The 57,671-nt window shown below is 69.3% G+C and carries 47 protein-coding genes (2 of these 47 only partly in view); 18 read left to right on the top strand and 29 right to left on the bottom strand.

Annotated elements, in window-relative coordinates:
- From OHS16_RS24480 to OHS16_RS24430, 11 genes are all read right to left on the bottom strand, one after another.
- A protein-coding gene (locus OHS16_RS24480; RefSeq protein ID WP_328539398.1) for a hypothetical protein crosses the window boundary here: on the bottom strand, positions 1-25 show its beginning. It extends 170 nt beyond the left edge of the window; the window shows 25 of its 195 coding nt (coding positions 1-25); it begins with the start codon at positions 23-25; its stop codon lies off the left edge, out of view.
- Between the two features lie 277 nt (positions 26-302).
- Positions 303-638, bottom strand: coding sequence for an RNA polymerase-binding protein RbpA (locus OHS16_RS24475; protein ID WP_072483070.1), 336 nt, complete (start codon positions 636-638; stop codon positions 303-305).
- A 133-nt stretch (positions 639-771) separates the two neighbouring features.
- The gene (secG, locus tag OHS16_RS24470; RefSeq protein WP_328539397.1) at positions 772-1,008 is read right to left on the bottom strand and encodes a preprotein translocase subunit SecG; all 237 of its coding nucleotides are present in this window, start codon (positions 1,006-1,008) and stop codon (positions 772-774) included.
- 105 nt (positions 1,009-1,113) lie between these two features.
- Complete coding sequence (gene tpiA, locus OHS16_RS24465; RefSeq protein ID WP_328539396.1) at positions 1,114-1,899, bottom strand: triose-phosphate isomerase; 786 nt, start codon at positions 1,897-1,899, stop codon at positions 1,114-1,116.
- Positions 1,900-1,905: 6 nt separating this feature from the next.
- Positions 1,906-3,117, bottom strand: a complete 1,212-nt coding sequence (locus tag OHS16_RS24460) for a phosphoglycerate kinase (protein ID WP_328539395.1) — start codon at positions 3,115-3,117, stop codon at positions 1,906-1,908.
- Positions 3,118-3,221: 104 nt separating this feature from the next.
- Positions 3,222-4,226, bottom strand: a complete 1,005-nt coding sequence (gap, locus tag OHS16_RS24455; protein WP_328539394.1) for a type I glyceraldehyde-3-phosphate dehydrogenase — start codon at positions 4,224-4,226, stop codon at positions 3,222-3,224.
- 202 nt (positions 4,227-4,428) lie between these two features.
- Entirely contained in the window at positions 4,429-5,418 is a 990-nt protein-coding gene (gene whiA / locus OHS16_RS24450; RefSeq protein ID WP_328539393.1) for a DNA-binding protein WhiA, read from the bottom strand.
- On the bottom strand, positions 5,409-6,437 hold the full coding sequence (locus OHS16_RS24445; RefSeq protein ID WP_328539392.1) for a gluconeogenesis factor YvcK family protein: 1,029 nt from the start codon (positions 6,435-6,437) through the stop codon (positions 5,409-5,411). The genes whiA and OHS16_RS24445 overlap by 10 nt, the downstream gene beginning before the upstream one ends.
- Entirely contained in the window at positions 6,434-7,372 is a 939-nt protein-coding gene (rapZ, locus tag OHS16_RS24440) for an RNase adapter RapZ (RefSeq protein ID WP_328539391.1), read from the bottom strand. The genes OHS16_RS24445 and rapZ overlap by 4 nt, the downstream gene beginning before the upstream one ends.
- Positions 7,365-9,344 carry an excinuclease ABC subunit UvrC gene (gene uvrC / locus OHS16_RS24435; RefSeq protein WP_328539390.1) on the bottom strand — a complete coding sequence of 660 codons (1,980 nt, stop codon included), beginning with the start codon at positions 9,342-9,344 and terminating at the stop codon, positions 7,365-7,367. The genes rapZ and uvrC overlap by 8 nt, the downstream gene beginning before the upstream one ends.
- A 63-nt stretch (positions 9,345-9,407) precedes the next feature.
- Positions 9,408-9,833 (bottom strand): Rieske (2Fe-2S) protein, encoded by a 426-nt coding sequence (locus OHS16_RS24430; RefSeq protein WP_328539389.1) that lies wholly within the window; start codon positions 9,831-9,833, stop codon positions 9,408-9,410.
- Between the two features lie 256 nt (positions 9,834-10,089).
- On the opposite strand from OHS16_RS24430, the gene OHS16_RS24425 reads away from it, so the two are divergent.
- Complete coding sequence (locus OHS16_RS24425; RefSeq protein ID WP_328539388.1) at positions 10,090-11,010, top strand: carbohydrate kinase family protein; 921 nt, start codon at positions 10,090-10,092, stop codon at positions 11,008-11,010.
- Positions 11,011-11,161: 151 nt separating this feature from the next.
- Here the strand turns inward: OHS16_RS24425 and OHS16_RS24420 are convergent, their stop codons facing one another.
- Complete coding sequence (locus OHS16_RS24420) at positions 11,162-11,977, bottom strand: alpha/beta fold hydrolase (RefSeq protein WP_328539387.1); 816 nt, start codon at positions 11,975-11,977, stop codon at positions 11,162-11,164.
- Positions 11,974-15,021 carry an excinuclease ABC subunit UvrA gene (uvrA, locus tag OHS16_RS24415; RefSeq protein ID WP_328539386.1) on the bottom strand — a complete coding sequence of 1,016 codons (3,048 nt, stop codon included), beginning with the start codon at positions 15,019-15,021 and terminating at the stop codon, positions 11,974-11,976. Before uvrA ends, OHS16_RS24420 begins: the two co-directional genes overlap by 4 nt.
- Positions 15,022-15,209: 188 nt before the next feature.
- On the opposite strand from uvrA, the gene OHS16_RS24410 reads away from it, so the two are divergent.
- Together OHS16_RS24410 and OHS16_RS24405 are read left to right on the top strand one after the other, a co-directional pair.
- The gene (locus OHS16_RS24410; protein WP_328539385.1) at positions 15,210-15,830 is read left to right on the top strand and encodes a maleylpyruvate isomerase family mycothiol-dependent enzyme; all 621 of its coding nucleotides are present in this window, start codon (positions 15,210-15,212) and stop codon (positions 15,828-15,830) included.
- A gap of 10 nt (positions 15,831-15,840) precedes the next feature.
- Entirely contained in the window at positions 15,841-16,497 is a 657-nt protein-coding gene (locus tag OHS16_RS24405) for an MBL fold metallo-hydrolase (protein ID WP_328539384.1), read from the top strand.
- A gap of 88 nt (positions 16,498-16,585) precedes the next feature.
- On the opposite strand, the gene OHS16_RS24400 is transcribed toward OHS16_RS24405, so the two are convergent.
- From OHS16_RS24400 to uvrB, 4 genes are all read right to left on the bottom strand, one after another.
- The gene (locus OHS16_RS24400) at positions 16,586-17,566 is read right to left on the bottom strand and encodes a TerC family protein (protein ID WP_328539383.1); all 981 of its coding nucleotides are present in this window, start codon (positions 17,564-17,566) and stop codon (positions 16,586-16,588) included.
- Between the two features lie 434 nt (positions 17,567-18,000).
- Positions 18,001-19,914: a TerD family protein gene (locus tag OHS16_RS24395; RefSeq protein WP_328539382.1), complete on the bottom strand. Its 1,914-nt coding sequence runs from the start codon at positions 19,912-19,914 to the stop codon at positions 18,001-18,003.
- A 165-nt stretch (positions 19,915-20,079) separates the two neighbouring features.
- Entirely contained in the window at positions 20,080-20,646 is a 567-nt protein-coding gene (locus tag OHS16_RS24390; protein ID WP_328540968.1) for a TerD family protein, read from the bottom strand.
- 142 nt (positions 20,647-20,788) lie between these two features.
- On the bottom strand, positions 20,789-22,909 hold the full coding sequence (gene uvrB, locus OHS16_RS24385) for an excinuclease ABC subunit UvrB (protein WP_328539381.1): 2,121 nt from the start codon (positions 22,907-22,909) through the stop codon (positions 20,789-20,791).
- 86 nt (positions 22,910-22,995) lie between these two features.
- Between uvrB and OHS16_RS24380 the strand changes: the two genes are divergently transcribed.
- The 4 genes from OHS16_RS24380 (at position 22,996) to OHS16_RS24365 (ending at position 27,272) form a co-directional block, all read left to right on the top strand.
- Entirely contained in the window at positions 22,996-23,541 is a 546-nt protein-coding gene (locus tag OHS16_RS24380) for a methylated-DNA--[protein]-cysteine S-methyltransferase (RefSeq protein ID WP_328539380.1), read from the top strand.
- Between the two features lie 367 nt (positions 23,542-23,908).
- Positions 23,909-25,357 (top strand): WGR domain-containing protein, encoded by a 1,449-nt coding sequence (locus OHS16_RS24375; RefSeq protein WP_328539379.1) that lies wholly within the window; start codon positions 23,909-23,911, stop codon positions 25,355-25,357.
- 80 nt (positions 25,358-25,437) lie between these two features.
- Positions 25,438-26,346: a pseudouridine-5'-phosphate glycosidase gene (locus tag OHS16_RS24370; protein ID WP_328539378.1), complete on the top strand. Its 909-nt coding sequence runs from the start codon at positions 25,438-25,440 to the stop codon at positions 26,344-26,346.
- Positions 26,343-27,272 (top strand): carbohydrate kinase family protein, encoded by a 930-nt coding sequence (locus OHS16_RS24365; protein WP_328539377.1) that lies wholly within the window; start codon positions 26,343-26,345, stop codon positions 27,270-27,272. The genes OHS16_RS24370 and OHS16_RS24365 overlap by 4 nt, the downstream gene beginning before the upstream one ends.
- 42 nt (positions 27,273-27,314) lie before the next feature.
- Here the strand turns inward: OHS16_RS24365 and OHS16_RS24360 are convergent, their stop codons facing one another.
- Positions 27,315-27,956, bottom strand: coding sequence for a uridine kinase (locus OHS16_RS24360; RefSeq protein WP_328539376.1), 642 nt, complete (start codon positions 27,954-27,956; stop codon positions 27,315-27,317).
- A gap of 40 nt (positions 27,957-27,996) precedes the next feature.
- Here OHS16_RS24360 and OHS16_RS24355 point away from each other — a divergent pair, with 40 nt between their 5' ends.
- Positions 27,997-28,362 (top strand): nuclear transport factor 2 family protein, encoded by a 366-nt coding sequence (locus OHS16_RS24355; protein WP_328539375.1) that lies wholly within the window; start codon positions 27,997-27,999, stop codon positions 28,360-28,362.
- Between the two features lie 392 nt (positions 28,363-28,754).
- Here OHS16_RS24355 and OHS16_RS24350 read toward each other — a convergent pair whose 3' ends face one another.
- Entirely contained in the window at positions 28,755-29,498 is a 744-nt protein-coding gene (locus OHS16_RS24350) for a DUF7873 family protein (RefSeq protein ID WP_328539374.1), read from the bottom strand.
- Positions 29,499-29,607: 109 nt separating this feature from the next.
- On the opposite strand from OHS16_RS24350, the gene OHS16_RS24345 reads away from it, so the two are divergent.
- The 7 genes from OHS16_RS24345 (at position 29,608) to OHS16_RS24315 (ending at position 38,643) form a co-directional block, all read left to right on the top strand.
- Entirely contained in the window at positions 29,608-29,802 is a 195-nt protein-coding gene (locus OHS16_RS24345; protein WP_328541064.1) for a hypothetical protein, read from the top strand.
- Positions 29,803-29,992: 190 nt separating this feature from the next.
- The gene (locus OHS16_RS24340) at positions 29,993-32,017 is read left to right on the top strand and encodes a TerD family protein (RefSeq protein ID WP_328539373.1); all 2,025 of its coding nucleotides are present in this window, start codon (positions 29,993-29,995) and stop codon (positions 32,015-32,017) included.
- Between the two features lie 555 nt (positions 32,018-32,572).
- Positions 32,573-33,865 carry an ABC transporter substrate-binding protein gene (locus OHS16_RS24335; RefSeq protein WP_328539372.1) on the top strand — a complete coding sequence of 431 codons (1,293 nt, stop codon included), beginning with the start codon at positions 32,573-32,575 and terminating at the stop codon, positions 33,863-33,865.
- 12 nt (positions 33,866-33,877) lie between these two features.
- A complete protein-coding gene (locus OHS16_RS24330; protein ID WP_328539371.1) occupies positions 33,878-34,810 on the top strand; it encodes a carbohydrate ABC transporter permease in 933 nt (310 codons plus the stop codon).
- Positions 34,811-34,827: 17 nt separating this feature from the next.
- Positions 34,828-35,694 (top strand): carbohydrate ABC transporter permease, encoded by an 867-nt coding sequence (locus OHS16_RS24325; protein WP_328539370.1) that lies wholly within the window; start codon positions 34,828-34,830, stop codon positions 35,692-35,694.
- Positions 35,691-36,668, top strand: a complete 978-nt coding sequence (locus OHS16_RS24320; protein WP_328539369.1) for a LacI family DNA-binding transcriptional regulator — start codon at positions 35,691-35,693, stop codon at positions 36,666-36,668. Before OHS16_RS24325 ends, OHS16_RS24320 begins: the two co-directional genes overlap by 4 nt.
- Positions 36,669-36,711: 43 nt before the next feature.
- The gene (locus tag OHS16_RS24315; protein ID WP_328539368.1) at positions 36,712-38,643 is read left to right on the top strand and encodes a cellulase family glycosylhydrolase; all 1,932 of its coding nucleotides are present in this window, start codon (positions 36,712-36,714) and stop codon (positions 38,641-38,643) included.
- Between the two features lie 43 nt (positions 38,644-38,686).
- Here the strand turns inward: OHS16_RS24315 and OHS16_RS24310 are convergent, their stop codons facing one another.
- From OHS16_RS24310 to OHS16_RS24300, 3 genes are all read right to left on the bottom strand, one after another.
- Positions 38,687-39,883: an SWIM zinc finger family protein gene (locus OHS16_RS24310; RefSeq protein ID WP_328539367.1), complete on the bottom strand. Its 1,197-nt coding sequence runs from the start codon at positions 39,881-39,883 to the stop codon at positions 38,687-38,689.
- Positions 39,880-42,699, bottom strand: coding sequence for a DEAD/DEAH box helicase (locus OHS16_RS24305; protein ID WP_328539366.1), 2,820 nt, complete (start codon positions 42,697-42,699; stop codon positions 39,880-39,882). The genes OHS16_RS24310 and OHS16_RS24305 overlap by 4 nt, the downstream gene beginning before the upstream one ends.
- 153 nt (positions 42,700-42,852) lie before the next feature.
- Positions 42,853-44,310: a carboxylesterase/lipase family protein gene (locus OHS16_RS24300; protein WP_328539365.1), complete on the bottom strand. Its 1,458-nt coding sequence runs from the start codon at positions 44,308-44,310 to the stop codon at positions 42,853-42,855.
- 341 nt (positions 44,311-44,651) lie between these two features.
- Here OHS16_RS24300 and OHS16_RS24295 point away from each other — a divergent pair, with 341 nt between their 5' ends.
- Complete coding sequence (locus OHS16_RS24295) at positions 44,652-44,987, top strand: hypothetical protein (protein ID WP_328539364.1); 336 nt, start codon at positions 44,652-44,654, stop codon at positions 44,985-44,987.
- 58 nt (positions 44,988-45,045) lie between these two features.
- Here OHS16_RS24295 and OHS16_RS24290 read toward each other — a convergent pair whose 3' ends face one another.
- The 5 genes from OHS16_RS24290 to rpsA form a co-directional block, all read right to left on the bottom strand.
- The gene (locus OHS16_RS24290) at positions 45,046-45,732 is read right to left on the bottom strand and encodes a class I SAM-dependent methyltransferase (protein ID WP_328539363.1); all 687 of its coding nucleotides are present in this window, start codon (positions 45,730-45,732) and stop codon (positions 45,046-45,048) included.
- Positions 45,733-45,781: 49 nt separating this feature from the next.
- The gene (locus OHS16_RS24285) at positions 45,782-46,150 is read right to left on the bottom strand and encodes a tetratricopeptide repeat protein (RefSeq protein WP_328539362.1); all 369 of its coding nucleotides are present in this window, start codon (positions 46,148-46,150) and stop codon (positions 45,782-45,784) included.
- 52 nt (positions 46,151-46,202) lie between these two features.
- Entirely contained in the window at positions 46,203-46,835 is a 633-nt protein-coding gene (gene coaE, locus OHS16_RS24280; RefSeq protein ID WP_328539361.1) for a dephospho-CoA kinase, read from the bottom strand.
- 143 nt (positions 46,836-46,978) lie between these two features.
- Positions 46,979-47,917 carry a PAC2 family protein gene (locus OHS16_RS24275; protein WP_328539360.1) on the bottom strand — a complete coding sequence of 313 codons (939 nt, stop codon included), beginning with the start codon at positions 47,915-47,917 and terminating at the stop codon, positions 46,979-46,981.
- 383 nt (positions 47,918-48,300) lie between these two features.
- Complete coding sequence (gene rpsA, locus OHS16_RS24270) at positions 48,301-49,812, bottom strand: 30S ribosomal protein S1 (protein WP_328539359.1); 1,512 nt, start codon at positions 49,810-49,812, stop codon at positions 48,301-48,303.
- A 377-nt stretch (positions 49,813-50,189) separates the two neighbouring features.
- Here rpsA and OHS16_RS24265 point away from each other — a divergent pair, with 377 nt between their 5' ends.
- A complete protein-coding gene (locus OHS16_RS24265) occupies positions 50,190-51,041 on the top strand; it encodes a class I SAM-dependent methyltransferase (protein ID WP_328539358.1) in 852 nt (283 codons plus the stop codon).
- Positions 51,042-51,058: 17 nt separating this feature from the next.
- Positions 51,059-53,605, top strand: a complete 2,547-nt coding sequence (hrpB, locus tag OHS16_RS24260) for an ATP-dependent helicase HrpB (protein ID WP_328539357.1) — start codon at positions 51,059-51,061, stop codon at positions 53,603-53,605.
- A gap of 144 nt (positions 53,606-53,749) precedes the next feature.
- On the opposite strand, the gene OHS16_RS24255 is transcribed toward hrpB, so the two are convergent.
- The gene (locus OHS16_RS24255) at positions 53,750-54,997 is read right to left on the bottom strand and encodes a lytic transglycosylase domain-containing protein (RefSeq protein ID WP_443042687.1); all 1,248 of its coding nucleotides are present in this window, start codon (positions 54,995-54,997) and stop codon (positions 53,750-53,752) included.
- Positions 54,998-55,143: 146 nt separating this feature from the next.
- Positions 55,144-57,671 carry the 3' portion of a DNA polymerase I gene (gene polA / locus OHS16_RS24250; RefSeq protein WP_328539356.1) on the bottom strand. 184 nt of this gene lie beyond the right edge of the window, so 2,528 of the gene's 2,712 nt are visible here — the last part of the coding sequence; the start codon falls outside the window, past its right edge; it ends in the stop codon at positions 55,144-55,146.

Raw genomic sequence — 57,671 nt, 5'->3', positions numbered from 1 at the left:
TCGCCTGCGGGTTGCGCCGCTGCATCGGCGTGACCTGGTTGACCGTTCCGGAGCATCCCGCAGGCCCCGAACGCCGCCAGTGCGGTCACCGTCACCCGCGACTGGCGCACCGCGCCCATGCGACCAGGCAGCCGGTCCGACACATGCGGCGACGAACACGCTGCGCATCGTGCCGATGTACACACCGTCGCGTCGGCCGTCACGGCTTCGCCGTCCGGTCCCCTGGCTGAAGACGGTGGACGGCGGCACCGGCAACGCGGCCCGGCCGGACTCCCGAGGGGATCCGGCCGGATGTCAGGTATCTAGATCTCGCCCCGCAGTTTGGCCAGAGCCTCGGCGAGGATCGCCTCACCGTCCGCGTCGCTGCGCCGCTCCCGTACGTACGCGAGATGCGTCTTGTAGGGCTCGGTGCGTGGCGGGTCCGGCGGGCTGTCCCGGTCCTGACCGGCCGGGAACCCACAGCGCGGGCAGTCCCAAGTCTCCGGAACCTGTGCGTCGCTGGCGAAGCTCGGCTGCGTCTCGTGCCCGTTCGAGCACCAGAAGGAGATGCGGAGGCGCGGCGCGGACTCGCCCCGCTCGGCCTCCCCCATCGGCCCCGCTCCGACCCGGCTTCCCCGGATCGCGTTGCCACTTGCCACGGTCGTAACTCCCTGCGTGATGGTGCTCGAAGATGCCCCAGTCTACGTAAGGCCCAACGCGCGTCCAGTGATTGGAGTTACACCCCCGCACCGAATCGCGCACCGAAACGCGGAGAACGCGGATGCCGGAAGGTCAGCGGTTCAGCTTCATCAGCAGACCCAGTACGACAATGCACGCGAACCAGCAGATGCCGAGCACCACGGTGATGCGGTCCAGGTTGCGCTCGGCGACCGAGGAGCCGCCGACGGACGACTGCATGCCGCCACCGAACATGTCGGAGAGGCCGCCGCCCTTTCCCTTGTGCATCAGCACCAGCAGCATCAGCAGCAGGCTGAAGACGATCAGGGCGATCGAGAACCCCAGAATCACGGCTGGACCAACTTCCTCGGAACTCAAAACGGACGAAGGGGCCGGACGACTGCTGCCAGCCGTCTCGGCCCCGCAAGGGTACGACGGATCCGCGCTACCGCATACTCACTGGTCGCGGAACCGGACGATCTTGACGAACTCGTCGGCATCCAGGGCGGCGCCACCGACCAGCGCACCGTCCACATCGGGCTGCGCCATGATCGCGGCGACGTTGCCCGACTTCACCGAGCCGCCGTACTGGATGCGGACCTTCCCGGCCAGCTCGGGCGAGTACAGCTCGCCCAGCCGGGCACGGATCGCGCCGCAGACCTCCTGCGCGTCCTCCGGGGTGGCCACCTCACCGGTACCGATCGCCCATACCGGCTCATAGGCGATCACGATCGACTCGGCCTGCTCCGCCGGGACGTCCTTGAGCGCACCGTCGAGCTGGTTCAGCGTGTACGGCACCTGCTGGCCGGCCTTGCGGATGTCCAGGCCCTCACCGACGCACAGAATCGGGGTGAGTCCGTGCCGGTAGGCGGCCTTGACCTTGGCGTTGCAGATCTCGTCGCTCTCGGCGTGGTACTGGCGGCGCTCACTGTGCCCCACGGTCACGTAGGTGCACTTCAGCTTGGCCAGCATGGGACCCGAGATCTCACCGGTGAACGCACCGGAGTCGTGCGCCGAGAGGTCCTGGGCGCCGTACTTGATCTTCAGCTTGTCGCCGTCGACGAGGGTCTGGACGGAACGCAGATCGACGAAGGGCGGCAGGACCGCCACCTCGACCGCGTCGTAGTCCTTGTCGGCGAGCCCGAAGGAGAGCTTCTGGACGTGTGCGATGGCCTCGAGGTGGTTGAGGTTCATCTTCCAGTTGCCCGCCATCAGCGGGGTCCGGCCTTGGGGGTTGGTCATTGAGGTTCAGTCCTCCAGTGCGGCGAGGCCGGGAAGCGTCTTGCCCTCGAGGTACTCGAGGCTGGCGCCGCCACCGGTCGAAATATGTCCGAATTCGTTTTCGTCAAAGCCCAGGATGCGGACAGCGGCGGCGGAGTCCCCACCGCCGACGACCGTGAAGGCGTCGCTGTCGAGAAGCGCCTGCGCGACGGCCCTGGTGCCGTCCGCGTAGTCGGGGTGCTCGAAGACGCCCATCGGGCCGTTCCAGAAAACGGTGGCCGCGTCGGCAAGCTTCGAGGCGTAGAGCTTGTTGGTCTCGGGGCCGTTGTCGAGGCCCATTTTCCCGGCCGGCATGGCGTCAGCCGCTACGGTGGCGGGGTGGGTCGGCGCCTTGGCCTTGAGGTCCGGGAACTGCTCCGACACCACGACGTCGACGGGGAGCACGAACTCCACGCCCTTGTCCTTGGCGCGCTGCAGGTATTCCAGCACCACCGGGATCTGGTCCTCCTGGAGGAGGGAGCTGCCGACCTCGTGCCCCTGGGCCTTGAGGAAGGTGTACGCCATGCCACCGCCGATGAGGATGCGGTCGGCCCGCTCCAGGAGGTGGTCGATGACGCCGAGCTTGTCGGAGACCTTGGCCCCGCCGAGCACCACCGCGTACGGACGACGGACGTCCGTCGTCAGCTTCTTGAGAACGCCCACCTCGGTGGCGATCAGATACCCCGCGGCGTGCGGCAGGCGCGCCGGCAGGTCGAAGACCGAGGCGTGCTTGCGGTGCACGGCGCCGAAGCCGTCACCGACGTACAGATCGGCCAGCTCGGCCAGCTGGTCGGCGAAGGCACCGCGCTCGGCGTCGTCCTTCGACGTCTCACCGGCGTTGAAGCGGAGGTTCTCGATGACGGCGACCCGGCCGTCGGTGAGAGCGGCGACCGTGGCGCGGGCGGATTCACCGACCGTGTCCTTCGCGAAGGCGACGTCGGCACCGAGGAGCTCCCCGAGGCGCGCGGCGGCAGGGGCCAGCGAGAACGCCGGGTCCGGGGCGCCCTTGGGGCGGCCCAGGTGGGAGGCGACGACGACCCGCGCGCCGGCCTCGGCGAGCTTGGCCACCGTCGGCTGTACGGCCCTGATCCGGCCGTCGTCGGTGATGGTGGTGCCGGAGAGCGGCACATTGAGGTCGGCACGGACGAAAACCCGCTTGCCCGCGACCCCTTCGGCGAGAAGTTCGTCGATGGTCTTCATGCGTTCCTGGACTCCTTGGACGAGCTGGACAGGCGACGGGGCCCGGACCGCGCTTCCTTGCGCGGTCCGAGCCCCGTGCTCACATCGAGGTGTCTACCTGCTGATCAGAGCTGGCCGCCGACGAAGACGGTGAGGTCGACCAGACGGTTGGAGTAGCCCCACTCGTTGTCGTACCAGCCGATGACCTTCACGTTCTTGCCCTGGACCATGGTCAGGGAGGAGTCGAAGGTGCAGGAGGCCGGCCAGTTGACGATGTCCGAGGAGACGATCGGGTCCTCGGTGTAGTCGAGGAGGCCCTTGAGCTGGCCCTCGGACGCCTTCTGGAACGCGGCGTTGACCTCGTCCTTGGTGACCTCGCGCTCGAGCTCGATGACGAGGTCGGTGACGGAGCCGGTCGGAACCGGGACACGCATCGCGATGCCGTCGAGCTTGCCCTCGAGCTCCGGGATGACCAGTGCGGTCGCCTTGGCGGCGCCCGTGGTGGTCGGGATGATGTTCTCGGCCGCGGCGCGGGCGCGACGCAGGTCCGAGTGCGGGTAGTCAAGGATGCGCTGGTCGTTGGTGTACGCGTGGACCGTCGTCATCATGCCCTTGACGATGCCGAAGTTCTCCAGGAGAACCTTGGCCATCGGCGCCACACAGTTGGTGGTGCAGGAGGCGTTGGAGATGACGTGGTGGTTGGCCGCGTCGTACTTGTCCTGGTTCACGCCCATCACGATGGTGATGTCCTCGCCCTTGGCCGGAGCCGAGATGAGGACCTTCTTGGCGCCGCCCGCAATGTGCTTCTCGGCGTCGGCCTTCTTCGTGAAGAAGCCGGTCGACTCGATGACGATGTCGACTCCCAGCTGACCCCAGGGGATGTCGGCCGGGTTGCGCTCGGACAGCACCTTGATGGTGTGTCCGTCGACGGTGATGGTGTCTGCGGTGTGCGACACCTCGGCCTTGAGGCGGCCCAGGATGGTGTCGTACTTCAGCAGGTGGGCGGTGGTCGCAGTGTCACCCAGGTCGTTGACAGCCACGATCTCGATGTCCGCACCCTGCTCCAGCAGAGCGCGGAAGTAGTTGCGCCCAATGCGGCCAAAGCCGTTGATGCCTACGCGGATCGTCACGAACCGATCTCCTCGTTGGTACGCCGGGTTTCGACGCCACGGCGAGTTGTATGGGATGTCCCCGACCGCCTCCGACCCTACCTCCCCGGAGCCCTCAGGGTCATATCGAACATGGACGCCCGGAAGTCCGCACAAGGGGGCGGCTACCCGTACCCACCAGTAGGAATACGAGCAGCCGCCCCCTTGTGCCGAGATGCCGAGGTCAGCCGACCAGGGTGTCGTCCATCTCCTCGGAAAGCGTCGACTCGGTACCGGGGATGCCGAGGTCCTGGGCCCTCTTGTCCGCCATCGCCAGCAGCCTGCGGATACGGCCGGCGACGGCGTCCTTGGTCAGCGGCGGGTCGGCCAGCGCGCCCAGCTCCTCGAGGGAGGCCTGCTTGTGTTCCATCCGCAGCCGGCCGGCTGCGGCGAGATGCTCGGGTACCTCGTCGGCGAGGATCTCCAGTGCGCGCTGCACCCTGGCCCCGGCAGCGACAGCGGCTCGCGCCGAGCGGCGCAGGTTCGCGTCGTCGAAATTGGCGAGACGGTTGGCGGTGGCACGGACCTCGCGGCGCATCCGCCGCTCCTCCCAGGCCAGCACGGACTCGTGCGCGCCGAGCCTGGTCAGCAGGGCGCCGATCGCGTCCCCGTCCCGGACGACAACCCGGTCCACACCGCGCACCTCACGGGCCTTGGAGGCGATCTGCAGCCGGCGGGCGGCGCCGACCAGGGCCAGGGCCGCCTCAGGACCCGGACAGGTCACCTCGAGCGAGGAGGAGCGGCCCGGCTCGGTGAGCGAGCCGTGCGCCAGGAAGGCGCCGCGCCACGCCGCCTCCGCGTCACAGGTGGCCCCCGAGACCACCTGCGGCGGCAGACCTCGGATGGGGCGGCCGCGGCCGTCCACCAGACCGGTCTGGCGGGCCAGCTGGTCGCCGCCCGCCACCACCCGCACGACGTAGCGGCTGCCCCGGCGCAGCCCGCCGGGCGCCATCACGATCAGTTCGGAGTTGTGCCCGAAGATCTCCAGGATGTCCCGCTTGAGCCGGCGCGCCGCCATGGCGGTGTCCAGCTCGGCCTCGATCACAATCCGTCCGCTCACCAGGTGCAGACCGCCTGCGAACCGGAGAATCGCCGAGACCTCTGCCTTTCTGCAGCAGGTCCGGGTGACGGGAAGCCGGGAAATCTCGTCCTTCACCGCTGCCGTCATCGCCATGGGCCGATCCTTCCATGCATCCGAAAAATACGGTCGTACGCGGCGGCCAGCAGCTCCCGGTCGTGCGTCGGGGAGCCATCGGGCGAGGCCACGGGCGCCAGCTCGACCGTCGCACCGAGCCGTTTGGCGGCTTCGGCGAGCGACTCGCGGTCGGGCACGGCGGCCTCGTCGGCGAGCACCACGTCCAGGGCGAGTTTAGGGGCGTGTCGGGCCAAAACCTCCAAATGACGCTGCGGTGAGAAGCCATCGGTTTCACCGGGCTGCGGCGCGAGGTTCAGCGAGAGGACCTTGCGGGCCTTCGTCTCGATCAGTGCGTCCAGGAGTTCGGGCACCAGCAGATGCGGGATGACCGAGGAGAACCAGGAGCCCGGGCCCAGCACCACCCAGTCGGCGTCGAGGACCGCGGCGAGTGCCTCGGGGACGGCCGGCGGGTCGTTCGGCACGAGGTGGACCGACTGCACCTCCCCGGGGGTGAGGGCGACCGTCGCCTGCCCGCGGACGGTGCCGACCTCGTCGGGGTGGTCCGGGTCGTGGCCGCGTACCAGGGCCTGCAGCTCCAGCGGCACCGCGGACATCGGCAGCACCCTGCCGTGCGCTCCGAGCAGTCTGCCGACCAGGTCCAGAGCCTGGACATGGTCGCCGAGCTGCTCCCACAAGGCCACGATCAGCAGATTGCCGACCGCGTGCTCGTGCAGGTCTCCCTGGGACTGGAAGCGGTGCTGGATGACCCTGGCCCAGGTCTGACCCCAGTCGTCGTCACCGCACAGCGCGGCGAGTGCCTTGCGCAGATCGCCCGGCGGCAGCACGCCCAGCTCCTCACGGAGCCGGCCGCTGGAGCCGCCGTCGTCGGCGACGGTCACCACCGCGGTGAGGTCACCGGTGATCCGGCGCAGGGCGGCAAGCGAAGCGGACAGGCCCATGCCGCCGCCGAGGGCGACCACCTTGGGCTGAGCGCCGCTCCGCGTACGCCCCGGAATCAGCCGTACCCGCCGCAGTCTCGGCGCCGTACGGCCTGTCACTCGCGCCCCATGTCGCGATGGACGAGCACCGTCTCGATCCCTTCCGATGCCAGCCGGGCGGCGAGCTTCTCGGACATCGCGACCGAGCGGTGCTTGCCGCCGGTGCAGCCGACCGCGATGGTCACATAGCGCTTGCCCTCACGGCGGTAGCCGGTGGCGATGATCTGCAGCAGCTCGCTGTACTGGTTGAGGAACTCCTTGGCCCCCGGCTGGTTGAAGACATAGGCGGAGACCTCCTCGTTGAGCCCGGTGAAGGGGCGCAGCTCGGGCACCCAGTGCGGGTTGGGCAGGAAGCGGCAGTCGACGACCAGATCGGCATCGACGGGGAGGCCGTACTTGTAGCCGAACGACATCACCGTGGCGCGCAGCTCCGGCTCCTCGTCACCGGCGAACTGGGCGTCCATCTTGGCGCGCAGCTCATGGACGTTCAGGCTGGAGGTGTCGATCACCAGGTCGGCGTCACCACGCAGCTCGCGCAGCAGATCACGCTCGGCGGCGATGCCGTCGGTGATCCGCCCGTCGCCCTGCAGCGGGTGCGGCCTGCGGACCGACTCGAACCTGCGCACCAGGGCGTCGTCCGACGACTCCAGGAACACGATCCGCCGGGTGACCTGCTTGGCTTCGAGATCGGACAGTGACTGCCTGAGGTTGTCGAAGAAGCGGCGGCCGCGGACATCGACGACCACGGCGATACGGGCCACGTTGCCCTGCGAGCGGGCGCCCAGCTCCACCATGGTGGGGATCAGCGCGGGCGGCAGGTTGTCGACGACGAACCAGCCGAGGTCCTCCAGGCATTTGGCGGCGGTCGAGCGGCCCGCGCCGGACATCCCGGAGATGATCACGAGTTCCGGGATGGCCGCTTCGGTGGCCTCGGCCGGTGTGCCCGTACTGCCCGTACTCACGTGTGCTCCGTTCCGTTCCTGCTCATCACTCATCGGTGCTGCCCCCGTCGTCTTCCATGATCTCTCCAGTGGCCGTGTTCACTGCGGGTACGGCCGGGGCCGCCTGTGCGAGAGCGGCGGCCACGGTCTCGGCCGTCTTGCGGCCTATCCCGGGAACTTCACAGATCTGTTCAATTGTCGCTTGCTTCAACTTCTTCACGGAACCGAAGTGCTTGATCAGAGCCTGTTTCCTGGTCTCGCCGAGACCGGCGACCGAGTCCAGCGGACCGGCCTTGAACCGCTTGGCCCGCTTGGCCCGCTGATACGTGATGGCGAAGCGGTGGGCCTCGTCACGCACCCGCTGGAGAAGGTAGAGCCCTTCGCTCGAACGGGGCAGGACCACCGGATCCTCGTCGTCGGGGAGCCAGACCTCCTCGAGGCGCTTGGCGAGACCGCAGACGGCGACATCATCGATGCCGAGCTCGGCGAGAGCGCGGCCGGCCGCAGCCACCTGGGGCCGGCCACCGTCGACCACGACCAGCTGCGGCGGGTAGGCGAACCGCTTGGGGCGGCCGTCGTCCTCCGGGGACTCGGCCGTGGACTCCTCGGTCCACTCCCCCGTCTTCTCCTTGTCCTGCAGATAGCGCCTGAAGCGGCGGGTGATCACCTCGTGCATGGAGCGGACGTCGTCCTGCCCTTCGAAGGTCTTGATCTGGAAGCGGCGGTATTCGCTCTTGCGGGCCAGGCCGTCCTCGAAGACCACCATGGAAGCCACCACGTCATCACCCTGCAGATGGGAGATGTCGTAGCACTCGATACGCAGCGGGGCACTGTCGAGGCCGAGTGCCTCCGCGATCTCCTCGAGGGCCCGCGACCGGGTGGTGAGGTCGGAGGCGCGCTTGGTCTTGTGCAGTACCAGGGCCTGCTGGGCGTTGCGCTGGACCGTGGTCATCAGGTCCTTCTTGTCACCACGCTGCGGGATGCGCAGCGAGACCTGTGAACCGCGCCGGCCTGCCAGCCACTGGCCGACGGCTTCCGCCTCGTCGGGCAGCGCAGGGACGAGCACCTCCTTGGGCACCGCGTCGCCCTTCTCCTCGCCGTACAACTGCTGGAGGGCGTGCTCCACCAGACCGGCGGTGTCGACCGCCTCGACCTTGTCGGTCACCCAGCCGCGCTGGCCCCGCACCCGGCCGCCGCGGACATGGAAGATCTGGACGGCGGCTTCGAGCTCGTCCTCGGCCACGGCGATGAGATCCGCGTCGGTGGCGTCGGTGAAGACGATGGCGTTCTTCTCCAGCGCGCGCTTCAGCGCCTCTATGTCGTCGCGCAGCCGCGCCGCCCTTTCGTACTCCATCTCCTCGGCGGCCTCGTGCATGTCCCGCTCGATCCGGCGGATGTACGCGCCGGTGCGCCCGGCCATGAAGTCGCAGAACTCCTCGGCCAGTTCACGGTGTTCCTCGGGTGTCACCCGGCCGACACACGGCGCCGAGCACTTGCCGATGTACCCCAGCAGGCAGGGCCGCCCGATCTGCGCGGAGCGCTTGAACACACCGGCCGAGCAGGTGCGCACCGGGAAGACCCGGAGCATCAGGTCAACGGTCTCGCGGATGGCCCAGGCGTGGCCGTAGGGCCCGAAATACCGCACGCCCTTCTTCTTGGGTCCGCGCATCACCTGGACACGGGGGTATTCCTCGTTGAGGGTCACCGCGAGGGACGGATAACTCTTGTCGTCCCGGTACTTGACGTTGAACCGCGGGTCGAACTCCTTGATCCAGGAGTATTCGAGCTGCAGCGCCTCCACCTCGGTGGCGACGACCGTCCACTCCACTGAGGCGGCAGTGGTGACCATCGTGCGGGTGCGCGGGTGCAGATTGGCCAGGTCCTGGAAGTACGAGGACAGGCGCGGGCGCAGGCTTTTCGCCTTCCCGACGTAGATCACCCGGCGGTGTTCGTCGCGGAATTTGTAGACCCCCGGCGAGTCGGGGATCTGTCCCGGCTTGGGGCGGTAGCTGGAGGGGTCTGCCATGTCTCCCACCCTACTGGCGGCGACTGACAGCATGAGGTCACCGCGGGGTCACGGAGCGCGGGGTCACGCCTTCTCGTCGCGGCCCGCGATCAGCTTGCCTCCCACGACCTTCACCGGGACGTCGGACAACGGCCTGCTGGCCGGGCCGTGCAGCACCTTGCCGTTGGTGACGTCGAACCGGCTGCCGTGGCAGGGGCAGATGCCCACTGTGCCCTCGATCTTGTCCAGCGGGCAGTTCTGATGGGTGCAGCGCGACCAGAGCGCCTTGTACTCGTCGGCGCTCGGCCGGCTCACGATCAGGAATTCGTCGCGGTAGTACGTGACGCCACCGACCGGGACCGCGTCCGCCGAGCCGAGGTCGACGGGCTTGTCCGGTCCCGCCGATGAGCCGCCGCCACCGCCCGAGCAGGCGGTGAGTCCGAGCCCGGCGGCGCCCGCGAGGGCTGCTCCCATGAGGACGGTACGGCGGGTGGGAGGCAGGTCGGACATGCGGGCTCCACTGTTCACAGGCATGGATCGTTCACCGGCACAGGTGACGGACGCGACGATACCGGTGGGGAGCCCCGGCGATCTCCGTGGCCACCGCAGCACGCGGAGCGGCCGCAGCGACCACGGGCATCCGCAGCGTGCGTGATATCCGCTGCGTGTGTGACATCCGCTGCGTGTGTGACATCCGCTGCGTCCGTGACATCCGCTGCGATCGATGCGTTTACGGCTGCGACGGGTTCGGCTACGTTCGGACCCTGTGATCACCGTCGCCGGAGAGTCCCTGATCGACCTGGTGCCGCAGCACGCCCTGGTGCCCGGCGAGCCACTGCCCGCCCTGCTGCCACGGCTGGGCGGTGGTCCTTACAACACCGCCATAGCGCTGGGACGGATGGGCTCCCCGGTGAACTTCTGTTCCAGGGTGTCCACGGACCACTTCGGCGATGCGCTGCTCGACGCGCTCCGGTCCGCAGGGGTCGGTCTCTCCCTGGTGCAGCGTGGCGATGAGCCGACGACGCTCGCGGTGGCGGCGCTCGACGCCGCCGGCTCCGCCGGGTACGGGTTCTACGCCGAGGGCAGTGCCGACCGCCTCTTCGAGCTGCCGGACCGGCTACCGCCTGGTGCGAGGGCGTTGTCTGTCGGCACCTGTTCGCTGGTGCTCGAACCGGGCGCGAGTGCGTATGAAGCGCTGCTGCGGAGAGAATCCGCCCGCGGTGTGTTCACGCTGCTGGACCCGAACATCCGCGCAGGGCTGATCCCCGACCCGGACGGCTACCGCAAGCGGTTCCGGGGCTGGCTGCCGGACGTGACACTGCTGAAGCTGTCCGACGATGATGCGAGATGGCTCGGCGGCACCCCGCAGGAATGGCTGGCCGCCGGTCCGGAGGCCGTGGTGATCACGCACGGCGGGGACGGGCTGACCGTGCGGACCAGGTCAGGCGGTGAGTACACCGTCCCCGGGGCACCCGTCGACGTGGTGGACACGATCGGCGCGGGCGACACGGTCAACGCGGGACTGCTGCACAGCCTCGCTGCGCGGGACGCGCTGTCGGCCCGTGCGACCTCGGCGCTCTCCGGCGGCGACTGGGCCGAGGTGCTGGGCTTCGCGGCGCGGGCAGCGGCCGTGACCTGTTCACGGGCCGGGGCCCAGCCGCCGTACGCACACGAGCTGAGGGGCTGAGGCGCGCCGGGGCGGCCGTGTCGCGAGGTACGCCGGGCGGCGTCCTCGGGCCGCGCCGGGCCGCCGTGTGCTGAGTGCGCCGCGCTACGTGTGCCTGGGAGGCCCGGGCCGCATGTCCTGAGGTGCGCCCAGCGATCGTGTCGCGGCCCGGTCAGAGAAACGCGGCGACGGCCGCCCGGAACGCTTCCGGGTCCTCCGCCCAGGGCAGGTGCCCGGCGCCTCGGATGGTGACCCGCCGGACGCGGGGCAGCGCCCGCTCGAGCGAGTCCACTGCCGAGCGTGGACGGAGGTCGCGGTCCCCGTCCACGATCAGCACCGGGACGTCCAGCGCGGCGCATCTCGCGTGCAGTTCCGGGGTGCCCCAGCTCTGCTGGTTCTCCGCGTTGATGGTGTCGTTGGCGGTGTGGTTGATGCCGAACCAGGGGGTGGCCATGCGCTCGGCCAACTCTCGTGCACGGCCCGGGTCCTGGAACTCGACGGCCCACTGGAGCACGGCACGCTCCCGGCCGCTGAGAGTCCGCCAGCGTCCCAGATGCTCCCCCAGGCCCGCATGGAGGTGGCGTACGAACTGCGGATGCCAGGTGGCGTCGGGGTCGATGCCGGTGCCGGAAAGATAGATGAGGCTGCTGACCCGTGCGGGATGCTCCAGTGCATAGCTCAGGGCCAGTTGAGCGCCCCATGAGTGGCCGAGCAGCGCCATGCGCTCCAGCCCGGAGCTGTGGCGCACCGCATCGAGGTCCGCGACCGAGCCGGCGAGAGTGTACGGGCCGTCGGACGGTGCGGAGCGACCGCATCCCCGCTGGTCCCAGCGGTACACGGTATGGCCGGGTACCAACTCGGCCACGTCCTCCAGGGTGTCCCACAGACCGGGGCCGCCGTGGCAGAACACCACGGGCGGCCCTTCACCACGACGCTCGGCCCAGAGCCGCGCACCGTCGTCGGTCCTTGCCTCCACCGGCGTGGTCACGAAGCGCGGCGTGGGCGGGTCACCTTCTTCGCGGTGGTGGCCTTCTTGGCGGTGGCTGTGTTCTTGGCGGTGACAGCCTTCTTGGCCGTGGCCGTGCTCGCGGCGGCGACAGCCCTCTTGGCCGTGGCTGCCTTCTTCGCGGTGGCTGTCTTCTTCGCCGTGGCTGGGGTCTTCCTTCTCACCGGTGTCGCGTCGCTGATCCGCTCGGCGTCAAGGATGTCGCGGAGGAACTTGCCGGTATGGCTGGCCGGGATCCCGGCTACCTGCTCCGGTGTGCCCTCGGCGATGACCAGGCCGCCGCCGCTGCCGCCTTCGGGGCCCATGTCGATGACCCAGTCGGCGGTCTTGACGACATCCAGGTTGTGCTCGATGACGATCACCGAATTGCCCTTGTCCACCAGGCCGGACAGCACATTGATCAGCTTGCTGATGTCCTCGAAATGAAGTCCGGTGGTGGGCTCGTCGAGCACGTACACGGTGCGCCCCGTCGAGCGCTTCTGAAGCTCGCTCGCCAGCTTCACACGCTGGGCCTCACCGCCCGAGAGTGTGGGCGCGGACTGGCCGAGACGGACATATCCGAGACCGACTTCGTGGAGCGTGCGCAGATGACGTGCGATGGTCGGCACGGCCTCGAAGAAGTCCAGGCCCTCCTCGATCGGCATGTCGAGAACCTCGGCGATGGACTTGCCCTTGTAGTGGACCTCCAGCGTCTCCCGGTTGTAGCGCGCCCCGTGACAGACCTCGCAGGGGACGTACACGTCCGGCAGGAAGTTCATCTCGATCTTGATCGTGCCGTCGCCCGAGCAGTTCTCGCAGCGGCCGCCCTTGACGTTGAAGGAGAACCGGCCCGGCAGATAGCCGCGGACCTTGGCCTCCATCGTCTCGGCGAAGAGCCGGCGGACGTGGTCGAAGACACCCGTGTACGTAGCCGGGTTGGACCGGGGGGTGCGGCCGATGGGCGACTGGTCGACATGCACGACCTTGTCGACCAGGTCGTCGCCGTCCACCCGGGTGTGCCGGCCCGGCACCGTGCGCGCACCGTTGAGCTCGCGTGCCAGATGGGTGTAGAGGATGTCATTGACCAGCGTGGACTTGCCGGAACCCGAGACACCGGTGACCGCGGTCAGCACGCCGAGCGGGAAGGACACGTCGATGTCCTGCAGGTTGTTCTCCCGGGCACCGTGCACCGTCAGCTGCCGCCCCGGGTCCGCCGGCCTGCGCAGGTCCGGAATCGGGATGGCCCGCTTGCCCGCCAGATACTGGCCGGTCAGCGACTCATCGTTGGTGAGCAGCTCCTTCAGCGATCCCGAGTGGACGACCTTGCCCCCGTGCTCACCCGCGCCGGGGCCGATGTCGACGACCCAGTCGGCGACCTTGATGGTGTCCTCGTCGTGCTCGACGACGATGAGCGTGTTCCCCATGTCGCGGAGCCGCACCAGTGTCTCGATGAGCCGGTGGTTGTCGCGCTGGTGCAGTCCGATGGACGGCTCGTCCAGCACATAGAGCACGCCGACCAGGCCCGAGCCGATCTGGGTGGCCAGGCGGATGCGCTGCGCCTCGCCTCCCGAAAGGGTGCCGGCCGCGCGGTTCAGAGAGAGGTAGTCGAGACCGACGTCGACCAGGAACTTCAGCCGTTCGTTGACCTCCTTCAGCACTCGCTCGGCGATCTTCTTGTCCCGGGCGTTGAGCTTCAGCCGGCCCAGGAATTCCGCGCATTCGCTGATGGACATAGCGGCGACGTCGGCGATGGACTTCTCCATCACCGTGACCGCCAGGACGATCGGCTTGAGCCGGGTGCCCTCGCAGGTGGGGCAGGGCACTTCGCGCATATAGCCCTCGAAGCGCTCACGGCTGGAGTCGCTCTCGGCTTCCGAGTGACGCCGTTTGACGAAGGGCAGGACTCCCTCGAAGGAGGTCGTGTAAGCGCGCTCACGCCCGTAGCGGTTGCGGTAGCGGACCTCGATCTGGGTCCTGTGGCCGTGCAGCAGGGCCTTCCTGGCACGCTGCGGCAGCCCGGCCCAGGGGATGTCCGTGCGGAAGCCGAGTTCTTCGGCGAGCGCGTTGACCAGCCGCGCGAAGTATTCCTTGGTGTGGCCCTGGGACCACGGCGAGATCGCGCCCTCGTCGAGAGACTTGTCCTCGTCGGGGACGATCAGCTCGGGATCCACCTCCATGCGCGTACCGATGCCGGTGCAGTCGGGGCAGGCGCCGAAGGGCGAGTTGAAGGAGAAGGAACGTGGCTCCAGCTCCTCGAAGGACAGGTCGTCGTAGGCGCAGTAGAGGTGTTCGGAGTACATCCGCTCACGCTCGGGGTCGTCAGCCGGCAGATCGACGAAGTCGAGAATGACCATGCCGCCGGCCAGCCCGAGGGCAGTCTCCACCGAGTCGGTGAGACGGCGCTTGGCGGTGTCCTTCACCGTGAGGCGGTCGATGACCACCTCGATGGTGTGCTTCTCCTGCTTCTTCAGCTTGGGAGGCTCGGCGAGCTGGATCGTCTCGCCGTCGACCCGGGCGCGGCTGTAGCCCTTGGTCTGGAGGTCGGAGAAGAGGTCCACGAACTCGCCCTTGCGCTCCCGCACGAGCGGCGAGAGCACCTGGAAGCGGCTGCCCTCGGGCAGCTCGAGAACCTTGTCGACGATGGCCTGCGGCGACTGGCGAGAGATGGGCCGGCCGCACTGCGGGCAGTGCGGCTTTCCGATGCGCGCGAAGAGCAGACGCAGGTAGTCGTAGACCTCGGTGATGGTGCCGACCGTCGAGCGCGGGTTGCGCGAGGTCGACTTCTGGTCGATGGAAACCGCCGGCGAGAGGCCTTCGATGAAGTCCACATCGGGCTTGTCCATCTGGCCGAGGAACTGCCGGGCGTACGAGGACAGCGATTCGACATAGCGCCGCTGCCCCTCGGCGAAGATCGTGTCGAACGCGAGGGAGGACTTGCCCGAACCGGAGAGCCCGGTGAAGACGATCAGGGAGTCACGCGGGAGGTCGATCGAGACGTTCTTGAGGTTGTGCTCACGAGCGCCACGAACGATGAGACGGTCGGCCACGCCGGTCCGCACCTTTCTGAGAGAAGAAGCAGGGGCGGAGCCCCCTCCCCAGGGTATGGGGGGCGCCTCAGCGATGTCTTGGGATGGCTTGTTGGATGCCTCTCACGAGCTTATAGCACGTGCATTCGATTTACGGTCTCGGGCAAACACCTTCACCCGAAGGAGTGGCGGGGCCTATCGTCAGCCGCATGATCGATCACGAGCGCGACCTGGCTTCCCTGGACGAAGCGACCGAGCGGCTCCTCGCCGCCGTGGCCGGACTGGACAACGTTACGCTCGCCGGCCCTTCACGGCTCCCCGGCTGGTCGCGCGGCCACGTACTGGCTCATATCGCCCGCAATGCGGATGCCCTGGGCAACGTACTCGCCGGCCTGCCGATGTACGAAACCTCCGAGGCCCGCGACGCGGACATCGAGCGCGATGCCCCGCGCCCGCACGCCGTGCAGCTGGAGGACGTGCGCGGGAGTGCTGCCCGTTTCCGCGAGCGGACGGGACTTCCGGCCGACTGGTCACGCACCGTCACGCTGCGCAACGGCGTCACCGACTCCGCCGCCCGGGTGCCCTTCCGGCGCTGGGTCGAGGTCGCGCTGCATCACGTCGATCTGAACATCGGTTACGAACTGGAGGACCTGCCGGAGGAGTTCATCGAGCGGGAGATCGATTTCCTGCGCCGGCGTTTCTCCGGCGACCCCGCGGTGGCCGGGGTCACCGGGCCTCCCCAGGCACTGGTGGGATGGCTTTCGGGCCGCAGGGACGGCGCAGGCCTCAAAGCCCCCGCAGGCGCCCTGCCGGTGCTCCCCCCGCTCTAGAATCAGAGGCATGACGTACAGCGGAATGGTGAAGGTCGGCGGCGGGGCGGACGTACACGAGCTGACAGCTCTGATGATCTCCAAGGTCGCCGTGGGCCCGATGAACAACAACGCGTATCTGCTGCGCTGCCGGGCGACCGGTGAGCAATTGCTCATCGACGCGGCCAACGACACCACGACACTGCTTCAGCTGATCGGCGACGACTCGATCACCTCCGTCGTCACGACCCACCGGCACGGTGACCACTGGCAGTCCCTGGAGGCGGTCGTCGCCGCGACCGGCGCCCGCACCTACGCGGGCCGCTACGACACTGACGGCATTCCCGTGTCCACGGACGTGCCGGTCGAGGACGGCGACACGATCCAGGTCGGCGAGGCCTCGCTGACCGCCCGCCGGCTGATCGGCCACACCCCCGGGTCCATCGTGCTCGTGTACGACGACCCGCACGGCCACCCCCATGTCTTCACCGGGGACTGCCTCTTTCCCGGGGGCGTCGGGAAGACCGACAAAAATCCCGAGTCCTTCACGAGCCTTCTCGACGGCGTCGAGGCGAAGCTCTTCGACCGACTCGCCGACGAGAGCTGGATCTATCCCGGGCACGGGCACGACACCACACTGGGCGACGAGCGTCCGCACCTCGGCGAGTGGCGTGCACGAGGCTGGTGACCGCCCCGCTCCGCCCCGGGGGGATGCACCCCGGGGCCCCCGTCCGCCCCGGCGCCCGCGCGCCGGCCGCGGGTGTTGATCACCGTCGTCAGGCGTCGATGCGGTCCTTGCCTGACTCCTCGGCTGCCGCTGCCTTCCCGTTGGCTATCAGACTGGTGACGGTGGTGACGATCAGCACCCCGCAGATCACCGCCAACGAGACCGGTATGGAGATCTCGGGCACATGCACCCCGGACTCGTGCAGTGCGTGCAACAACAGCTTGACACCGATGAAGCCCAGGATGACCGACAGCCCGTAGCTGAGGTGCACGAGCTTGGTGAGCAGGCCGCCGATGAGGAAGTACAGCTGCCGCAGGCCCATCAGCGCGAAGGCATTGGCCGTGAAGACGATGTAGGGGTCCTGGGTGAGACCGAAGATCGCGGGAATCGAGTCCATCGCGAACAGCACGTCGGTGGTACCGATGGCGAGCATGACGACCATCAGCGGGGTCAGGACGCGCTTGCCGTTCCTCCTGATGAAGAGCTTGGTGCCGTGATATCCGTCCGCGACTCCGAAACGCCGCTCAATGGACTTGAGCAGCCGGTTCTCCTCGAACTCCGCTTCGTCCTCATCGGAGCGCGCCTCCTTGATGAGCTTCCAGGCGGTGTAGATCAGGAAGGCACCGAACAAAAAGAACACCCATGAGAAACCGGCGATGATCGCGGCCCCCGCGGCGATGAACACCGCACGAAGGACGAGCGCGATCAGCACGCCGAAGAGCAGCACACGCTGCTGAAGATGAGAAGGCACCGAGAACTTCGCCATGATCAGGATGAAGACGAAGAGATTGTCGACGCTGAGCGACTTCTCGGTGATGAAGCCGGCGAAGAACTCACCCGACGCCTGACTGCTTCCGAAGAACAGCAGGCCCAGCCCGAAGAGTGCGGCCAGGGCTATCCAGGCCACTGTCCAGATTCCGGCTTCCTTGATCGATACGTCGTGAGGCTTGCGCCCGATGACGAAGTCGACGGCGATCAGGGCGATCAGACCGGCAATGGTCAGCGCCCACAGGGTCAGGGAAACATTCATCACGCCTCCGGCGATTGCTACGGCTACTTGGTCAGCGTCGTGGCTACCGGAGGTCTCTTCCACCCGCGCCGTTCATCGGCGCAATGGGCCGACGCCCCGGGACCGGGTGGTCCGTACTGACGGAACGTCGCACTTGGGGAGTACTCCCCTCCGCACAAAAGAAGAGTACAGGAAGCACCAAGGACAGGTAAAGAGAAAGGTAAGGAAGAGCCAAGTCGCCGACAGTGGGTCGTGATCCTTGCCATGCGCACAACGACAGCCGCAGCACCTCGCCGCATTGACGAGCACCCGGATGTCCGGCGTATGGACGTCCCCCGCCTCGAGATGCACCGCAGCCGAAGCCGAAGCCGTGCGCCGGCTCCGCCGGGGATGCGGACGGTCCTCGGGCCGGCGAAGTGGTCCGGAACCTCGGGCTGAGTCAGCGGGTGACGAGATCAGCGGGGCCAGGCACGACGCGCCTCCACGACATGGCCGAGCACCTGCTGAAGCACATCACTGCCGCCCGGCACCAGCAATGGCTCAAACGTCCAGGCGTGGCCGACCCAGGGGTCGGCGAGGTGATCGTCAGCCACCGGAGTGACGCGCAGCAGGGAGCGCCAGAGGGGATCGAGCAGCGGGCCGTACGTACTGGCGTCCTCCCGGTCGGCTACCAGCAGCAGGTGGACGCCGACGGCCGGCCCCTCGTCGGCGAGATAGCGCAGCTGGGTGAGCGCCCGGTCGTCGAAGCCGTGCGGAAAGTCGTTGATGATCAACAGCTGCTCCGCGCTGTCCACGTCGAGTGGAAGGGAGTCCGCCGCGCCTCCGCGAACCGCCATCTGCACGAGGTCCACGCGCCTGGTGAGCCGGGCAAGCACCGAGGCCACCTCCCGCGCCCCGCTCGCCGGTGGCTCATCGAGCGCCCCGGACCTGACAAGTGGGGCGAGTGGCCCGGCGGCGGAACCGGCCGGATCGATGACATGCACCGCGAACTCGCCTGCCGGATGCACGGCCAGAAACCGGGCGGCAAGAGCCACAGCCGTGTCCATGGCAAGAGTGCGCAGCCGGGCCGGGCCGGACAGCCCCGAGGACTCCGGGGCGGTACGGCCGCTGTCGACCCACAGGCCCCGCTCCAGCGGAAGCCGGACCAGCATCGGGATGCGCAGTTCCGGACATTCCGGAAGATGCAGATCGCCGACGCGCAGTGCCATCGGTATCTCCATCGGGACCCGGTATCCGTGCCAGACGGGATTGTCCCAGCGGGCGAAAGCGGGTGCCAGGGCCGGTTCGACCACCTGGGATTCAGCGATGAGCTGGGCCAGGTCGCGGTCGAGTGCCGCACGGGCCTGCGCCGCCAGCTGGTCACGCTTGGCCTGAGCCTGTTCGCGGGCCAGGGTTCCTGCGGAGCCGATCCGGCTGCGCGGATCGGAAAGAGCCCGGTCGAGCTCCCGTTCCATGCGCGACTCGGCGAAGCCGATGGCACTTCGACAGGCGGCCACGGCCCGGGCCAGGTCTTCGAACATGCCCCACACCTGGTTGTAGAGGCGCTCCTCCATGGACCAGCCGGTGGCGTCACCGGCGACCGGCCGTGCGAGCTGTCCGGGCGAGGCGGGCACGGCGGTGGGAGGAGACGGCGGAGCGGCCGCCTGTCTGCGCGGGTGCGCGTAGTCGACCGGGCCGGCACCCGATGCGGCAGGTGCCACCGAGCCGCTGCCCGTCACGGGCTGCTGGTCGTTCTCGGGACCCGCGCCGACCGCGCTCGTTCGCACTGCCCGCTCGCCCTCGGCCATACGCGGCGGGGGTGCCGCCACCGAGCGGGCCATGCCACCCGACACCGCGTCCTCGACGATCCGTGCGAGCTCGCCGGCCCCCGGCAGCCCCTGGTCCCGGAACAGCTCTGCGAGACCGCCCGCGTACCCCTGGCCGACCGCACGGACCTTCCAGGCGCTCTGCCGCCGGTAGAGCTCGAGGGCGACCAACGCCGACTCCTCGCCGAGACCGGTGATCGTGTAGCTGGCGACTTCCGGACCGTCCAGTCCGGTCACGGAGGCGAAGGGGGCCGCGATGGCTCCGAAGGAGGCGGCGCCACCGGTACGGGCGGGCAGGGCGAGCAGCACACTGACCCGGTGCACCGCGTCCGGCAGCGCCCCCAGGTCCACGGCGAGCCGGTGGTCGGCGGCTGCCTGCCGGGACACCTCCAGACCGGGGAGCAGCGGCGTCCCCGGGTGGGCGACCCATTCCGTGGAGCGGACGCGCCCGTGTTCGTCGCCGAGCGTGGCCCCGGCCATGACCGGCTTCCCGGCCGATATGCGGATTTCCAGTCGGGTCCCGGGCAGGGGGTGGTTCTGCCCCCGGACCAGCTCGGCCGTCATCGCCCGTCCCCCTCGTCGCGTCGCAGTGCCCGGTGCGCGCTGCTGATCTGCTGTTGCCGGTCTGCTGTCCGCCGGTGATGCGATGCAGCTCCCGGAGGCGCGATGCCTCCGGGAGCTGCGTGTCGTCCTGTCCGCCTCGTGCGTACGAAAGAGGCGCGCTCCGCTCTACAGGTGCGGCAGGATCGCCGGCATCAGGTCCTGGAACGTGCGGCCGTTGGCCGGGCTGCCGATGGCCGTCATCTGCCAGCCGGCTCCCGCACGGTGCACCTTCGCCATGATCTGGGCGGTGAACTGACCGCCGCCGTCGAGCGTGTAGCGGGCGAGCTCGTCACCGTTGGTCTCGTCGACGATGCGGCAGAAGGCGTTCTGCACTTCCTGGAACGTCTGGCCGGTGAAGGAGTTCACCGTGAAGACGATCTGGTCGATATGCACCGGAACGCGCTGCAGGTCGACCAGGATCGCCTCGTCGTCGCCGCCCTGGCCCGCGCCGCCGACCAGGTTGTCACCGGTGTGCTTGACCGAACCGTCGTCGCTGATGAGATGACGGAAGAACACCACGTCGACCGGCTGCTTGTCGGCGAAGAGCACGGCCGACGCGTCGAGGTCGATCTCACGGGTACGCGAACCGAACAGCCCACGGCGCGGAGCCGCCTGCCATCCGAGTCCCATGCGCACCGCGGTCAGGGTGCCCCCGTCGTTCTTCTGCAGGCTGATGGCCTGCCCCTTGGTCAGGTTGACGCCAGGGCCCTTGGCAAAATTGGCCGTCACGCGCTGTCCCTTCTCCTGTTTCCCCACGTTTTACCCGCACCCTACGCAGTCGGGCTGACGACGCAGGAGGCCCGGGCCGTTTTTGTGTCGTTGTTGCAACAACGTCTCAGGCCTGCCCGGCCTCCTTCATCTGGCGCAGCTCCTTCTTGAGTTCACCGACTTCATCCCGCAGCCGGGCAGCAACCTCGAACTGCAGATCCGCGGCCGCTGCCCGCATCCGCTCGGTCATCTCCTCGATGATCCCGGCGAGTTCTGCGGCAGGGCGATCGGTGAGGACCGTCTTCGATGTCTTCGACCGCTTCGCCGCGGCGCCCAGCGAGGGCACCGGAGCCTTTGCCTGCTTCCCTTCCTTCGCCTGGCGGTAGCCGGTGCCGAGCAGTTCCTCGGTGTCGACCTCCTCGCGTGCGATGGTCGCGACAATGTCGTTGATCTTCTTGCGCAGCGGCTGCGGGTCGAGACCGCGCTCCTTGTTGTACGCGACCTGCTTCTCCCGGCGGCGGTTGGTCTCGTCGATGGCCTTCTCCATGGCCGGGGTGATCCGGTCGGCATACATGTGGACCTGCCCCGAGACGTTGCGCGCCGCCCGCCCGATCGTCTGGATCAGCGAGGTCCCCGAGCGCAGGAATCCCTCCTTGTCCGCGTCGAGGATCGCGACGAGCGACACCTCGGGAAGGTCGAGCCCCTCACGCAGCAGGTTGATGCCGACCAGTACGTCGTACTCACCGGCCCGCAGCTCGCGCAGCAGCTCGATGCGGCGCAGGGTGTCGACGTCGCTGTGCAGATAGCGCACCTGGATACCCAGGTTGAGGAAGTAGTCCGTGAGGTCCTCGGCCATCTTCTTGGTGAGCGTGGTGACCAGAACCCGCTCGTCCTTCTCCGTGCGCGTGCGGATCTCGTGCACCAGGTCGTCGATCTGCCCCTCGGTGGGCTTGACGACGACTTCGGGGTCGACAAGGCCGGTGGGCCTGATGATCTGCTCCACGAAGCCGTCACCGCGGGAGAGCTCGTAGGTGCCGGGGGTGGCGGAGAGATAGACCGTCTGACCGATCCGCTTCTGGAACTCCTCCCACTTCAACGGCCTGTTGTCCAGGGCGGACGGCAGACGGAAGCCGTGATCGACCAGGGTGCGCTTGCGGGAGGCGTCGCCCTCGTACATCGCGCCGATCTGCGGCACGGTGACATGCGACTCGTCGAGAACGAGCAGGAAATCCTCTGGGAAGTAGTCGAGGAGGGTGTTGGGCGCCGTGCCGGGGTCGCGCCCGTCGAAGTGCATCGAGTAGTTCTCGACGCCGGAGCAGCTGCCGATCTGGCGCAGCATCTCCAGGTCATAGGTGGTGCGCATGCGCAGCCGCTGGGACTCCAGCATCTTTCCCTGCTTGTCCAGCTCGGCGAGCCTGCCCTCCAGCTCCTTCTCGATGCCGTTGACCGCCTTCTCCATACGCTCGGGGCCCGCGACGTAGTGGGTGGCCGGGAAGACGTAGAGGGATGTGTCCTCGCTGATGATCTCGCCGGTGAGCGGGTGCAGCGTGGAGAGCGCTTCGATCTCGTCGCCGAACATCTCGATCCGGACAGCCAGCTCCTCGTACACCGGGAAGATCTCGATGGTGTCGCCCCGCACCCGGAAGGTGCCGCGGGTGAACGCAGTGTCATTGCGGGTGTACTGGATGTCGACGAACCTGCGGAGCAACTGGTCGCGGTCGATCTCCTCGCCGACCTTGAGCGAGACCATCCGGTCGACGTACTCCTGCGGTGTGCCGAGGCCGTAGATGCAGGAGACCGATGCGACCACGATGACGTCGCGGCGGGTCAGCAGTGAGTTCGTGGCGGAGTGCCGCAGCCGTTCGACCTCCTCGTTGATCGAGGAGTCCTTCTCGATGTACGTATCGGACTGCGGGACGTATGCCTCGGGCTGGTAGTAGTCGTAGTACGAGACGAAGTACTCGACGGCGTTATGGGGAAGCAGCTCGCGGAATTCGTTCGCCAGCTGGGCGGCGAGCGTCTTGTTCGGAGCCATCACCAGGGTGGGGCGCTGAAGCTTTTCGATCATCCAGGCGGTCGTCGCCGACTTTCCGGTGCCGGTTGCGCCGAGCAGGACGACATCCTTCTCACCTGCACGAATGCGCTTCTCCAGCTCGGCGATGGCCGTCGGCTGGTCACCGCTGGGCTGGTAGGGACTGACGACCTCGAAAGGCGCCACCGTGCGTTCGATCTTGGAAACGGGCCGCATGGAACCACCGTACGACCCGCCACCGACAACGGGGCTGAATCGCCGTCCCGCAAGGGCTGTCGGTGGACCGTCGTACGGTGGTCCGTGTGGACGGAGACAGTCGAACCATCGAGTGGACCTGGATCGGGACCGGCATCGGGCCTCTGCTGCTCGCCGTGACCGGAAAGGGGCTGGCGAACGTCGTGTTCCATGCGGATCCGGCGGCGCGGGAGAAGGCTCTGCAGCGGCTCACCTCACGGTTCGGCGCGCCGCCGGTGGAATCGCCGCAATCCTCCCGGCTGGCCGAGCCCATACGTCAGCTGACCGCATACTTCGCTGGAGAACTGCGCGAATTCACGCTGCCGCTCGACTGGGCACTCTCGTCCGGATTCAACCGCGAGGTGCTGCGTGAGCTGGCCGCAGGTGTCCCCTACGGCACGGTCGTGGGGTACGGCGATCTGGCCCGCAGAGTGGGCCGGCCCGCGGCGGCCCAGGCAGTCGGCGCCGCGATGGGGTCGAATCCGCTGCCTGTCGTTGTGCCGTGCCACCGGGTGGTGGAGAGCGGCGGCGGGCTCGGCGGCTTCGGCGGCGGCCTCGAGACGAAACGGCAGCTGCTGGCGTTGGAGTGCGTGCTGCCGGAGCCGCTCTTCTGATCCCCGGCGCCCGGTACCGGCGCCCGCAGGCGTTCGGCACCGCCCTTCCGCAGCCTGCGGCAGGTGAGCGGGGGCCGCTCGCGATGGAATCCGTCGTGTCACACCACTGCGCAGCGGAGCCCCTCGGCCGCGGCGCTCTGCGCATTACCTCCCGGCACGGTGGCCCACCCTGCGGGGACACGCCCTGCGGTAGCAACGGGGTGCGGCCGAGGCCGTCCACGACGCACCGTCCGGGACAGGTGCTGGATACGATACGAACTCTCCGACCTGCATTTATGACGCCGTCTGACCGATTGTCAGTGGCTCGGTCTAGCGTGAGATCACTGAAGATCGGCCGCACGGGCCGGTCCGTGGGGAGGGGTGTGTCATGGCGGCCGGGCAGGCGGGAAGGACCACGTATCTGGAGCTGTCCCAGGAGGACGGCGGGGCACACAAGTTCTACGAAGTGACGGTCGACGGGACGGCGGTGACGGTCCGGTACGGGCGGATCGGCGCCGAGGGACAGCGGCAGGTCTCGGCCTTCCCGACTGCCGAGAAGGCGAAGGCCGTTGCCGCGAAGAAGGTGGGCGAGAAGGTCCGCAAAGGCTATGCGCCCGCGGTGCAGGGGCAGCGCACGGCACGCGCGGTGACACGACGTCAGGTGACAGCGGCGCCATCGACGGCGAGGGCGACCGCACCGGTGATCTGGCGGTTCCGTACCGGCGCTTCGGCGTTCGGCATCCATATCGACGAGGACCACTGCTGGGTGGGCAATCAGCGGGGTGACGTCTACACGCTGGGTCACGACGGCGAGGTGCTGGCAAGGTTCTCGCTGCCCGACGGAGTGAAGTGCCTGGTCGCGGACGACTTCTGGATCTACGCCGGGTGCGACGACGGCAAGGTGTACGACCTGTCGTCGAAGATGCCGTTCGCCGCGTACGAGATCGCGGACGACGTGGACATTTTCTGGCTGGACATCCACGAGGGCGTGCTGAACGTATCCGACCGGAGCGGCGGTCTCACCGTCATCGACCACGAGGACGAATTCCAGTGGTCGCGCAGGTCCACCGGAAACAACGCCTGGATGGTGCGCGCGGACGACCGCGCGGTGTACCACGGGCACACCGACGGCGTGACGGCCTACGCCGCGGACGGCAGCGGCGAGTTGTGGCACACCAGGACCTTCGGCAATGTGCTCTTCGGCTGGCAGGAGGACACCGCGGTGTACGCAGGCACCGGCCGCCAGATCGTCGAGCGGCTGTCCAAGGCGACCGGGCGGAGCGAGGCGAGTTTCCACTGCGATGCGGCGGTCTACTCGTGTGCGACCTCGGCCGACGGGGAGTATGTGTTCGCCGGCGACCTGGCCTCATCCGTCTACTGCTTCACGGCGGACGGCACCCGGTTGTGGAAGCTCGGCACTGGCGGTGGCGCGGCCCTGTCGATGCAATACCACGACGAGAAGCTCTACGTCGTCACCACCGATGGCACGCTGGCCTGTATCGACGCGAGTGAGGCAGCGATTACGGCGGCGCAGGGCGGCAGTCTGCCGGTCGCCGTCGACGTGAAGCAGGCGGCAGCGCTCCCCACCTACACTCCGGCCGCGACCGTGGCCACCGTGAGTTCTGTTCCGGCGCCCGGTGCCGGGATCGTGGTCGAGTGCGTCCAGGCCGGCGGACGGCTCAGGGTCCAGGTCGTCTCGGACGGCTACGACCCGTCCTGGCACGTCCAGTTCCCCCGGGCGATACGACAGCCCGGCGCCCGTTACGTCGTGGAGGGTCTGCACTCCTCAGCGGGAGGTTTCTACCGGGTGCGCGGGGAGATAAAGCGCCTGGTGTAGCCCCCGGCACCGGCTGGAGTCGGTGCGAGAGGCGGAGCCCCGACGTTTGGCGCGGGGTCCGGCGCGCCAGGGATGGGGACATGTCCGATACCACTCTGCTGCTGTCCGAAGAGGTAAGGGAAGCGCTGGCCCGGCGACGCCCCGTGGTCGCCCTTGAGTCCACCATCATCGCGCACGGGCTGCCGCGCCCGCGCAACCTGCGCGTCGCCGGGGAACTGGAGGCGCTGGTACGCGATTCGGGTGCCGTCCCGGCAACCATCGCGGTTCTCGGCGGAAGCGCGCGCATCGGTCTGGACAAGGCCGAGTTGGAGCGCGTCGCGAACGACGACTCGATCCGCAAGCTGGGACATCGCGATCTCGCTCCGGCATTCGCCGCCGGGGCGAGCGGCGCGACGACCGTGTCCGCGACAGCGCTGCTGGCCGCCAGGGCCGGCATCAGGATCTTCGCCACAGGCGGCCTCGGCGGCGTACACCGTGGCTGGACCGAGACACAGGACGAATCGGCGGATCTGCGGCTGCTGGCCCGGACTCGGATCGCAGTGGTGTGCGCGGGGGTCAAGTCGATCCTGGACGTTCCCGCGACACTTCAGCGTCTGGAGACACTGGGCGTCGGCGTCGTGGGGTACGGCACGGAGACCTTCCCCGGTTTCTATCTCAGCAGTTCGGGCGAGCCGGTCGACTGGACGGTGCACACGCCGGACGAGGTCGTGTCGGTGATCCGCGCGCAGGACGCGCTCGGCGGTCCGGAGGCCGCACTGATCGTGGCGAACCCGGTTCCGGAAGCGGAGCAGCTGGACCCGGACCTGCACGACCGGGTGCTGACGGAGGCACTGGACGAGAGCCGGGCGCGCGGGATCACGGGGCAGGCTGTCACGCCGTTCCTTCTCGAATATCTGATGCGGCGGACGGAAGGAGCGTCCCTGGAGGCAAACCTGGCGGCGGTGCGCGGAAATGTACAGCTGGCGGCCCGGATCGCGGCGGCCATGTGACCGGGGGCAAGGCGCTGCTGGTCGTGGGTGATGTGGTCACCGACATCGTGGCCCGTCATCGCGCTCCGCTCGCTCCCTCGACGGACACGGACGCGGAGATCCGTAGGCTGCCGGGCGGAGCGGGAGCCAATGTCGCCTGCTGGGCGGCGTATGCGGGGCTTCCGGACGTACGGCTCCTCGCCCGGGTAGGTGCGGAGTCGGCGGCCTGGCACGGCGAGAGTCTGCGGAGCGCGGGAGTGCACGCCCGGCTGGTGGTCGATGACCGGACTCCGACAGCCACGGTGATCGCCCTGGTGGACGCCGCAGCCGAACGTACCTTCCTCACCGACAGCGGTGCGGCTCTGCGGCTGTCGGCTGACGACTGGTCGAACGACCTGCTCGACGGTGTCGGGCACCTTCATGTCTCCGGCTATCTGTTCTTCGCCGAAGTGAGCCGCGGGGCCGCCCTCACCGCTGTCGCCGAGGCCCGCGCACGGGGCATCCCGGTGAGCGTCGACCCCGCTTCGGCCGGATTCCTCACCGACCTGGGGGTGCACCGTTTTCTCGCGATGACGGACGGTGTGGATGTGCTGCTGCCCAATGCCGACGAGGCCCGCCTCCTTACCGGGCTCCACGAGCCTGCGGATGCGGCGGCGAAGCTGAGCCTCCACACACCCCTGGCCGCGGTGACGCTGGGCGGACGTGGGGCCCTGCTCGCCGAGTCGGGGGCGGTGACCGCCCGGATCCCGCCCGTCGAGGCACCGGCGGTGGACTCGACGGGCGCTGGGGACGCGTTCACCGGGGGCTTTCTCGCGGCGCGGCTGGCGGGATGCGATGCCGCGGCCGCTGCGGAGGCGGGTTGCCGTGCGGGGGCTCAGGCGGTCGGGGCTCCGGGCGGGCGTCCGCCGACGGCCGGGACCCAGGCGGCCGCCGGGAGGTCGCTCTGACTGTCCTCCGCTGATGCTGCCGCAGTGGGGCCGCTCCCCGGACTACCGGCCGAGTCCGCTCCAGGCAAGGTGGTCCGGGTGGTCCGCCCGTACGACGACGTCCGCGCTCGCTGCGGGGTCCACCTCGTCCTCGTACCGTCGGAAGGCCGGCAGCATCCAGTGCTCGTCGTCATCGGTGCGGCGCTGCAGGGCGCCCGGAGACAGTCGGATGTGCGCGCTCAGATCGAAGGGAAACCAGTGGCCGAGCAGCAGCGGTCCGTGCACGATCAGCACAGCGCCCTCCGCCAGCCGGTGGTACGGACTGCGGGTGGCCCGGTCGGTGGCCGGATCCCAGAGGTCGGACAGCACCCGCCCACTGCCGCCCGCCTCCAGTGGCCCGAAGACCTCGCGCCACAGCGCACCGGTGTCGAACCAGCTGTCGTAGTAGGAGTCCGGATCCTTTTTCCCGTACTCGTACCGCAGCGAGGCGGGCCGCAGAAACCCCTGTGTACTGACGACATGAACGGACCTCCCACCGGTCCGGAGGATGTCCGCGACCGACCGGGCCAGCTCCCCGGCGGGCGTGGCGGGGGCGCCGTCGATCGCCACCTTCGGCCAGGGGCCACCGTCCGCCGCCTTGATCGCGTCGGCCTGCCGGGCGAGGGCACCGGCCAGCCGCTCCCAGGAGATCGGTTCGAGTCGCACCCCTCCATCATCACCCGGCCCGGCGGTTACGATCCGCCGCATGGATCTGGAATTCGCGCGGAAGTTCGCCGGGGAATGGCAAGAGGACTGGAACTCGCACGACATGGACCGCATCCTCGGCCACTACCACGAGGACGTGATCTTCAGCTCGCCGATGGTCGAACGCTTCAGTGGTGATCCTTCGGGGACGGTCCACGGCAAGGACGAACTGCGGACGTACTGGAGCGCAGGGCTCAGCCGCATCCCCGATCTGCACTTCGAGGTGATGGATGTGCGCGCGGGCGTCGACTCTCTGGTGATCGACTACCGCAACCAGATCGGCGGGCGGGTCTACGAGGTGCTGACCTTCCGGGACGGCCTGGTGATCGCCGGATTCGGGGCTTACGGCACCGTACTCGCCGGCTGAGAGCGTGCCACGGCGCGAACCGGCGCATACCAGGCCAGGAGAGACGTGGAGCGGGCCCGGAGGTATGTCCAACCCCCGGGCCCTGTTGATGCCGCCCCACTGCACACGCCGGCTCAGTTGAGGGCACAGGTCAGTCGTTACGTCGTCGCGCTCTGCCATTGAGCTACCGCCCCGCGGAGAGGGGCGGGCCGGGGTCGAACCGGCAACCGACGACCAGGCCTGTGCCCGGTCGAGCCGACGATGAGCGGCGAATGCTGAGTCTGGAGCGAGAGTCTGAGATGGAACGCGGCTGATGCCGCTTCATCACGACGAACTTCAGTTTCAGCTTGCGCTCCTCGCGCACCCCGGGTCCGCACTCGGGCGGCCGGGGAGTCTGTGAGACTACCGTTGCCTCAGGCCTGACCAGTCCCGAACAGGTAGCCGAACACCGCATCCCCGACGCGCTCATCGGTGACGTCTGCGCCGTTCGCCTCCTCCCGCGCGAACTTCACCGCCTGCTGGAGCTTCTCCACCCGGCCGAGCAGCTCGTTGACGCGACGGGCGGGCAGCGCTCCGGAGAACTTCACGGTGGTCCAGTAACCGACCGGCACGTCCTCGTAGTACACCTCGACCTGCGCCGGATGCTTCTCGGTCGCCTCCGCCTTGACGTGGTTGCGGGGCACCTTCTTCGTACGGACCGTGCGGACCGGCTCGGTCTTCCAGGCATCGGTGGACGGATCCTGAACCCAGGCTTCGGAGGCGTCGAGCACCGGCAGCTTCCGTACAAAGGTGTTGAGGTCGGTGAGCTGCTTCTCCAGGAAGAGCAGATACGAAACGGGCACGGCAGCAAGCAGCGTGCGTCCGTCGACCCGCACATCGGCGCGTGCCGAGCAGTTCGCCCAGTCCTTGGTGGCGGTGACGTCGAAGAGGCGGGTCAGGGTGCCCGCGGTGTCCCGCAGCACGTCCTCGGCCTGCACCTGCACCCGGGTCGACTCGGGCGGCAACTGCTCGCCCTCTTCGTCCTTCGGCTGGTAGGTCCGGGAGATACCCGACAGCAGAACCGGCTTCTGCAGGCCCTGCTGGGCCGCGGTGAGGTCCTGGTGGGACTTGGACTTGATTCCCTTTTCGACTGCGATGATCTGATTGAGTTTCGCCACGGATGGAACGTATCAGCGACAACTCCGCCGGATCGAACAGTTATTGGGCGGGTCGGGGTCGCCTCCGATGCCGGAGCGGACAGGGCTTCCTCGCAAGCACCCCTCCTTCATGACGGATCGCACTCTGCTTCTCCTCGATGCCGACGGCCCGCACCATCCGTACGCCGCCCGCCTGCCCCGCATGCGCGGCTGGACCACGCATCGTCTCCATCCGGCCAACTGGCAGACCCACGACTCCCGCGCCCACACGGTCTGCGGGAGGCTGACGTCGAATACGCCGGCCGCCTGGGCGACGTCCCTCTGATATCGGCACGTCCGAGCATTCGGATCCAGCCGGAGCACGGGGGAAGATTTTTCTCAACTGCGGCAGAATCCGACCTTGTCAGGCCGTAACATCCCCTCAAGATCTTCATCGGAGTCACATCTCATCTTCACGGGACGGCAGTTCGGCGCACCGTCGAGTGCGGTCCCACGAGCCCGGGGGGGCGTGCACCATGCATGAATTGATCAAGGGTGCGAACGTAGGCCTGCCTCAGCTCAGCGACCATGCGGATTCGGTTGTCATCAGCTTGAGCTGGAGCAGTCCGAGCGGTGAAGGCGAGGCCGATGTATCCGTCCTGATGCTCGACGAGAACCGCAAGGTACGCAGCAACGCCGATTTCTACTTCTACAACAACCCGGTCGCATCGGACGGAAGTGTCCAGCTGCTCGGGGCAACTCCGACCGACAGTGGTAGCGAGGACCGGATCCGACTGGACCTGACGGCGATCCCCTCCGATGTCCAGCGGGTCATCATCGCTGCCAGCCGCTACCGGCGCGCCAGGTTCGGCGAGTTGGAGAATCTGCGACTCACACTCAGCGACCGGGTCGGTGAATGTGTACTCGGATTCTCCATCAGCGGAGCGGGCGCCGAGAGCGCATTCGTTTTCGGTGAGATCTACCGGCGGGAAGACGTCTGGAAGTTCCGGGCAGTGGGCCAGGGCTACGACACGGGGCTGGCCGGTCTGGCCACCGACTACGGAATCGAAATCGACGAGGACGACGCCCAGGACGACGACGCCCAAACCGAGTTGGCTCCTACGGTCACCACAGCCGGCCAGGTGCCCACGCCGAGGACACCGGAAGCCGTCAAACTGCTCTCGGCCGCGAATCCGGCGGCGGGTTCGGCGGCGCCTCCGGACGTCTCCGTCGTGCCGCACGATCAGCCGGCGCCGGTGAGCCGGCTCCGGACGGCGAAGAAGAAGATCACCCTGCCCAGGGCGCCCCGGCCCACGCTTGCCGAGAACGAGTCCTGGCGTTTGGCGCGCCTGTTCCCCGCTTCGTCCCTGAAGAACGACAGGGAGCGCGAGACGCGCGCGACCTCCGTCCTGCTGTCGGTGATGGCTCAGGTCCCTGAGTTCGGACGCAGGCTGACGGCCGCTTTCGGTACTCCGGCCGGCCGCATGGAAACGTTCACCGAAGTCTCCCTCCCTCACGGCGAGACGCCGAAGCGGCCCGACGGCATCGTTCGCGTCGAACGGGCGGGAAAGTTGTGGACTGCGCTGGTCGAGACCAAGACCAACGGGAATCCGCTGAAGTCGGAGCAGATCCAGGACTACATGAACATCGCGGCCCGACGCGGATACGAGGCTGTGGTGACGATCTCCAACGACGTTGCACTCGAGGGGACTCCGCTCGTCGACGTGAAGCTGGACGGCCGGCGCAAGCACAAGGTCGGGCTCTGGCATCTCTCCTGGGCCGAAGTCGCGCATCAGGCCCAGCGGCTGATCCTGCACGAAGGCGTACGTCTCGAACCGCACGCCTGGCTGCTGCAGGAACTCCTCCACTATCTCCAGCACGAGAATTCCGGCTGCCATGGCTTCCTGAACATGGGGCCCGCCTGGGTACCCGTGCGCAGAGCCATCGACGACGACACGCTGTGTCCCGGCGATCTCCGCGCCGTGCGGGTGGTCGAGAGCTGGGAACGGCTGGTCCAGCAGGTCTGCCTGCGGCTCGGCGGCGAACTGGGCCGTAAGGTGGCGGCGGTCCGGCGCAGCAAGCGCGGGGTCGATCCGCAGACTCGCCGCACCGAACTCGCCGACAGCCTCTGCGAGGACGGCCTCCTCAAGGCAGAGATCCGGATCGACGGAGCGCCCGGCAACCTGACGGTCGTCGCCGACCTGAGAATGGGACGTCTGCGGACCTCCATCCTGGTCCCGGCCTCGGATCAGACCTATCCCCTCGCCCGGGTGAAACGCCTGATGAAGCTGCTCAGCGACGCACCGGCGGACCTGCACGTCCAAGCCGTCCTCGAGGGGGATACGGCCGGTCCGCGCGGCACATTGGAGAAGCTGCGTCCGGAGCCCGGTGATCTCGTACCGAAGGGCGGCGGTCAGATCAGCGGATTCCGGCTGACTCTCTCCAAGAGTGTGGGGATCACCCGCGGCAACGCCGAGTCCGGCTTCATCCGGAGCGTGGACGCCGCGGTGGACGCCTTCTGCACGAGCGTCATCACGCGGCTGGAACAGCGCGTGCAATGACATCTCCGTGGCGCCCGGAAGCATCAACGCACCGGGCGTCACGGTGTCATAAGATGCCGGGCCGGGCGGGGCGCTCAGCAGACCCCCGGGAATGTGTGCCATGGGCAGTGCCCCGGCAATCCCGACCGGGGGAATACGGTCAGGGGCGGGGCTGTACGGCCGGTACGTGCGTAGCCGCACGGCCGGGCCCCTGCGCTGCTGCGGGCGGAGACCCCGATGCGCGCTTCCGCGCCGAAACCGGCCGCCGCATCCCCCTTCTCGGCGTCATGCCGTGCCTGTGACCTCGCGCGGTTCCCCCTGCCTTACCGTCGGACCGCCGGCGTACACACACGCCCCGCGGAACGTGAGTGCAGAGAGAAACGAAGGTTTCCCGCCTCCTGCGGGGGTACGCCCGATGCGCTCGGCGCCTGCCCGGATCCGTCGTGTGGCGAGGGCCTTTTCACCATGTGCAACGGGGGGTTGACCGCTCAACGATCGCCTCGTACGGTGCTCGCACCTCGCAGGTGTATCGATTAACCACCCCCGCCCGCACTCCCCCGTAGGAGGCCGTACGCCGTGCGTTCCATGCTGAATCGCCGCGGGTTCATATCCGCAGGCGCGGCCGTTGCCGCCGGTGTCGCCGTGCCGGGACTGTCCGGGTGCGGGGTGCTCGGTGGGGACGAATCGGACCCCGACACCCTGGTGCTGCACAGCCAGCTCGGCGGCACCGCGCCCGGCTCCGCCACCTTCCGGGCCGTTCTCGACACCTTCCGCAAGGAGAATCCGGGACTGAGGGTCAAGAGCCTGGTCAACGGGGACGAGCTGGGACAGGTCTACGAGACGTCCCGGCTGGCTCACAAAGAAGCCGATGTCGTGATGGTCAACCTCTACGACAAGACCGTCTCCTGGACCGGGCTCGGTGCCACGGTCGCCATGAACGGCTACCTCGACGACTGGGGCCTGCGGAAGCGCATCCTGCCCGCGGCGCTCACCGAGTGGACCGATGAGAAGGGGCGGCTCCGGGCTCTGCCCTACATCGCCAGTAACTGGCCGGTCGCCTTCAACCGCGCGGCGATGCACCAGGCGGGGGTCGAGGAGATACCACTCACCGGAGACGCGCTGATAGCGGCCGCCAGGAAGCTGCGGGCCAAGGGCACCGCGCCCGTCACCATAGGCGGTAACGACTGGACCGGTCAGAAGCTGCTCGCTCAGATCATCCAGTCGTTCCTCGCCGCTCCGCAGGCCAAGAAGCTCTATTCCACCGGCGACTTCAGCGGGATCAAGGGCGCGCGTGAGGGCATCGAGTACTTCGTCGAACTGCGCGACGCCGGGGTCTTCACCGACAAGGCCCAGGGGCTCACCACCGATTCGATGACCACCCAGTTCAACACCGGGGCCGCGGCGATGGAGTCCGCGATGTCCTCCGCGCTCGCGAGGGTGCCCGATCAGGTGGCCGCGCATACGGAGGTGGGCGGCTGGCCGCTGCCGTCCGGCGCCGTCCACCCGAAGCCGACCATTCTGCGGACCTTCACGGTCTCGGGGTTCTGGGTGAGCCCGAACGGCACCAAGAAGATCGAAACCGTGGAGAAGTTCGTCAGGTTCATGTACCGGCCCGATGTGATCGCCCGCTTCGTGTCCGAGGGCGGCCGGGACATGGCCGTGCGGACCGACACCCTGAGCGACGGCTTCCCGCTCGTCGCCAAGGCCCAGAAGCTCGGCGACAGCGTCAGCCAGGTCGTGCTGCCCGACCTGTACGTACCGCCTTCGGCCGTCCAGCCGATGATCCAGGCCACCAGCACCGCCTTCACCCCTGGCACCAGCGCCCGCCGCATCATCTCCGCGCTCGAGGGCGCGTACCGCAACGCCTGAGGAGGCAACCCCATGACGATGGCGTCATCCGTCAGGCCCGCCTCCCGGCAGGCCGTACCACCCGCCCCGGCCGGGCCGAAGCAGCGGCGCGGAACGCGGACCACCGTTCTCGCGGTTCCGGCCCTGGCCTGGTATCTGATCTTCATGGTCGGGCCGATGGCGGCGATCTTCGTGATCGCCGCGCTGCACTGGCCGGGCATGCTCCAGCCCACCTCGTTCGCCGGGCTCGACAACTTCCGTGTGCTGTCGGACGATCCGGTCTTCTGGCAGGCCGTGCGCAACACCGGTGTCCAGCTGATCATCGCGCTGCCGGTGATGATCGTGTGCGCCTACATGGTCGGCTACTACGTGGCGCAGAAGCCGCCCGGGCACCGGGTGATCCGGTATCTGCTCTTCGTTCCCGGGCTGATCTCCACACCGGCCAAGGCCATGGTCTTCTATGCCGCGCTCTCCCCCGACGGGCTGCTCAACGGGGCACTGAAGTCGGCCGGGCTCGGTTCGCTGAGCGATGCCTGGCTGGCCAATCCCGACACCGCTCTCTACTGTCTGATCGCTCTGGACATCTGGGCCGGTATCGGCTTCACAGCGGTTCTGTTCGCGGCCCGTCTCGACAGCGTTCCCGAGGAGATCGGCGAGGCCGCACAACTGGACGGGGCGGGACACTGGCGGGCCATGTGGCGGATCCAGTTCCCGGTCATCAAGGAGTACGTCGGTGTGGTGGCGATGCTCCAGTTCCTCTGGACGCTCTTCGGCTCCGCGCAGCAGGTGCTGCTGCTGACGCAGGGCGGCCCCGCCAACTCGTCGACCACGCTGTCCTTCCTGGTCTACGAGAAGGCATTCATGGAGTCGGACCTCGGTTACAGCCAGGCCGTCGGCGTGGTCCTCTTCCTCGCGGGGCTGGCCGGGCTGCTTGCCATCCGCCGCGCTTTCCGCCAGAGCTACTGATCGGAGCCCGACCCGCCATGGCCACCACGCAGTTGAGGAAATCCGCGCCCGGAAAGCCCCGGTTCAGGAAGTCCTGGCTTCCCGCGCACATGCTGGTCTGGGCGTACGCCGTACTGCTCGCGATTCCGCTCTACTACTTCCTCGCCTCCGCCTTCAAGTCCAACGAGGCCATCTTCTCCAGCCCGCTCTCCCCTCCGACGTCCTTCGGGTTCGGCAATTTCCGTACCGCGTTCGAAAGCGCCGGACTCGGATCGGCGATCGTCAACTCGGGTCTTGTCACGGTGTTCTCACTCGCACTGACCCTGGGTCTCGCGATACCCGCCGCTTTCGGTCTTGCCCGGTCCCGGGGCCGGGTCGCCTCGCTCGTGGAGAAGGTCTTCTCGCTCGGTTTCCTCATCCCCACCTTCGCCGCGCTGTTCCCCACCTTCCTGCTCTCGGCGGTCACCGGGCTCTTCCACACCCGGCTGTTCATGGTGCTGTTCCTGCCGGCCACCGCCATGCCGCTGTCGGTGGTGATCCTCATCCAGTTCATGCGCACCATCCCGCAGGAGATGGAGGAGGCCGCCCGGATCGACGGCGCTTCGACATTCGGCGTCCTGCGGCACATCTACACCCCGATGTGCATGCCGGGCATCGCCACCGTGCTGCTGCTGAACTTCCTCACCTTCTGGAACGAGTACCTGTACTCACTGATCATCATCGGTCCCGACCCCGACCTGCGGACCGTGCAGGTGGCCCTGCCCACCCTCAAGTCCCAGATCGGTACGGACTACGGGGTCCTGACGGCGGGGACAATTCTCACTCTGGTCCCTGTGTGGATCATGTACACCCTGCTGCAGAGGCGTATGCAGCAGGCGCTGGTCAGCGGCGCGGTGAAGATGTGAACAACCGTCCGACGATCAAGGACGTGGCAGCGCAGGCCGGGGTCTCCACCGCTGCCGTCTCCAAGGTCTTCAACAACACGGGGCGGATCTCCGAGCCCACCCGCCTCCGTGTTCTCGATGCCGCGGACCGACTGGGCTGGTCACCGAGCGCCTCGGCGAGCGCGCTGCGACGGGCCCGCACCCATACGGTCGCCATGGTGGTCCGCCGCCCCACCGACGTACTCGGCACCGACCCGCACTTCTCGGAGCTCATCACCGGTCTGGAGAGTGAGCTCTCACCGCGCGGCTACGGTCTGCTGCTGCATCTCGCCGGAGACGTACGGGAGGAGACGGCGCTCTACGAACGCCTGGCCGCGGAGAACCGCGTGGACGCGGCCGTGCTGACCGAGCACCGCGCCGACGACCCGCGTCCGCCTCTGCTCGAGCGGCTCGGACTGCCCGCTGTCCTGCTCGGTACCGCGCACCGGGAGGGAGTCGTCGAAGCCGTACGGCATCTGCTGGATCTGGGCCACCGGCGCATCGGCTACGTCTCGGGGCCGACGGAGCTGGTGCACACCCGCTTCCGGCAGCAGGTCTTCGAGGATGCCCTCGCCGGTGCGGGGCTCACTCCGGCCGCGGTGGTCCACACCGACTTCACGGAAGCGGCGGCCACCGCCGCCACCGGGCAGTTGCTGGCACGGGAGCCCCGGCCCACCGCCATCGTGTACGCCAATGACTCGATGGCGGTGTGCGGCATCGGCGCCGCCCAGCGGGCCGGCCTGTCCGTGCCCGGCGAACTGTCCGTCGTCGGTTACGACAACCTGCCGCTCGGCCGCTGGATCCACCCCCGGCTGACCACCGTCGACCAGCACGTCCGGCAGGCCGGCGCCGCCGCGGCCCGCACCCTGCTCACACAGTGCGGCGAAGTCGTACCCACCGGACCTCCCGCCGAACACCCCCGGCTCGTCGTACGCGAGTCGACCGGTTCCGCCTGACCCACCCGACCGTCCCGACCCGGATTTCTGGAGCACCACACTCATGCGACGCCACAGCGCCCAGCTCACCCACGACCCGGCCGTACTGCCCTGGCTGGGCGCCAATTTCTGGTCACGCACCGGCGGGCCCCTGATGTGGCGGAACTACGACTCCGCGGTCGTACGCGAGGAGCTCGCGGTACTGCGCGAGCACGGACTCACCATGACCCGCTCGTTCTTCTACTGGCCGGACTTCCACCCCGAGCCGCACCGGATCGACGAGGAACTGTGCGACCGGTTCCGGGACTTCCTGGACGCGCACATCGAGTACGGCATGGGCACCGTTCCCACGTTCATCGTCGGGCACATGTCAGGAGAGAACTGGGATCCGGTCTGGCGGGCCGGGCGGGATCTGTACGAGGACGTCTGGATGGTCGGCCGCCAGGCCTGGTTCGCGAGCGAGATGACCCGCCGGTTCAAGGACCACGCGGCCGTCACCGGATGGCTGATCACCAACGAGATGCCCGGGTACGGAAGGATCTACCAGGTGGACCCGCCGTCGGTGGCTGTGGTCACGGCGTGGGCGCAGTCGATGTGCAATGCGGTGCGGGCGGCCGGCGGCACCCAGCCGGTCTCGCTCGGCGACGGCGCCTGGGGTCAGGAGGTGACCGGGCGGGACAACGGGTTCTCGCTGCGCGAGACCGCCGAGTACGTCGACTTCGTCGGACCTCATGTCTACCGCTCGGACACCGACAGGGTCCGTCAGCACTACCGGGCCGCATTCGAGTGCGAACTGGCCGCAGTGACCGGACAGCCCGTGATCCTGGAGGAGTTCGGGCTCTCCACCGACACCGTGTCGGCCCGCAACGCGGGCATCCACTACCGGCAGACGCTGCACAACTCACTGCTGGGGGGCGCGGCCGGCTGGATCGCCTGGAACAACACCGACTACAGCAACCTGTGGGAACAGTCCCCCTACGACCACCACCCCTTCGAGATGCACTTCGGCATCACCGACAGCGAGGGACACGCCAAGGAGCCGCTGCGCGAACTCGCGGCTTTCGCCAGACTGCTCGAACAGGTGGATTTCGCCCGGTGCAGGCGTGCCGACACCGGCGCCGCTCTTGTCGTGCCGGCCTTCCTGGAGCGCGGCTACCCCTACAGCAGGCCGGCCGACCGTCCCTTGATCTTCTCCTCCCTCCATCAGGGGTATGTGGCGGCGCGCGGTGCGGACCTGCCCGTCGGCTTCGTCCGGGAGGCGGACGGGATCGACGAGGACGTACAGCTGTATCTGCTGCCGTCCACCAGGCAGTTGACGACGCGCACGCGACGGGATCTGGAGCGGCGGGCGCGTGCGGGCGCGACGGTGTATCTGTCGTTCTGCTCGGGCGAGCACCCGGCCACCCGCGGGCCGTGGTTCCACGACCTCGACGGTCTGTTCGGGGTCGAGCACCAGCTCTCGTACGGAGTCGCCGAACCGATCGAGGACGAGGTGCTCGAGATGACGTTCACCGAGGACTTCGGATCGCTGAAGAGCGGTGAGACGCTGCGTTTCAGTGTCGCGGGGAATGAGGACAGCCGCGCCTACCTGCCGGTGGTGGCGCAGGGCGCACGGGTGGTGGCAACCGACGGGCACGGTCGCCCGGCCCTGCTGGTACACGACATCGGGGCCGGCCGGACCGTGCTCGCCACCTATCCACTGGAGCAGATGGCCGCCCGCACCGCACGCGTCAATCCGGAGCAGACACACCGGCTGTACGAGTCGCTGGCGCATGTTGCGGGCGTGGCGCGGCCGGTCACCGTGGACACCCCCTGGGTCAGCGCCGATGTGCTGGTCCACGAGGACGGGAGGCGCTTCGTGTGGCTGGTCAGCCAGTCCGACGAGACACGGACGGTACGGCCGGGCGGCGGCGGTCTCTTCGATCTCACCACGGGTGAGCGCTCGACGGATGTCACCCTGGAGCCGTACGGGGTGCGGGTGCTGGAGCTGCGGTAGCCGCGCCGGGCGCCGACGTGCCGGCCGGAAGCGGGGCGTCCGGTCACCGCGGGTGCGCGCCGTCCCCTGAACTGTGGCCACGCAGCGCCTCCACCGGGTCGGTGTGCGGGGTGCCCCTGGGCCACCAGTCGTCCCTGCCCGGGTCGGATTCATAGGCGTACCACTGGTGGTCCTTGCCGAAGCGGAGCTGGTGGGCGCCGCCGGGCACGGTCAGCTGGTTGCGCCAGGGCTGGAAGCGTGGCAGCCCCGCGGCGGCGAGCGCCGGGCGGGCGCGGTCGAAGGGACCGGCCGGTGGATCCCACGGGCTCTCGAGGACGGCGAGCCCCTCCTTCCCGCCCTGCCGCCAGGCGGCGACCGCCCTGGCCAGCTCGGTGGGGTTGCGCCCGGTGGCTGCGGCGAGGTCGCGGTAGAGCGTGCGGGTGGTGGCGGTGAGTCCGGCGGTGGGACCGGACGCGGCCAGCCGGACCGCGTCCTGCCAGGCTGTGAGATCGCCGACCGGGTCCGAGCCGGTGGTGAGCAGGGTGTGGGCGCGGACGGCTGCATCGGTGGCGAGCTGGTCCAGGGCGACCGGATCCGGGGCTCCGGGTGCGCTGGGATAAGCGGGCGGCTGCCCGGGGTGCGGGCCGACGGCCAGCGGTGCGGGAAGCGGTGGCAGGAAACGCTGGGCGAGTGCTTGGCGGGCGGGCACACCCGGGGTGCGCGTCGCAGCAGGCTGCTCACGGGCCGACAGTGCCGCATTGCGCCTGGCCAGTTCGTCGAGGAGTTCCCGCTCACTTCTGCCGCGCATCAGCAGCAGCACGAAGGGATCGGAGTCGAGCAGCGCGGCCGTTTCGTAGCAGAGCGCGGCGGCGTGCTTGCAGGGGCGACCGCTGTCGGGGCAGGAACAGGACGGGACGAGATCGCCGGGGGCAGGCAGGAGTGCCACGCCCGCGTCGGCCGCTGCCTCGACGAGTGAATGCGGCATGTCCTTGTCCAGCAGGGCCGCGATATGACCGGGCTTGGCGGCGGCCGCGTCGAGGAAACGGTCCCAGTCGCTGTCGGAGAGCGTCCGCAGCCGCAGCTCCGCCCGGTAGGGCCGCGGCCGGCTGCCCTGCACATACGACAGGATCCGGCCGGGGGCGACGTTCACCGCGGCGACGCGTCCGCCGTCCGCGTATCTCCGGCCCCGCTCGAGCCGGCCCGTGTCCAGCGAGAGTGCTTCCAGCGAGGCCACCCAGGCGTTCCCCCACCAACTGCTCATGAGGGCCTCCGCAGCGACACCAGATCCGCGAGCTCCGTGTCACCCAGTTCGGTCAGTGCGCTCTCTCCGCTGCCGAGCACCGCGTCGGCCAACGCCCGCTTGGCGGTGAGCATGTCGGCAATCCGGTCCTCGACAGTGCCTTCCGCGATCAGCCGGTGCACCTGAACGGGCTGGGTCTGCCCGATGCGGTACGCGCGGTCGGTCGCCTGCTCCTCGACCGCAGGATTCCACCATCGGTCGTAGTGGATGACATGACCGGCCCTGGTGAGGTTCAGACCGGTACCAGCCGCCTTGAGGGAGAGCAGAAAAACCGGGGAGGCGCCGGACTGGAAGCGGTCCACCATCTCCTCCCGCCGGGCCACCGGGGTGCCGCCGTGCAGCAACTGGGAAGGGATACCGCGCGCGGTGAGGTGCTCCGACAGCAGACGGGCCATCGCCACGTACTGGGTGAAGACCAGCACGGAGCCGCCCTCCGAGAGGATCGTGTCGAGGAGTTCGTCGAGCAGCGCAAGCTTCCCCGAGCGCCCCGCGAGCCGGCTGGGGCCCTCCTTCAGATACTGCGCCGGGTGATTGCAGATCTGCTTGAGTGCCGTGAGCAGCTTCATGATCTGGGCGCGCCGGCCGATGCCCTCGTCGGCCTCGATGACGGCCATGCATTCACGGACGACCGCCTGGTAGAGAGAGGCCTGTTCGCGGGTGAGCGGGACGGGGTGGTCGGTCTCCGTCTTCGGCGGCAGCTCGGGTGCGATACCGGGGTCGGACTTCTTTCTGCGCAGCAGGAACGGGCGGACCAGACGGGCGAGTCGTTCCACCGCGCCGTCCTCCTCGCCGTTCTCGACGATCCTGGCATGACGGGAGCGGAACGTCTTCAGCGGCCCGAGCAGCCCCGGGGTCGTCCAGTCGAGCAGCGCCCACAGCTCCGAGAGGTTGTTCTCCACGGGGGTGCCGGTCAGGGCGACTCGGGCCGGTGCGGGGATGGTGCGCAGCGCCTTGGCCGTGGCGGCGTTCGGGTTCTTGATGTGCTGGGCCTCGTCCGCGACGACCATGCCCCAGGAGTGCGCGGCGAGCTCGGCGGCGCTGGTGCGCATCGTCCCGTAGGTGGTGAGGACGAAACCGCCGTCCGCACCGGGGAGCGAGCGGTCCGTGCCGTGGAAACGGCGGACCGGCACACCCGGTGCGAAGCGGGTGATCTCGCGCTGCCAGTTGCCGAGGAGCGAGGCGGGGCAGACCACCAGGGTCGGTTCACTGCGGGAGCGGTGCAGATGGAGGGCGATGAGCGTGATGGTCTTACCCAGCCCCATGTCGTCGGCGAGACAGCCGCCGAGACCCAGCGAGGTCATCAGATCGAGCCAGCCCAGCCCGCGCAGCTGGTAGTCGCGCAGGGTGGCATCCAGGCCCGGTGGTTGAGCGGGGATCGCGGCATCGCCGGTCAGCCGGGCGTGCAGCGCCGCGAGCGCGCCGACCGGTACCGCTTCGACCGTCTCGCCGTCCACGTCGGCGCTGCCCGTCAGCGCGACGGACAGCGCGTCGACCGGCGCGAGGAGTCCCAGCTCGCGTTTGCGCGCCTTCCGTACCAGGGCGGGATCGACCACCACCCATTGACCGCGCAGCCGCACGACCGGGCGGTGCGCCTCGGCCAGCATGTCCATCTCGGCGTCGGTCAGCCGGTCGTCGCCGAGAGCGAGCTGCCAGCTGAAGGAGAAGAGTTCGTCCGCGTCGAAGAAGGCGGTGCCGTCGGTGGCCGAACCCGGAGCCGGCCGCACCACAGCGGTGGCCGTCAGCGAACGGACCATGTCCCGGGGCCAGTGCACGGCGACTCCGGCCGCGGCGAGCCGCGGGGCGGCAGGACCCAGCAGCTCGTACAGGCTGTCCTCCGAGAGGGGCAGCACATCGGGCTCCGGGCGCTCCATGAGTTCAGCCAGCGGCGGCCAGATCCGCGCGGCGCGGCGCAGCGCAAGTACGGCGTCGATCCGTGCCCGGGGGCCGAAGTGCTCGTCGCCTTCTCCGGCCCAGAGCCGCCCCGCGTCGATGACGAGCGTGGGGTCGGCCAGGCTGTGCACCTGGACGACGGCCGCCCCGGCTCGCCGTTCCGGCGCCGCCGGGTCGTCGGAACGGTCGAAGAGTTCGTATCCGGAGAGGTCGAGGCGCAGGGAGACCTGCACCCCGGCGTCCGAGCCGGCAGCCACCTCCATCGCCCATTCCCGCAGGCCCGGCAGATGCTGCGCCTGCGCGGCGGCATAAGGGGCGCCCACCGCATGTGCCGCGGCGGGAGTGCGCGGCAGCGTGTCGGCGACCGCGTCGAGGAAGGCGCGCAGCAGCGCATCGGGCCTGGGCAGCTCGAGCGGGGTGCGGCCCGGCAGCGGAGTGGCGTACGCCTCGGGCGGCATGGCGGCGGCCACCGCCCGCAGATGCGCGATGTCCTCGGCGTCGAGCGGCCCGGCCCGCCAGACATCGTGGTCGTCACAAGACAGGCCGGGGATGAGCCTGCCTCGCGCCGCCATTTGCAGCGCGTGCAGCGCGGCCGCTCCCCAGGCCCGGGCGGCGGGGTGCGCCGCCGGGGCCCGCCGGGCCGCGACCAGCAGCGGCAGTGCCTGGGCGACGGGAATCAGGGCCGCGGGGACAGTGCGGCGACGGACAGCCGCGCCCTGCTGCCGCACCACGACGAGCTCATCGGGGCCGGCCGCTTCGCCCTCGGGATCCCAGAGGGCGAAGCGGCCCTCGCGCGGCAGCGCGGCGGGCAGAAACACAGCGGCCCGACGGCCGAGCGCCGCAGGCAGCGGACGTTCCACACCCGCACCCTCCACTGCCGCCCGCATCCCGCTCACCTGCCTTCCGCGCCCCTGCCCAGCCCCTGGATCCCACGTCTCTGCGAGTCTAGGCGCGGGGTGTGACAACGGGCATCGGCGCAGCCTTCCGGCAGGTCAGAGCCACCATGGGCCGACAGGTCAGCGGGTCGGAGCACCGGCGGATCAGCGCACCGCACTCCACAGAGCCCGCTCCTGTGCGCGCGGGTCGGACTCGGGGCCCGGCTCATCGCCGAAGACCATGGTCATCCGGCCGGCGGCCGCGCCGCTGTGCGCGTCGTACGCCGCCCAGCCGGGGTCCCCGGTCGTCGCGAAAGCCACCCAGGCGCCGTGGATCGCGTCCGCGAGGTGCTGGGGCGGGTGGTCCCCGAGCATCGGGACGAACGAAGGGTCGTGCAGGTTGTCGAAGACGAAGCCCAGCTCGGACGCGTGGCAGGCACCGAGCATGCCGCCGAACTGCGGCGAGCGCCAGGCGAATTCGTACACATGGGATCCGGGGACCGCTTCGGCGAGACGGAGGGCCGGAATCCGGTAGAACCAGTCGGTCACCACCGCGTCGAACAGTTCGCCCGGAGTCGCTCCCGGCCGGCCGGCCCGGTAGACCGCGAGCGCGGTCTCCGCGTCGAGACCGTATCCGGCGACGACCAGCCGCAGCCGCTCATCGGTGATCGTGTCCATTCGCTCGGTGGGAACCATGAAGAGGCGGTTCTCCTCACGGTTGCTGCCGACCAGCAACTCGACACCGCAGTCCGGGGCCGGCGGCGCGAGTTCGGGGAACACCGGCTCGAAAGGCATCATGTTGAGGGCCGCCTCCCCCCACAGGGCAGGGTCGGGACGGCCGCCGAGTTCGGCGCGCAGCTTTCCCTGCGCGGGGAGCAGGGAAGCCAGCGGAACGGCTGCGAAGGCTTCCGCGGTCGGCGCGATACCGAGATTCCCGGCGAGCCGCGCGGTGATCAGACCGGCCGTTCCGGGCCGCAGGAAGTGGTGCGCGGCTCCGCTCTGCAGAACGGCCCGGCGGAACAGACCCCGCGCCTGTTCCATCGCCAGCAGCGCGCCGATGCTCATCGCTCCCGCGGACTCACCGAAGACGGTGACCCGGTCGGGGTCACCGCCGAAGGAGGTGATGTTGTCACGCACCCACTCCAGCGCCGCGATCTGGTCGAGCAGCCCGCGGTTGTCCGGCACACCGTCCAGATGCAGGAAACCGTCCACTCCCAGGCGGTAGTTGACCGTCACACAGACCACGCCGTCCCGCGCGAAGGCACTGCCGTTGTACGAGGACGCCGAGCCCGAACCGTTCGAGAAGGCCCCGCCGTGCAGCCACACCATCACCGGCAGGCCGCCGTTCGGCCCGGGCTGGGGTGTCCAGACATTGAGGTTCAGGCAGTTCTCGCCGCCACTGCCCAGATCCTCGGGGATCAGGGCGTCGAACGGGGGCGCGTAAGGAGCTTTCGGCGCGGTTTCACCGTAGGCATGCGCCTGCCGTACGCCGTCCCACGACTCGGGCGGCGCCGGCGCGCGGAACCTGCGCGGCCCGAACGGCGCTGCGGCATAAGGGATACCGAGAAAGGACGCCACCCCGTCGCCGCGCATCTGCCCACGGACCGCGCCCTGCCGGGTCATGCACACCGGTTCCATCTGGTTCAGACTCCCTCTGTTCAATTCGGGCCCCATCACGTCGTTCGCGCGCACCGCATCGGTCACACCCCCTGGTACCTTGCCGGGCACCTCCCCGTAAACAGCCCGGCCGCATGGATCCGCGGTGAGGCCCTGCCCCGGAGTCCGGCGGGCGTCCGCCCGTCGCTTCCCGGCTCCGGCCACCGCCAGGCCCTCGCCGGGAACCGTCGGACGAAACGGGCCCTGGGCGCCGCCGTCCCCCGGGCGGCGGCCCCCCGGATGCCGTGCGGTCCGGCACCCGGCAGGGTTGCTCCCACCAGTGACTCTCCGCAGAGACGGGACCGCCCATGTCCGATCACCGGCGTCTCGGCGTCATCGCCGGGGCTCTGATCCTGCCCTTCGCCGTCGCCGGATGTTCCGGCCTCGGCCGCAGCGCCGTCGGCACCATCTCGTACGTCACCCCCACCGACAGGGTCGTCACCGTCTCCAACCCGGGGGTCACCCGCTGCCACCCGCTGTTGCGCGGCGGTGCCAAGGCCGTCGCCAACCACACCATGATCGACATGGTGCTGTACCCGGGCCGCGGCTGCACGGGCACTCCGTCGTCGTACAACGCCACCACCCTGAACGCCAGGGTGACGCCACCGTTGCGGACCTGGCGGAGCTACTCCCTGGTGCACTGAACACCGGGCGGCGGCCCGCAGCCTCCGGGGCAGTGGGCAGGCCGCCGGCGCGGGCCGCTCACAGGCCTGGCGGGGCGGGCAGCGCCCGCACCCAGGTTCCGTCCTCGGTCAGATACGTGTCCACGGCGAGCCCCGCCCGGTGCAGATGCCCCTCGAACTCCTGGCGGGTCAGCGGACGCGACAGGAAGGTCTGCGACCACCTCGCATCGGGATAGACGTACTCGCAGAGCATCGAGTCGACCCCGTCGCCGACGGGCGTCGCGGACACGATCCGTACGGTCCCGGCGCCGTTGTCCCGCTCCCTCGGCACGTCGGTGTGCCAGTCCTGGCCCTCACGCTGGATCAGCACGCAGCCGCCGTCCCGTACGTGCCGCCGACAGGTGCGAAGCAGGCCCTGGCGCACCTGCGGGTCGCCCGCGTGCACCAGGAACGAGGCGAGCATGACCACGTCGAAGGTCTCGCCCAGGTCGAGCCGCTCGATCGGGCTGCAGACCGTGCGGGCGCCCTCGATCTGCGCCAGCATCTCCGGCGACTCGTCGACAGCGGTCACCGCGAACCCGCGCGCGAGCAGCGGCCGGGTGACCCGGCCCGCACCGCTGCCCAGTTCGAGTACGGTCGCCCCGGCCGGAACTGCCGCGGCGATGACATCCGGCTCTTTGCCGACAGGCAGCCGCTTGTAGAGCTCGACCGAACAGCCGTCAGGCGTCCTCTCTCCAGGACCCGTCCCCTTGTATCCCTCACGCATCCGAACGCTCATGTACGGCAGAACGAACGTGTCCGGGCGGCCGTTCCCGTCAGCCCCCCGGCTCGAAGCGGGCCGCCTGAAGATACTCGGGCTTCGGATCGAGCGCGGCGGCGAGCCGGAAGTGACGCCTGGCCTGCTCCGGACGGCCGGCCCGCTGGAAGGTGCGGGCGAGCGCGAAGTGAGCGAAGGCATTGTCCGGTTCACGCTCCAGTACGAGCTGGAACTCCAGCTCGGCCGGACGCAGTTGAGCTGCCAGGAAGAACGCACGGGCACGCAGCAGGCGGGCCGCGGTGTTCTCCGGGTGGGCTGCGACGACCTCGTCGAGAAGCTTCACCGCACCACGCGGATCACGCGCTGCCAGCAGCTGCTCCGCCGCGCGGTAGTCGATGACGTGGGTCTCGGGGGTGCTGTGCGACATCCGTCCTGTCCCTTCTTTCACGATGCTCGCGCCGAGCCGTCCCGCCCGGTCGCTACTCTTCGGTGAGCCCCGCTCGATCAGCCGGGGTGCCGGCCGCCCGCCGTGACAGATGCGACCAGAGCCTGCTCACCTGCGGCTCCAGCGCTTCCAGCGAACCGTCGTTGTCGATCAGCACATCGGCGATCGATCGGCGCTGCTCCCGGGTGGCCTGGGCGGCCATCCGCGAGCGCGCCTCGGATTCCTGCATCCCGCGGAGCCGCACCAGCCGGTCCAGCCGGGTCTCCGGCGACGCGTCCACCACGACGACCAGGTCGTAGAGCGGGGCGAGACCGTTCTCGGTCAGCAGCGGTACGTCGTGCACGACGACCGCGTCCGCTCCCGCCCGGCTCTCCAGCTCTGCCGAGCGGGCGCCGACCAGCGGGTGCACGATCGCGTTCAGCGTCGCGAGACGGGCCGCGTCGGAGAACACGATCGAGCCGAGTTTCGGCCGGTCCAGAGTTCCCCGCGCGGTGAGCACGGACTCGCCGAACGCCTTGACCACGGCGGCGAGCCCGGGGGTTCCGGGCTCCACCACCTCCCGGGCGATTGCGTCGGCGTCGACAAGGACCGCGCCGTGACGGACGAGCAGCCGGGACACTTCGCTCTTGCCGGCACCGATTCCGCCGGTCAACCCCACTTTCAGCATGCACAGAGCCTAAGGGCTGTCCCGTGGTCCCCGGCAGGTGTCCGGCAGGTCCCCGCCGGGTGCCCTGCCCTCCCCCGGGCCATGTCCGGGAAGCCGCGCCTGCCCGGCGCTCCGGGCGGACGGCACGAATTCCCGAGCATGGCCTAGAGCTCGCCCTCCCGCTCGGCGAGGAAGCGTTCGAATTCGCGGCCGATCTCGTCGGCCGACGGCAGTTCGACCGCTTCGGCGACCAGGTTGCCGCGCGTCTGGGACCCGGCCAGCGCGTCGTACTGGTGCTCAAGTCCCTGTACGAGCGAGACGAGTTCCTCGTCGCCCTCGCCGATCTGCCGTTCGATCTCGTCCTGGGTGCGCTGGGCTTCCGTACGCAGGGAGTGCGCGACCCCCGGCAGCACCAGGCCGGTCGCCGCCGTCACCGCTTCGAGCGCGGTCAGCGCGGCATCCGGGTACGAGGAGCGGGCGACGTAGTGCGGCACATGCGCGGCCACGCCGAGGACATCGTGCCCCTTCTGCGCCAGCCGGTACTCGATCAGCGACTCCGCGCTCCCGGGCACCTGCGCCTCGTCGAAGGGCGAGCGGTGTCCCGGCATCAGGTCCGTGCGGTTGCCGTGCGGGGTGATGCCGACCGGCCGGGTGTGCGGGACGCCCATCGGGATCCCGTGGAAGTTCACCGAGAGGCGCACCCCCAGCCTTTCGACGATCTGCTCCACCGCCGAGGAGAACCGCTCCCATTCCACATCCGGCTCGGGTCCCGACAGCAGCAGGAAAGGCGCTCCCGTGGCGTCCTGCACCAACCTGACGTCGAGCGTGGGCGTCTTGTAGTCCGCCCACTGGTCGCGCTTGAAGGTCAGCAGGGGCCGGCGCGCCCGGTAGTCGACGAGCCGGTCGTGGTCGAAACGGGCCACCACCTGATGGGGGAGGGTCTCCAGCAGACCCTCGACGATCTGGTCACCGGTCTCGCCCGCGTCGATGTACCCGTCGAAGTGGTAGAGCATGACAAGTCCCGCCGACTCCTGGGCCAGCGCCACATCGACGACGGCCAGGCCTTTCGGCTCCCATGCGTACAAGTCCTGCGGATCAAGCACGATTACCGCTCCTCCTCGTGTTCAAGGGGAAGAACGCACCGCGGGGCACGGGCATTCCCGCCCACGCCCCTCCCGGTCAACTCGTACGCGCGGCCGGACGGGCAGGGGGCGTGAAGCAGCGCGGTGTGCCGGGAAGACGCAGATCCGCGACACCGGCCAGGACGGCCACGGGCCGGGGCGCCGGCACCGCGGGACGGGCACGGAACGAGGACGTCCGCGCCGGGCAACGGAAACGGACGTCCACGCCGGCGCCCGGGGGACGGACAAAGGGCGTCCGCGTATCGGCACCACATCCTGAGGCGGCACCCGGGCATGAGTGAGGCCCGCCCCCCGTAGGGGACGGGCCTCACTTCTTCAGCTATTCACCAGCTGGGACCCGAGCGTCAGCTCTGGCCACCGGCCAGCTTCTCGCGCAGCGCGGCCAGGGCCTCGTCCGACGCCAGGGCGCCGGAGTTGTCGTCCGACTCCGAGGAGTAGGAACCGCCACTGGAGGCACCCGCACCCGCACCGGGACCGGCGGCCGGGGCGGCAGCACCCTCGGCAGCGGCGGCCTCGTCGGCCTCGCGGGACTTGATGACCTGGGCCTGGTGCTGCTCGAAGCGCGTCTGCGCCTCGGCGTACTGACCTTCCCAGGCCTCGCGCTGAGTCTCGAAGCCCTCGAGCCAGTCGTTGGTCTCGGGGTCGAAGCCCTCGGGGTAGATGTAGTTGCCCTGGTCGTCGTACGACGCGGCCATGCCGTACAGCGTCGGGTCGAACTCGACCGAGGCCGGGTCGGCACCGAAGGACTCGTTGGCCTGCTTCAGCGAGAGGCTGATGCGGCGGCGCTCGAGGTCGATGTCGATGACCTTGACGAAGATCTCGTCGTTGACCTGGACGACCTGCTCCGGGATCTCCACGTGGCGCTCGGCCAGCTCGGAGATGTGGACCAGGCCCTCGATGCCCTCGTCGACGCGCACGAACGCACCGAACGGAACAAGCTTGGTGACCTTACCGGGAACGACCTGCCCGATCTGGTGCGTACGGGCGAACTGCTGCCACGGGTCTTCCTGCGTCGCCTTGAGCGACAGCGAGACGCGCTCGCGGTCCATGTCGACGTCGAGAACCTCGACGGTGACTTCCTGGCCGACCTCGACAACCTCGGAGGGGTGGTCGATGTGCTTCCAGGAGAGCTCGGAGACGTGCACGAGACCGTCGACGCCACCCAGGTCCACGAACGCACCGAAGTTGACGATCGAGGAGACGACGCCGGAGCGGACCTGACCCTTCTGCAGGGTCGTGAGGAACGTCTGGCGCACCTCGGACTGGGTCTGCTCGAGCCAGGCGCGGCGGGACAGGACCACGTTGTTGCGGTTCTTGTCCAGCTCGATGATCTTCGCCTCGAGCTCCTTGCCCACGTAGGGCTGGAGGTCGCGGACACGACGCATCTCGACAAGGGACGCCGGCAGGAAGCCACGGAGGCCGATGTCGAGGATGAGACCACCCTTGACGACCTCGATGACGGTACCGGTGACGATTCCGTCTTCTTCCTTGATCTTCTCGATGGTGCCCCAGGCACGCTCGTACTGAGCGCGCTTCTTCGAGAGGATCAGGCGGCCTTCCTTGTCCTCCTTCTGGAGAACCAGGGCCTCGATCTCGTCGCCGACCTTGACGACCTCGTTCGGGTCGACGTCGTGCTTGATCGAGAGCTCGCGGCTCGGAATGACGCCTTCGGTCTTGTAACCGATGTCGAGGAGGACCTCGTCCCGGTCAACCTTGACGATGACGCCGTCAACGATGTCGCCATCGTTGAAGTACTTGATCGTCTCGTCGATCGCCGCGAGGAACGCGTCCGCGTCGCCGATGTCGTTGACCGCAACCTGCGGCGTGGTGGCGGTGGTCTCGGTGCTGCTCGTCATGTGGGAAAGGGCTCCGGTACGGACATTGAAGTCGTAGGTACTGCTACGCCGGGAGCCCGTATCGCCTCTGCAGACGCCGGACAGCATAGAAAGCGCCGATCCGGTCGATGTTCGTTGCCGAACACGTCGGTGGCGCCTCGATAACCGAGGGGACATACAACAGATGCAAGCGCAGCCTGCTAGGTCTGAGGAGCGCAGGCTCGCAGCGCAACTTGTAGCATACGGGGACGGCCGGACACGGTCAATGCGCGAAGGCGCACACCCGGGGCGGATCGCCGCAATCCCGGCACAACTTCGGTTTGACGAGGCCAGATCGGCCCCGTCGGCCCCGGTCGACGGACGGCCGCTGTGGAATCCCGACGATACAGACAGGCACGATGAGCGAAGAGTACGAGCCCGAAGCGACCCGGCGTGCCGCCGGGGACACCGAGAGCAGCCGGGCCAACCGGGGCTGGTGGGACAGAAACGCCGACGAGTACCAGAACGAGCACGGCTCCTTCCTGGGCGACGACCGCTTCGTCTGGGGCCCCGAGGGCCTCGACGAGGTGGAGGCCGAGCTTCTGGGCCCCGCCGATGAGCTCAAGGGGCTCGATGTCCTGGAGATCGGTGCCGGTGCTGCCCAGTGTTCGCGCTGGCTGGCCGCCCAGGGCGCGCGCCCGGTGGCCCTCGACGTCTCGCACCGTCAGCTCCAGCACGCGCTGCGTATCGGGGAGAACGGCGGCGCCGGCGTCCCACTGGTGACGGCCGACGCGTCAGTCCTGCCGTTCCGTGACGGTTCCTTCGACCTGGCCTGCTCCGCCTATGGCGCGGTCCCCTTCGTCGCCGACCCGGTGACGGTCTTCCGCGAGGTCAGGCGGGTTCTGCGGCCCGGCGGGCGCTGGATCTTCTCGGTCACGCACCCGATCCGCTGGGCCTTCCCCGACGAGCCGGGGCCCGAGGGCCTGACGGTCTCCTCGTCGTATTTCGACCGGACGCCCTACGTGGAGCAGGACGAACAGGGGAACGCCGTCTATGTCGAGCACCACCGCACCCTGGGCGACCGGGTGCGGGACGTGGTGGCCGGCGGCTTCCGGCTGGTGGACCTGGTCGAGCCGCAGTGGCCCGGCTGGAACACCTCGGAATGGGGCGGCTGGTCCCCGCTGCGCGGCAAGCTGATCCCCGGCTCGGCGATCTTCGTCTGTGTGCGCGACGAAGGACCGGATGACGCGCGGGACGGCGCGCGCGGCTGACGTACGACACTGGGCGGATGATCCGTACCGGCGCGCTCGACGCGCTTCCCGTCCGCACCGCGGTGCCCGCGCTGGAGCGAGCGCTCGACGAGCACGGGACCGCGGTGCTCTGCGCCCCTCCGGGCACCGGCAAGACGACGCTCGTGCCGCTGGTGCTGGCCGGCCTTGCCGCAGACGGCGCCGGGCGCGCTCCGGCGCGCCGAGTGATCGTCGCCGAGCCGCGCAGGATCGCGGCCAGGGCCGCGGCCAGGCGAATGGCGTGGCTGCTCGGTGAGCAGACAGGCGGACGAGTCGGTTTCACGGTGCGCGGCGAGCGGGTGGTGGGGCCCGGGACCGTGGTGGAGGTCGTCACCACCGGGGTCCTGCTGCAGCGCCTGCAGCGCGACCAGGAGCTGGCCGGCGTCGATGTGGTCGTCATCGACGAATGCCACGAACGGCATCTGGACGCGGACACCGTCACGGCGTTCCTGCTGGATGTACGTGCGGCGCTGCGACCGGAGCTGCGGCTGGTGGCGGCGTCGGCGACGACCGACGCCCAGGGATGGTCGCGGCTGCTCGGGGATGCCCCGGTGGTCGAGGCGCAGGGGACCGCGCATCCGGTGGAGACGGTGTGGGCGCCGCCCGCCGGGCCGGTACGCCCACCGCACGGGATGCGGGTCGATCCCGCCCTGCTGACCCATGTGGCATCGGTGGTCCGGCGGGCGCTGGCGGAGCGGACCGGGGACGTGCTGTGTTTTCTGCCCGGGGTCGGCGAGATCAGCAGGGTCGCCGGTCAGCTGAGCGCTCTGGACGCGGAGGTGCTCCAGGTGCACGGCAGGGCGCCGGCCGCTGTGCAGGACGCGGTCCTGGCCGGGGCCGGGGGCAGACGGCGGGTGGTGCTGGCCACCTCGGTCGCCGAGTCCTCGCTCACCGTCCCCGGCGTGCGGGTCGTCGTCGACGCCGGTCTGGCCCGGGAGCCCCGCACCGACCACGCGCGCGGACTGAGCGCGCTCACCACCGTACGGGTCTCGCAGGCGGCGTCCCGTCAGCGCGCGGGCCGGGCGGGCCGGGAGGCTCCCGGCACCGTCTACCGGTGCTGGACGGAGGCCGAGGACACCCGGCTCGCCCGCTTCCCCTCCCCCGAGATCAAGGTCGCCGACCTGGCGGCCTTCGCTCTGCAGGCAGCCTGCTGGGGCGACCCTTCGGCCGCCGGGCTCGCCCTGCTCGATCCGCCGCCGGCCGGAGCGATGGCCGCGGCCCGTGAGGTGCTGGCCGCGATCGGCGCGGTGGACACGGCAGGCCGGGCCACCCGCCGTGGTGGACGGATGGCGGGGCTCGGACTGCACCCGCGTCTCGCGCGGGCACTGATCGACGGCGCGGATGAGCTGGGTACCCGGCGCGCAGCGGAAGTGGTCGCGCTGCTGAGCGAGGAGCCGCCCCGCGACTACGGGGACGATCTGACGGCGGCCTGGCGTGCGGCGCGAGCCGGCGGTGACGCCTACGCGGCGCGCTGGCGCCAGGAGACCCGCCGGCTCTCTTCGGGCCCGGCCGGCGCCGGTGCGGGACGCGGGGCTGCGGGACGCGGGGCTGTGCAGGGTGACGACGCGGCTGCCGGGCTGATCGCCGCTCTGGCGTTCCCCGAGCGGGTCGCGCGGAGCCGGGGCGGAGGAAGCTTTCTGATGGCGTCGGGGACCGGGGCGGATTCGGCCGCGGGCTCCCGGTTGCGCAGCGCGGACTGGCTCGCGGTGGCGGTCGCCGACCGGCCCGCCATCGCACCCTCGGCCCGGATCCGTCTGGCGGCCGTCATCGACGAGGAGACCGCGCGGCTCGCCGCGGGCCATCTGCTGACCGCCGGCGAGGAGGTCCGCTGGGAGAACGGCGATGTCATCGCACGGCGGGTGGAACGTCTGGGAGCCGTCGAACTCACGGTTCGGCCGCTGAAGAATCCGGATCCCGCTCTCGTGCGCGCAGCGCTCGCCGAAGGGCTGCGCCGCGAAGGGCTGGGGCTGCTGCGCTGGTCACCGCATGCCCGTGAGCTGCGGCAGCGGCTGGGCTTTCTGCACAGAGAGGTGGGTGGCGGCTGGCCGGACGTCTCGGACGAAGCGCTGCTCGCCCGCACCGGCGAGTGGCTGGAACCGGAGCTGTCCCGGGCGCGCAGGAAGGCGGACCTGGGCAGGATCGAGGCGGGTCAGGCGCTGAACCGGCTGCTGCCGTGGGCGACCGGCGAGGCCGCGCGGCTGGACGAGCTGGCGCCCGAACGGTTCGAGGTACCGAGCGGGTCAAAGGTGCGTCTGACCTACGACGGCCCCCAGCCGGTGCTCGCGGTGAAGCTGCAGGAGGTGTTCGGGCTTGCCGAGACCCCGGCCGTGGCGGGCGTGCCGGTGCTGGTGCATCTGCTGTCCCCGGCCGGCCGGCCGGCCGCTGTCACAGCCGACCTGGCGTCCTTCTGGCGGGAGGGCTACCGGTCGGTGCGAGCGGAACTGCGCGGCCGTTATCCACGGCACCCCTGGCCCGAGGATCCCTCGGTGGCGGAGCCGACGCGGCATACCAAGGCCCGCCAGCAGCGCGAGCAGGGCAGGAGTTAGGGGGCACGGACTCGGCTGCGGGAATCCCCGTGCCCGGCCTGGGGGCCCGGCCGGAAGCCGTTCGGGCTGTGGAGCCCGGACCGGTCCCGGCCCGACACCGCGTCAGGTGTGAGGCCGGGCCGGCCGGACACCGCCGGCCGGCGGCTATCGCGTCGAGCAGGGCTTCGGGACGCTGCCGCTCGGCGACGGAGTGGGAGACCCGGAGGGTGAGGGCGACGCACTCGCACTGCCCGAAGGGGTGGGTGACGGGCTCGCCGATCCCGAGGGCGAAGGGCTCGGGCTCGCACTGTCCGAGGGCGAAGGGCTGGGGCTCGCGCTGCCGGAAGGCGACGGCGAAGGACATCCTGAGCCGCTCGGTGACGGAGAAGGAGACCCGGAGGGCGACGCACTCGCACTGCCCGAAGGGGCCGGCGTGCCGCTCTTCGACGGGGCGGGCGTCGAGATCGAACCGGAGCCCGTCTTGGTCGGCCTGGGCTCGGGGGACGCGGTCGGCCGAGGTGTCGCCCCACCCGAACTGCCGCCGGTATCCCTGCCCTTGTCGTGGCTGGTGCCGCCTGAGCCGTACCCTTCGCCGCCGGGGCCGGTGCCGGCGGGAAGCGGACCCGTGCCGTCCGGGACACCGTGGCTGCCCTTCCGGTAGAACTCGAACCAGGACAGCACCGTGCTCAGATACGCCTGAGAGTGGTTGTAGCCCAGGATCGACTGATCGAGGTCGTGCTTGCCCGCGAGGTCCCGCCCGTCGGCGCAGAGATAGCGGCCCGTGGCAAGTGCCGCGTCGTAGACGTTGTTGGGGTCCTTGCGCCCGTCGCCGTTCCCGTCCTGTCCCCAGGTGGCCCAGGTCGCGGGGATGAACTGCATCGGGCCGACCGCACGGTCGTGGGTCGAGTCGCCGTCGTACTGGCCGTGGTCGGTGTCGGAGATATTGGCGAAGCCGACGCCGTCGAGCACCGGTCCGAGAATCGGCGAGAGGGTGGTACCCGCGGAGTCCACCCGGCCGCCGCGCGCCTGGCCGGACTCGACCTTGCCGATCGCGGCGAGGAGTTGCCAGGGAAGGTGACAGCTCGCGTCGGTGCCCGCGACCGTCTGCTGCGCGCGCTTGTAGGCGGCGAGCACCGAGGCGGGGATCCCCGCCTCGGCCTCACCCGCGGGGGTGCCGGCCGTGGCCGGCTGCTGGTCCGGTGTGGTCAGCGGCGGAAGGTCCGTGAAATACGGCGAACCGCCGGTGACGGGAGTGCCCGGCGGTGGCGCGGCATCCGCTGCCGGCCGGCCTGTGGGGGACTCACTGCCCACGGCCCCCGGCGCCTGTGAGGCGGTCATCGCCGCCACCGCCAGCGCGGCAACCGTCGTCGCTGTCGCCCCCTTGCGCAGCCGACTCCCGAAATGCGGTGCCATACGTGTGGTCCCTCCCCGTCGACTGCCGATCGCGCTCCCCAGCGCGGGACTCCGGTGACACTACGACAACTCCCGGCACCACAACACCGGCAAGTGACCGCTTTTAACCGATTCTTCAGCTCCGATCCGCGCAGAACCCGGAGACCTCAGTGCGCGGCGGACTCCCAGTCCGTGCCCACACCCACCGACACATCGAGCGGGGCGCGCAGTTGGGCCGCGGCGGCCATCTCCCTGCGCAGGATCTCCTCGACCCTGCCGCCCTCACCGGGAGCGATCTCCAGCACGATTTCGTCGTGAACCTGGAGCAGCATCCGGGAGGTCAGGCCGGCCTCCGAGAGCGCCCGGTCGACCTTCAGCATGGCCACCTTCACGATGTCCGCCGCGGTGCCCTGGATGGGGGCGTTGAGAGCCATCCGCTCGGCCATCTCGCGGCGCTGGCGATTGTCGCTGTTGAGGTCCGGCAGATAACGGCGCCGGCCGAGCATGGTCTCGGTGTAGCCGGTGACCCTGGCCTCCTGGACGGCCCGCTGCAGATAGTCCCGCACCCCGCCGAACCGCTCGAAGAAGGTGTCCATCAGCCCGCGGGCCTCACCGGCCTCGATGTTCAGCTGCTGGGAGAGCCCGAACGCCGAGAGCCCGTAGGCCAGTCCGTACGACATCGCCTTGATCTTGCGGCGCATCTCCGGGTCGACCGCGGACTTCTCCACACCGAACACCTGGGAGGCGACCGTGGTGTGCAGGTCCTCCCCCGACGCGAACGCCTCGATGAGCCCCTCGTCCTCCGACAGGTGGGCCATCACCCGCAGCTCGATCTGGCTGTAGTCGGCGGTCATCAGCGATTCGTACCCCTCGCCGACGACGAACCCCCGGCGGATGGCACGGCCCTCGTCCGTGCGCACCGGGATGTTCTGCAGATTGGGGTCGGTGGACGACAGCCGGCCTGTGGCGGCCACCGTCTGGTTGTACGTGGTGTGAATACGTCCGTCCCCGGCCACCATCTTGACCAGGCCCTCGACCGTCACCCGCAGCTTGGCCTGCTCACGGTGGCGCAGCATGATCACCGGCAGATCGTGGTCGGTCTGGGCGGCGAGCCAGGCCAGCGCGTCCGCGTCCGTGGTGTACCCGGTCTTGGTCTTCTTGGTCTTGGGCAGACCCAGCTCGCCGAAGAAGACCTCCTGCAGCTGCTTGGGCGAACCAAGGTTGAACTCGTGCCCGACCGCGGCGTGCGCCTCCTTCACCGCCTGCTGCACCGCACCCGCGAACTGCTGCTCCATCGCCTCCAGATGGGCACGGTCGGCGGCGATGCCATGGCGTTCCAGACGAGCCAGCAGGATCGAGGTGGGCAGCTCGACGTCGTGCAGCAGACCAGCCGCGCCGACCTCCTTCAGCCGCTCACCGAACGCCTCGCCCAGGTCGAGGACCGCACGGGCCTGTGCCATCAGGGATTCGGCCTCGGCCTGCTCGTCCGTACCGAAAGCGAGCTGCCCGTCGCCGGACGCGGCGGGCGCCAGCTCGCGTCCCAGGTACTCGACGGCGAGGGCGTCCAGCGCGAAGGAGCGCCGGCCGGGCTTCACCAGATACGCGGCGAGCGCGGTGTCCATGGCGACACCCTCGACGCTCCAGCCGTGCTCGGGAAAGACCCGCATGGCGTTCTTGGCATTGTGCATCGTCTTGGGGCTCGCGGCATCCGCGATCCATCCGGCGAAGGCCCGCTCGTCCGCCTCGTCGAGCTGGGTGGTGTCGAACCAGGCGGCCGCTCCGCCGGCGGCCGCCAGCGCGATCTCGCTGACGCTGCCCGAGCCGAGCGCCCACGTCTCCACCGTGGCCACACCCAGCGGCTGCCCGCCGTGCTCAGCCAGCCAGGGCGCCAGCTCGCCGGACGCCAGCACCGAACCGTCCAGCTCCACCCCGGCCGCCGGGGCGGGCGGCTGCGCCTCGCCCGCACCCGGATCGACGGCCAGCAGCCGCTCACGCAGACTCGGATTGCGGATCTCCAGCACGTCCAGAACCCCGGCCAGCGCCTCACGGTCGTACGCCGCGCGCTCCAGGTCCGCAGGCCCCTTCGGCAGCTCGACGTCACGCACCATCTCGGTGAGCAGGCGGTTGAGCTTCACCGATTCCAGATGATCCCGGAAATTCTGCCCTGCCTTGCCCTTGACCTCGGCCGCCCGCTCCACCAGCTCGGCGAACGAACCGAACTGATTGATCCACTTCGCTGCCGTCTTCTCCCCCACCCCCGGAATACCCGGAAGGTTGTCGGAGGGATCGCCGCGCAGCGCGGCGAAGTCCGGATACTGCTGCGGGGTCAGCCCGTACTTCTCCTCGACCTTCTCCGGCGTGAAACGCGTCAGCTCGGAGACGCCCTTGGTCGGATAGAGCACGGTGACCCGGTCGGTGATCAGCTGGAACGAATCCCGGTCACCGGTGACGATCAGCACATCGAAACCGGCCGCCTCCGCCTGGGTGGCGAGCGTGGCGATCACATCGTCGGCCTCGAACCCGTCGATCGCGAAGCGGTCGACATGCATGGCGTCGAGAACCTCGCCGATCAGCTCGACCTGCCCCCTGAACTCGTCAGGAGTCTTGGAGCGGTTCGCCTTGTACTCGGGGAACTCCTGCGAACGCCAGGTCTTGCGGGACACGTCGAAGGCCACCGCGAAATGGGTGGGCGCCT

The sequence above is a fragment of the Streptomyces sp. NBC_00344 genome, from assembly GCF_036088315.1.
In the GTDB taxonomy this organism is placed as follows: domain Bacteria; phylum Actinomycetota; class Actinomycetes; order Streptomycetales; family Streptomycetaceae; genus Streptomyces.
This window is presented reverse-complemented; position numbering and strand designations above follow the sequence as displayed.

Bases quoted from the DNA above. Each gene is read 5' to 3' on its own strand.
- tpiA (WP_328539396.1), bottom strand. From the start codon at position 1,899: ATGACCAACCCCCAAGGCCGGACCCCGCTGATGGCGGGCAACTGGAAG.
- OHS16_RS24460 (WP_328539395.1), bottom strand. From the start codon at position 3,117: ATGAAGACCATCGACGAACTTCTCGCCGAAGGGGTCGCGGGCAAGCGG.
- whiA (WP_328539393.1), bottom strand. From the start codon at position 5,418: ATGGCGATGACGGCAGCGGTGAAGGACGAGATTTCCCGGCTTCCCGTC.
- rapZ (WP_328539391.1), bottom strand. From the start codon at position 7,372: ATGAGTGATGAGCAGGAACGGAACGGAGCACACGTGAGTACGGGCAGT.
- uvrC (WP_328539390.1), bottom strand. From the start codon at position 9,344: ATGGCAGACCCCTCCAGCTACCGCCCCAAGCCGGGACAGATCCCCGAC.
- OHS16_RS24430 (WP_328539389.1), bottom strand. From the start codon at position 9,833: ATGTCCGACCTGCCTCCCACCCGCCGTACCGTCCTCATGGGAGCAGCC.
- OHS16_RS24410 (WP_328539385.1), top strand. From the start codon at position 15,210: ATGATCGATCACGAGCGCGACCTGGCTTCCCTGGACGAAGCGACCGAG.
- OHS16_RS24405 (WP_328539384.1), top strand. From the start codon at position 15,841: ATGACGTACAGCGGAATGGTGAAGGTCGGCGGCGGGGCGGACGTACAC.
- OHS16_RS24400 (WP_328539383.1), bottom strand. From the start codon at position 17,566: ATGAATGTTTCCCTGACCCTGTGGGCGCTGACCATTGCCGGTCTGATC.
- OHS16_RS24395 (WP_328539382.1), bottom strand. From the start codon at position 19,914: ATGACGGCCGAGCTGGTCCGGGGGCAGAACCACCCCCTGCCCGGGACC.
- uvrB (WP_328539381.1), bottom strand. From the start codon at position 22,909: ATGCGGCCCGTTTCCAAGATCGAACGCACGGTGGCGCCTTTCGAGGTC.
- OHS16_RS24375 (WP_328539379.1), top strand. From the start codon at position 23,909: ATGGCGGCCGGGCAGGCGGGAAGGACCACGTATCTGGAGCTGTCCCAG.
- OHS16_RS24370 (WP_328539378.1), top strand. From the start codon at position 25,438: ATGTCCGATACCACTCTGCTGCTGTCCGAAGAGGTAAGGGAAGCGCTG.
- OHS16_RS24355 (WP_328539375.1), top strand. From the start codon at position 27,997: ATGGATCTGGAATTCGCGCGGAAGTTCGCCGGGGAATGGCAAGAGGAC.
- OHS16_RS24345 (WP_328541064.1), top strand. From the start codon at position 29,608: ATGACGGATCGCACTCTGCTTCTCCTCGATGCCGACGGCCCGCACCAT.
- OHS16_RS24340 (WP_328539373.1), top strand. From the start codon at position 29,993: ATGCATGAATTGATCAAGGGTGCGAACGTAGGCCTGCCTCAGCTCAGC.
- OHS16_RS24330 (WP_328539371.1), top strand. From the start codon at position 33,878: ATGACGATGGCGTCATCCGTCAGGCCCGCCTCCCGGCAGGCCGTACCA.
- OHS16_RS24325 (WP_328539370.1), top strand. From the start codon at position 34,828: ATGGCCACCACGCAGTTGAGGAAATCCGCGCCCGGAAAGCCCCGGTTC.
- OHS16_RS24315 (WP_328539368.1), top strand. From the start codon at position 36,712: ATGCGACGCCACAGCGCCCAGCTCACCCACGACCCGGCCGTACTGCCC.
- OHS16_RS24310 (WP_328539367.1), bottom strand. From the start codon at position 39,883: ATGAGCAGTTGGTGGGGGAACGCCTGGGTGGCCTCGCTGGAAGCACTC.
- OHS16_RS24305 (WP_328539366.1), bottom strand. From the start codon at position 42,699: ATGCGGGCGGCAGTGGAGGGTGCGGGTGTGGAACGTCCGCTGCCTGCG.
- OHS16_RS24300 (WP_328539365.1), bottom strand. From the start codon at position 44,310: ATGACCCGGCAGGGCGCGGTCCGTGGGCAGATGCGCGGCGACGGGGTG.
- OHS16_RS24295 (WP_328539364.1), top strand. From the start codon at position 44,652: ATGTCCGATCACCGGCGTCTCGGCGTCATCGCCGGGGCTCTGATCCTG.
- OHS16_RS24290 (WP_328539363.1), bottom strand. From the start codon at position 45,732: ATGCGTGAGGGATACAAGGGGACGGGTCCTGGAGAGAGGACGCCTGAC.
- OHS16_RS24285 (WP_328539362.1), bottom strand. From the start codon at position 46,150: ATGTCGCACAGCACCCCCGAGACCCACGTCATCGACTACCGCGCGGCG.
- coaE (WP_328539361.1), bottom strand. From the start codon at position 46,835: ATGCTGAAAGTGGGGTTGACCGGCGGAATCGGTGCCGGCAAGAGCGAA.
- rpsA (WP_328539359.1), bottom strand. From the start codon at position 49,812: ATGACGAGCAGCACCGAGACCACCGCCACCACGCCGCAGGTTGCGGTC.
- OHS16_RS24265 (WP_328539358.1), top strand. From the start codon at position 50,190: ATGAGCGAAGAGTACGAGCCCGAAGCGACCCGGCGTGCCGCCGGGGAC.
- hrpB (WP_328539357.1), top strand. From the start codon at position 51,059: ATGATCCGTACCGGCGCGCTCGACGCGCTTCCCGTCCGCACCGCGGTG.
- OHS16_RS24255 (WP_443042687.1), bottom strand. From the start codon at position 54,997: ATGGCACCGCATTTCGGGAGTCGGCTGCGCAAGGGGGCGACAGCGACG.